The 54,502-nt window shown below is 72.6% G+C and carries 58 protein-coding genes and 1 rRNA gene (1 of these 59 cut by a window edge); 28 read left to right on the top strand and 31 right to left on the bottom strand.

Going from position 1 to position 54,502, the window contains the following annotated elements; genetic code table 11:
* Together K304_RS30810 and K304_RS0123020 are read left to right on the top strand one after the other, a co-directional pair.
* Positions 1-910, top strand: partial view of an aminoglycoside phosphotransferase family protein gene (locus tag K304_RS30810; RefSeq protein ID WP_051308739.1) — the 3' portion only. The gene continues 167 nt to the left of window position 1, outside the view; the window shows 910 of its 1,077 coding nt (coding positions 168-1,077); its start codon lies off the left edge, out of view; its stop codon occupies positions 908-910.
* Between the two features lie 36 nt (positions 911-946).
* Positions 947-1,639: an HAD family hydrolase gene (locus K304_RS0123020; RefSeq protein ID WP_027765636.1), complete on the top strand. Its 693-nt coding sequence runs from the start codon at positions 947-949 to the stop codon at positions 1,637-1,639.
* Between the two features lie 19 nt (positions 1,640-1,658).
* Here the strand turns inward: K304_RS0123020 and K304_RS0123015 are convergent, their stop codons facing one another.
* The 5 genes from K304_RS0123015 to K304_RS30795 form a co-directional block, all read right to left on the bottom strand.
* Positions 1,659-3,926, bottom strand: a complete 2,268-nt coding sequence (locus K304_RS0123015) for an MMPL family transporter (protein WP_027765635.1) — start codon at positions 3,924-3,926, stop codon at positions 1,659-1,661.
* 157 nt (positions 3,927-4,083) lie between these two features.
* On the bottom strand, positions 4,084-4,911 hold the full coding sequence (locus K304_RS30805) for a cytochrome d ubiquinol oxidase subunit II (protein ID WP_078529561.1): 828 nt from the start codon (positions 4,909-4,911) through the stop codon (positions 4,084-4,086).
* Between the two features lie 37 nt (positions 4,912-4,948).
* A complete protein-coding gene (locus K304_RS30800) occupies positions 4,949-6,259 on the bottom strand; it encodes a cytochrome ubiquinol oxidase subunit I (RefSeq protein WP_051308804.1) in 1,311 nt (436 codons plus the stop codon).
* 230 nt (positions 6,260-6,489) lie between these two features.
* Positions 6,490-7,182, bottom strand: a complete 693-nt coding sequence (locus K304_RS0123000; RefSeq protein WP_027765634.1) for a response regulator transcription factor — start codon at positions 7,180-7,182, stop codon at positions 6,490-6,492.
* The gene (locus K304_RS30795; protein WP_051308738.1) at positions 7,179-8,462 is read right to left on the bottom strand and encodes a sensor histidine kinase; all 1,284 of its coding nucleotides are present in this window, start codon (positions 8,460-8,462) and stop codon (positions 7,179-7,181) included. Before K304_RS30795 ends, K304_RS0123000 begins: the two co-directional genes overlap by 4 nt.
* Positions 8,463-8,559: 97 nt before the next feature.
* On the opposite strand from K304_RS30795, the gene K304_RS0122990 reads away from it, so the two are divergent.
* The gene (locus K304_RS0122990; protein ID WP_027765633.1) at positions 8,560-8,976 is read left to right on the top strand and encodes an ankyrin repeat domain-containing protein; all 417 of its coding nucleotides are present in this window, start codon (positions 8,560-8,562) and stop codon (positions 8,974-8,976) included.
* 36 nt (positions 8,977-9,012) lie between these two features.
* Here K304_RS0122990 and K304_RS30790 read toward each other — a convergent pair whose 3' ends face one another.
* On the bottom strand, positions 9,013-9,879 hold the full coding sequence (locus K304_RS30790) for a class I SAM-dependent methyltransferase (RefSeq protein ID WP_051308737.1): 867 nt from the start codon (positions 9,877-9,879) through the stop codon (positions 9,013-9,015).
* 9 nt (positions 9,880-9,888) lie between these two features.
* Positions 9,889-10,350 (bottom strand): GNAT family N-acetyltransferase, encoded by a 462-nt coding sequence (locus K304_RS30785; protein WP_051308736.1) that lies wholly within the window; start codon positions 10,348-10,350, stop codon positions 9,889-9,891.
* A gap of 70 nt (positions 10,351-10,420) precedes the next feature.
* Between K304_RS30785 and K304_RS0122975 the strand changes: the two genes are divergently transcribed.
* A complete protein-coding gene (locus K304_RS0122975) occupies positions 10,421-11,074 on the top strand; it encodes a hypothetical protein (RefSeq protein WP_037791506.1) in 654 nt (217 codons plus the stop codon).
* A gap of 327 nt (positions 11,075-11,401) precedes the next feature.
* Positions 11,402-11,764 (top strand): DUF805 domain-containing protein, encoded by a 363-nt coding sequence (locus K304_RS0122970; RefSeq protein WP_027765631.1) that lies wholly within the window; start codon positions 11,402-11,404, stop codon positions 11,762-11,764.
* Positions 11,765-11,864: 100 nt separating this feature from the next.
* Here the strand turns inward: K304_RS0122970 and K304_RS0122965 are convergent, their stop codons facing one another.
* The 4 genes from K304_RS0122965 to K304_RS0122950 form a co-directional block, all read right to left on the bottom strand.
* Positions 11,865-13,013: a MerR family transcriptional regulator gene (locus tag K304_RS0122965; protein ID WP_027765630.1), complete on the bottom strand. Its 1,149-nt coding sequence runs from the start codon at positions 13,011-13,013 to the stop codon at positions 11,865-11,867.
* An 82-nt stretch (positions 13,014-13,095) separates the two neighbouring features.
* Positions 13,096-13,731, bottom strand: coding sequence for a histidine phosphatase family protein (locus tag K304_RS0122960; RefSeq protein ID WP_027765629.1), 636 nt, complete (start codon positions 13,729-13,731; stop codon positions 13,096-13,098).
* A gap of 102 nt (positions 13,732-13,833) precedes the next feature.
* Positions 13,834-13,986: a VapC50 family PIN domain-containing toxin gene (locus K304_RS34210; protein ID WP_486591779.1), complete on the bottom strand. Its 153-nt coding sequence runs from the start codon at positions 13,984-13,986 to the stop codon at positions 13,834-13,836.
* Between the two features lie 101 nt (positions 13,987-14,087).
* Positions 14,088-14,819, bottom strand: a complete 732-nt coding sequence (locus K304_RS0122950) for a class I SAM-dependent methyltransferase (protein WP_027765628.1) — start codon at positions 14,817-14,819, stop codon at positions 14,088-14,090.
* A 114-nt stretch (positions 14,820-14,933) separates the two neighbouring features.
* On the opposite strand from K304_RS0122950, the gene K304_RS0122945 reads away from it, so the two are divergent.
* The 3 genes from K304_RS0122945 (at position 14,934) to K304_RS0122935 (ending at position 16,631) form a co-directional block, all read left to right on the top strand.
* On the top strand, positions 14,934-15,356 hold the full coding sequence (locus K304_RS0122945; protein ID WP_027765627.1) for a helix-turn-helix domain-containing protein: 423 nt from the start codon (positions 14,934-14,936) through the stop codon (positions 15,354-15,356).
* A 47-nt stretch (positions 15,357-15,403) separates the two neighbouring features.
* Positions 15,404-16,129, top strand: a complete 726-nt coding sequence (locus K304_RS30780) for a hypothetical protein (protein WP_199779659.1) — start codon at positions 15,404-15,406, stop codon at positions 16,127-16,129.
* Between the two features lie 148 nt (positions 16,130-16,277).
* Positions 16,278-16,631 carry a DUF2516 family protein gene (locus K304_RS0122935; RefSeq protein WP_027765626.1) on the top strand — a complete coding sequence of 118 codons (354 nt, stop codon included), beginning with the start codon at positions 16,278-16,280 and terminating at the stop codon, positions 16,629-16,631.
* 52 nt (positions 16,632-16,683) lie between these two features.
* Here K304_RS0122935 and K304_RS0122930 read toward each other — a convergent pair whose 3' ends face one another.
* Together K304_RS0122930 and K304_RS30775 are read right to left on the bottom strand one after the other, a co-directional pair.
* Positions 16,684-18,024 carry a fused response regulator/phosphatase gene (locus K304_RS0122930; RefSeq protein WP_078529559.1) on the bottom strand — a complete coding sequence of 447 codons (1,341 nt, stop codon included), beginning with the start codon at positions 18,022-18,024 and terminating at the stop codon, positions 16,684-16,686.
* 177 nt (positions 18,025-18,201) lie between these two features.
* The gene (locus K304_RS30775) at positions 18,202-19,596 is read right to left on the bottom strand and encodes a C40 family peptidase (protein WP_486591778.1); all 1,395 of its coding nucleotides are present in this window, start codon (positions 19,594-19,596) and stop codon (positions 18,202-18,204) included.
* Positions 19,597-20,024: 428 nt separating this feature from the next.
* Between K304_RS30775 and pstS the strand changes: the two genes are divergently transcribed.
* The 4 genes from pstS (at position 20,025) to pstB (ending at position 24,288) form a co-directional block, all read left to right on the top strand.
* Positions 20,025-21,146 (top strand): phosphate ABC transporter substrate-binding protein PstS, encoded by a 1,122-nt coding sequence (gene pstS, locus K304_RS0122920; RefSeq protein ID WP_027765623.1) that lies wholly within the window; start codon positions 20,025-20,027, stop codon positions 21,144-21,146.
* A gap of 198 nt (positions 21,147-21,344) precedes the next feature.
* Positions 21,345-22,361, top strand: a complete 1,017-nt coding sequence (gene pstC / locus K304_RS0122915) for a phosphate ABC transporter permease subunit PstC (RefSeq protein ID WP_027765622.1) — start codon at positions 21,345-21,347, stop codon at positions 22,359-22,361.
* Positions 22,358-23,440, top strand: a complete 1,083-nt coding sequence (gene pstA, locus K304_RS0122910; RefSeq protein WP_027765621.1) for a phosphate ABC transporter permease PstA — start codon at positions 22,358-22,360, stop codon at positions 23,438-23,440. Before pstC ends, pstA begins: the two co-directional genes overlap by 4 nt.
* A 71-nt stretch (positions 23,441-23,511) precedes the next feature.
* Complete coding sequence (gene pstB, locus K304_RS0122905) at positions 23,512-24,288, top strand: phosphate ABC transporter ATP-binding protein PstB (protein WP_027765620.1); 777 nt, start codon at positions 23,512-23,514, stop codon at positions 24,286-24,288.
* Between the two features lie 217 nt (positions 24,289-24,505).
* On the opposite strand, the gene K304_RS0122900 is transcribed toward pstB, so the two are convergent.
* Together K304_RS0122900 and K304_RS0122895 are read right to left on the bottom strand one after the other, a co-directional pair.
* The gene (locus K304_RS0122900) at positions 24,506-25,519 is read right to left on the bottom strand and encodes an inorganic phosphate transporter (protein WP_027765619.1); all 1,014 of its coding nucleotides are present in this window, start codon (positions 25,517-25,519) and stop codon (positions 24,506-24,508) included.
* A gap of 6 nt (positions 25,520-25,525) precedes the next feature.
* The gene (locus K304_RS0122895; RefSeq protein ID WP_027765618.1) at positions 25,526-26,146 is read right to left on the bottom strand and encodes a DUF47 domain-containing protein; all 621 of its coding nucleotides are present in this window, start codon (positions 26,144-26,146) and stop codon (positions 25,526-25,528) included.
* 263 nt (positions 26,147-26,409) lie between these two features.
* Between K304_RS0122895 and K304_RS0122890 the strand changes: the two genes are divergently transcribed.
* Positions 26,410-26,763, top strand: coding sequence for a metal-sensitive transcriptional regulator (locus K304_RS0122890; RefSeq protein WP_027765617.1), 354 nt, complete (start codon positions 26,410-26,412; stop codon positions 26,761-26,763).
* Positions 26,764-26,835: 72 nt separating this feature from the next.
* Here the strand turns inward: K304_RS0122890 and K304_RS30770 are convergent, their stop codons facing one another.
* Positions 26,836-27,102, bottom strand: coding sequence for a hypothetical protein (locus K304_RS30770; RefSeq protein ID WP_051308734.1), 267 nt, complete (start codon positions 27,100-27,102; stop codon positions 26,836-26,838).
* A 114-nt stretch (positions 27,103-27,216) separates the two neighbouring features.
* Positions 27,217-28,101, bottom strand: a complete 885-nt coding sequence (locus K304_RS30765; protein WP_051308733.1) for an SCO4651 family lipoprotein — start codon at positions 28,099-28,101, stop codon at positions 27,217-27,219.
* 128 nt (positions 28,102-28,229) lie between these two features.
* Between K304_RS30765 and K304_RS30760 the strand changes: the two genes are divergently transcribed.
* Positions 28,230-28,418 carry a hypothetical protein gene (locus tag K304_RS30760; protein WP_037791498.1) on the top strand — a complete coding sequence of 63 codons (189 nt, stop codon included), beginning with the start codon at positions 28,230-28,232 and terminating at the stop codon, positions 28,416-28,418.
* 131 nt (positions 28,419-28,549) lie between these two features.
* On the opposite strand, the gene K304_RS0122870 is transcribed toward K304_RS30760, so the two are convergent.
* Positions 28,550-29,299, bottom strand: coding sequence for a phosphatase PAP2 family protein (locus tag K304_RS0122870; RefSeq protein ID WP_027765616.1), 750 nt, complete (start codon positions 29,297-29,299; stop codon positions 28,550-28,552).
* A 241-nt stretch (positions 29,300-29,540) separates the two neighbouring features.
* Entirely contained in the window at positions 29,541-30,515 is a 975-nt protein-coding gene (locus tag K304_RS0122865; RefSeq protein ID WP_027765615.1) for a C40 family peptidase, read from the bottom strand.
* Positions 30,516-30,622: 107 nt separating this feature from the next.
* Between K304_RS0122865 and K304_RS0122860 the strand changes: the two genes are divergently transcribed.
* Together K304_RS0122860 and K304_RS0122850 are read left to right on the top strand one after the other, a co-directional pair.
* Positions 30,623-30,931 carry a hypothetical protein gene (locus K304_RS0122860; protein WP_027765614.1) on the top strand — a complete coding sequence of 103 codons (309 nt, stop codon included), beginning with the start codon at positions 30,623-30,625 and terminating at the stop codon, positions 30,929-30,931.
* A gap of 125 nt (positions 30,932-31,056) precedes the next feature.
* Positions 31,057-31,707, top strand: a complete 651-nt coding sequence (locus K304_RS0122850; protein ID WP_027765613.1) for a class I SAM-dependent methyltransferase — start codon at positions 31,057-31,059, stop codon at positions 31,705-31,707.
* Between the two features lie 40 nt (positions 31,708-31,747).
* On the opposite strand, the gene K304_RS0122845 is transcribed toward K304_RS0122850, so the two are convergent.
* Positions 31,748-32,632 carry a winged helix-turn-helix domain-containing protein gene (locus K304_RS0122845; RefSeq protein WP_027765612.1) on the bottom strand — a complete coding sequence of 295 codons (885 nt, stop codon included), beginning with the start codon at positions 32,630-32,632 and terminating at the stop codon, positions 31,748-31,750.
* A gap of 304 nt (positions 32,633-32,936) precedes the next feature.
* Between K304_RS0122845 and K304_RS0122840 the strand changes: the two genes are divergently transcribed.
* Positions 32,937-33,164, top strand: coding sequence for a hypothetical protein (locus K304_RS0122840; protein ID WP_027765611.1), 228 nt, complete (start codon positions 32,937-32,939; stop codon positions 33,162-33,164).
* 111 nt (positions 33,165-33,275) lie between these two features.
* Here K304_RS0122840 and K304_RS0122835 read toward each other — a convergent pair whose 3' ends face one another.
* Complete coding sequence (locus K304_RS0122835) at positions 33,276-34,223, bottom strand: winged helix-turn-helix domain-containing protein (protein WP_027765610.1); 948 nt, start codon at positions 34,221-34,223, stop codon at positions 33,276-33,278.
* 186 nt (positions 34,224-34,409) lie between these two features.
* Between K304_RS0122835 and K304_RS0122830 the strand changes: the two genes are divergently transcribed.
* Positions 34,410-35,249, top strand: coding sequence for a maleylpyruvate isomerase N-terminal domain-containing protein (locus K304_RS0122830; protein ID WP_027765609.1), 840 nt, complete (start codon positions 34,410-34,412; stop codon positions 35,247-35,249).
* Positions 35,250-35,307: 58 nt separating this feature from the next.
* Here K304_RS0122830 and K304_RS0122825 read toward each other — a convergent pair whose 3' ends face one another.
* The 5 genes from K304_RS0122825 to K304_RS30750 all read right to left on the bottom strand — a co-directional run bounded on the left by K304_RS0122825 (position 35,308) and on the right by K304_RS30750 (position 39,972).
* Entirely contained in the window at positions 35,308-36,057 is a 750-nt protein-coding gene (locus K304_RS0122825; RefSeq protein WP_027765608.1) for an amino acid ABC transporter ATP-binding protein, read from the bottom strand.
* A 68-nt stretch (positions 36,058-36,125) separates the two neighbouring features.
* Positions 36,126-37,139 carry an amino acid ABC transporter permease gene (locus K304_RS30755; RefSeq protein WP_078529555.1) on the bottom strand — a complete coding sequence of 338 codons (1,014 nt, stop codon included), beginning with the start codon at positions 37,137-37,139 and terminating at the stop codon, positions 36,126-36,128.
* 33 nt (positions 37,140-37,172) lie between these two features.
* On the bottom strand, positions 37,173-38,120 hold the full coding sequence (locus K304_RS0122815; RefSeq protein WP_027765607.1) for an ABC transporter substrate-binding protein: 948 nt from the start codon (positions 38,118-38,120) through the stop codon (positions 37,173-37,175).
* Positions 38,117-38,926, bottom strand: a complete 810-nt coding sequence (locus tag K304_RS0122810; RefSeq protein WP_027765606.1) for a deaminated glutathione amidase — start codon at positions 38,924-38,926, stop codon at positions 38,117-38,119. The genes K304_RS0122815 and K304_RS0122810 overlap by 4 nt, the downstream gene beginning before the upstream one ends.
* 47 nt (positions 38,927-38,973) lie before the next feature.
* Complete coding sequence (locus tag K304_RS30750; RefSeq protein WP_037791494.1) at positions 38,974-39,972, bottom strand: type 2 periplasmic-binding domain-containing protein; 999 nt, start codon at positions 39,970-39,972, stop codon at positions 38,974-38,976.
* A 193-nt stretch (positions 39,973-40,165) separates the two neighbouring features.
* On the opposite strand from K304_RS30750, the gene K304_RS0122800 reads away from it, so the two are divergent.
* Both K304_RS0122800 and K304_RS30745 read left to right on the top strand, forming a co-directional pair.
* Entirely contained in the window at positions 40,166-41,563 is a 1,398-nt protein-coding gene (locus K304_RS0122800) for an aminotransferase class I/II-fold pyridoxal phosphate-dependent enzyme (protein WP_486591777.1), read from the top strand.
* Positions 41,564-41,582: 19 nt separating this feature from the next.
* The gene (locus tag K304_RS30745; RefSeq protein WP_051308731.1) at positions 41,583-41,873 is read left to right on the top strand and encodes a DUF397 domain-containing protein; all 291 of its coding nucleotides are present in this window, start codon (positions 41,583-41,585) and stop codon (positions 41,871-41,873) included.
* Positions 41,874-42,621: 748 nt separating this feature from the next.
* Here the strand turns inward: K304_RS30745 and K304_RS0122790 are convergent.
* Together K304_RS0122790 and K304_RS0122785 are read right to left on the bottom strand one after the other, a co-directional pair.
* Positions 42,622-43,104, bottom strand: coding sequence for a Uma2 family endonuclease (locus tag K304_RS0122790; RefSeq protein WP_106965652.1), 483 nt, complete (start codon positions 43,102-43,104; stop codon positions 42,622-42,624).
* Positions 43,101-43,574 (bottom strand): ATP-binding protein, encoded by a 474-nt coding sequence (locus K304_RS0122785; protein ID WP_027765603.1) that lies wholly within the window; start codon positions 43,572-43,574, stop codon positions 43,101-43,103. Before K304_RS0122785 ends, K304_RS0122790 begins: the two co-directional genes overlap by 4 nt.
* 222 nt (positions 43,575-43,796) lie before the next feature.
* On the opposite strand from K304_RS0122785, the gene K304_RS0122780 reads away from it, so the two are divergent.
* Positions 43,797-44,681 carry a Scr1 family TA system antitoxin-like transcriptional regulator gene (locus K304_RS0122780; protein WP_027765602.1) on the top strand — a complete coding sequence of 295 codons (885 nt, stop codon included), beginning with the start codon at positions 43,797-43,799 and terminating at the stop codon, positions 44,679-44,681.
* A 10-nt stretch (positions 44,682-44,691) separates the two neighbouring features.
* Positions 44,692-44,886 (top strand): DUF397 domain-containing protein, encoded by a 195-nt coding sequence (locus K304_RS0122775; RefSeq protein WP_027765601.1) that lies wholly within the window; start codon positions 44,692-44,694, stop codon positions 44,884-44,886.
* Between the two features lie 14 nt (positions 44,887-44,900).
* Here K304_RS0122775 and K304_RS0122770 read toward each other — a convergent pair whose 3' ends face one another.
* The gene (locus K304_RS0122770; RefSeq protein ID WP_027765600.1) at positions 44,901-45,482 is read right to left on the bottom strand and encodes a suppressor of fused domain protein; all 582 of its coding nucleotides are present in this window, start codon (positions 45,480-45,482) and stop codon (positions 44,901-44,903) included.
* A gap of 209 nt (positions 45,483-45,691) precedes the next feature.
* Here K304_RS0122770 and K304_RS0122765 point away from each other — a divergent pair, with 209 nt between their 5' ends.
* The 5 genes from K304_RS0122765 to K304_RS0122745 are packed head-to-tail and all read left to right on the top strand — an operon-like array spanning position 45,692 to position 52,390.
* Positions 45,692-46,567: a DUF8175 domain-containg protein gene (locus tag K304_RS0122765; protein ID WP_027765599.1), complete on the top strand. Its 876-nt coding sequence runs from the start codon at positions 45,692-45,694 to the stop codon at positions 46,565-46,567.
* The gene (locus K304_RS0122760) at positions 46,557-47,882 is read left to right on the top strand and encodes a hypothetical protein (protein WP_027765598.1); all 1,326 of its coding nucleotides are present in this window, start codon (positions 46,557-46,559) and stop codon (positions 47,880-47,882) included. The genes K304_RS0122765 and K304_RS0122760 overlap by 11 nt, the downstream gene beginning before the upstream one ends.
* Positions 47,879-49,435: an SCO6880 family protein gene (locus K304_RS0122755; protein ID WP_027765597.1), complete on the top strand. Its 1,557-nt coding sequence runs from the start codon at positions 47,879-47,881 to the stop codon at positions 49,433-49,435. Before K304_RS0122760 ends, K304_RS0122755 begins: the two co-directional genes overlap by 4 nt.
* Before the next feature lie 19 nt (positions 49,436-49,454).
* On the top strand, positions 49,455-50,885 hold the full coding sequence (locus K304_RS0122750; RefSeq protein WP_027765596.1) for an ATP-binding protein: 1,431 nt from the start codon (positions 49,455-49,457) through the stop codon (positions 50,883-50,885).
* Positions 50,882-52,390: a hypothetical protein gene (locus K304_RS0122745; RefSeq protein ID WP_037791491.1), complete on the top strand. Its 1,509-nt coding sequence runs from the start codon at positions 50,882-50,884 to the stop codon at positions 52,388-52,390. Before K304_RS0122750 ends, K304_RS0122745 begins: the two co-directional genes overlap by 4 nt.
* On the opposite strand, the gene K304_RS0122740 is transcribed toward K304_RS0122745, so the two are convergent.
* Positions 52,378-52,905, bottom strand: coding sequence for a GNAT family N-acetyltransferase (locus K304_RS0122740; protein WP_027765594.1), 528 nt, complete (start codon positions 52,903-52,905; stop codon positions 52,378-52,380). The genes K304_RS0122745 and K304_RS0122740 overlap by 13 nt on opposite strands.
* Before the next feature lie 100 nt (positions 52,906-53,005).
* On the opposite strand from K304_RS0122740, the gene K304_RS0122735 reads away from it, so the two are divergent.
* Positions 53,006-54,109, top strand: coding sequence for a hypothetical protein (locus K304_RS0122735; protein ID WP_027765593.1), 1,104 nt, complete (start codon positions 53,006-53,008; stop codon positions 54,107-54,109).
* A gap of 64 nt (positions 54,110-54,173) precedes the next feature.
* Here K304_RS0122735 and rrf read toward each other — a convergent pair.
* Positions 54,174-54,290: ribosomal RNA gene (gene rrf, locus K304_RS0122730) — 5S ribosomal RNA — on the bottom strand.
* Positions 54,291-54,502: the final 212 nt, after the last annotated feature.

The raw sequence follows: 54,502 nt of genomic DNA, 5'->3' as shown, positions 1-54,502 counted from the left end.
TCTGGGCATGACCCGGATCCCCGCCGTGTACGAGAAGGAGCCCGGCGGCGGCTCGGCGCCTCCTGGCCGGCGCCTCCTGGTGCAGGACTTCATCCCGGGCACCACCCTGGCGGAGGTCTCCGCCCCCGGTGCCCCGGTCGCGGACCAGCACCTCTCCGACATCGAGGAACGCTTCCGGCAGCTCGCGTCCGTCCGCGCCGCCGACGTCCGCACGGAGCGCACCTGCGCCGAGCGGGAAAGGGCGGAGAACGGCGACACGGGCAGGTTCTTCTCGACCCTCGTCGCCTTCACCCGGCGGGAGGGGTACCGGAGGCATCGCGGCACCTACGGGCCGCTCTTCCGCGCGCTCGGCGTCCCCCGCCGTCCGCTGACCCCGCGTGCCCGCCCGGCCAGAGAAGCGGGCGACTTCACCTCCCGCCCGTTCTGCCTGCTGCACGGCGATCTGCACCGGGCGAACTTCATCGTCGATGCGTCGGACCAGCGCCTGTGGACCATCGACTGGGAACTCGCCATGCTCGGCGACCCCCTCTACGACCTCGCCACGCACCTTTACCTGATGCAGTACCCGGCCGCGCAGGAGGAAGAGGTGACGGAGCGCTGGCGCCGGGCGGTCAGCGGCGTGCTGCCCGGGGCGGACGCCGGGTGGCGGGACGATCTCCCGCGCTATCTCGCCTACAAGAGAGCTCAGTCGGTGTTCACCGACGTGGTGCGTCACGCCCAGAAGCTGGTGACGGCCGACCCCGGCGAGCGCCGCGTCCGGCTCAAGGAGACAGGTGAGACCGTCCACGCCCTGCTGCGGCGGGCGGCGGACGTCCTGGGACCGGCGTACGTACCGGAGCCCGAGGACGTCGCCGCCGCATACCGCGCCCATGTGCTCGGCGCTGTACGGAGGCCGAGGGGGCGGCGATAGTTGAGCTCTCCAGCCCGCCCGGCGAAACGGATCGCGATGCGCCCACTCGTAGACGCCGCCAGCACCGTCCTGTTCGACTTCGACGGCCCGCTCTGCGCCCTCTTCCACGGACGCCCGGCTCCCCAGGTGGCCGAGCGGCTGCGGACGCTCGCCGACGGCTTCGACGAGGGTCGGGAGAGCGGCACCTGGCTGCCGGACACGCGCGACCCGTACGTGATCCTCGCGAACGCCCTCGGCTCCGGCCGCAGCCGGGAGCTCACGACGCTGCTGGAGAAGGCGCTGACGGAGGAGGAGTGCGAGGCGGCGCCGCTCGCCTACCCCACCCCGTACGCCGACCGGCTCGTGCACACGCTGCGCGCGACCGGCCGGCGGCTGGCCGTCGCCACGAACAACTCCCCCTCCGCCGTCGAGCGCTACCTGCGGACCCGGGCCACGGACGAGGTGTTCGCCGGGCACGTCCACGGCCGCACGCCCGACGAGCTGCGGCTGAAGCCGGACCCGTACTGCCTCGAACGGGCGCTGGCGTCGACGGCGACCGCGCCCGCCGACGCCCTGGTGATCGGCGACGCGGCACGGGACTTCGAGGCCGCACGGGCCCTCGGGGTCCCCTTCCTCGGGTACGCGAGCACGGAGGGCAGGGCGGCACGGCTGCGTGCGGCGGGGGCGGAGCACGTCGTCGACTCGCTCGCGCCCGTGCTGCGTGCCGTCGACCCCGCCGCACGCGTCTGACCGGACCGGCGAACGGCGGTCAGTGCCGCTCCAGCTCCACCCTGGGCAGGAGCCGGGCCAGCGGGCGGGGCAGCCACCAGGCGCGGGCTCCGAGGAGCTGCATCACGGCCGGGACGATGAGGCACCGGATGACCACCGCGTCCAGCAGGATCGCCACAGCCAGGCCGAGGCCGAACTGCTGAAGCATCCGGTCGGGGCTGAGGATGAATGCCGCGAACACGACGATCATGATGGCCGCCGCCGCGGTGATGACCCGTCCGGTGTGGGCGAGCCCTTCGCGGACGGCGACCGCCGGATCGCGCGTGCGCTCCCACTCCTCGTGGATGCGGGAGAGCAGGAACACCTCGTAGTCCATGGACAGTCCGAAGACGATCGCGAAGATCATCACCGGGATGAACGCCTCCACCGGGCCGGGCTGGGCACCCAGCCAGCCCTGCTGGAAGACGAGCGTGACGACGCCCAGGGAGGCGCCGATGCTCAGCAGGTTCAGCACGGCGGCCTTGAGCGGGATGAGCAGCGAGCGGAACACGGCGGTCAGCAGCAGCGCGGAGAGTCCGACCACCAGGGCGACGAACAGCGGCATCCGGTCCGCGACCGTGGACGCGAAGTCCTGCGCGGCGGCCGTCGATCCGCCGACCAGGAACTCCGCCCCGGTGTGGGCCTCCAGCGGTGGCAGCACCTCACCGCGCAGGGCCGCGACCAGGTCGGAGGTGGCCTCGTCCTGGGGCGCGGTCTCGGGGTAGGCGAGCACGGTCGCCGTCGAGGAGTCCCCGGTGGGCAGCGGCGGGGAGGCCGCGGCGACGCCGGGGGTGTCGAGCAGGGTGGCCCGCAACGCCCCCGCCGCGTCGCCGACGGCTTCGCCGCCGCCGTCGGCGACGACCACGAGCGGCCCGTTGAACCCCGGGCCGAAGCCCTCGGCGAGGAGGTCGTACGCCTGCCGGCTCGTGCTCGCCGCGGGGTCGTTGCCGGCGTCGGCGAAGCCGAGGCGCAGCCCCGCGGCGGGTGCGGCGAGGGCCCCCAGCGCGAGCACGGCGACCAGCAGCGCGGCCCACGGCCGCCGCTGCACGGCGGTGGCCCAGCGCCGCCACGCGGCGCCGTCGTCGCCGCGCCCGCGCGCGGCCCGGCGGGCGTCGCGCCGCTCCACGTTCCGCTGGATGCGGCGCCCGAACACGCCGAGCAGCGCGGGCAGCAGGGTCAGCGACGCGACCATGGTGACCAGCACGGTCAGCGCCATCGCGAGAGCGACGCCCTGGAGGGACCCGAGGCCGAGGGCGACGAGCCCGAGGAGGGCGATGACGACGGTGCAGGCGGCGAAGAAGACCGTACGGCCGGCCGCGTCGAGCGCGACCCGCGTGGCGCGTTCCCGTACGGCGGCCGGGCCGTCCGGAGCGTCCGGTCCGGCGGCACCGTCGGCCGGGCCCCCCGCGCCCTCCGCCGCGCGCCCGCCGTGGGCGAGCAGTTCGGTGCGGTAGCGGGAGAAGACCAGCAGCGCGTAGTCGATCCCGACGCCGAGGCCGACCAGCATCATCAGCGGCAGTGTGAAGTCGGCGAGCGTCACGACGTGCGAGGCGAGCACGATGAGGCCCATGGTGCTGCCGACCGCGAACAGCGCGGTGACCACCGGGAGTCCGGCCGCGACGACCGACCCGAACAGGAACACCAGGATGACCAGCGCGCCGAGGATGCCCGCGCCCTCGGCTCCGCCGCCGCCCTCCTCGCCGGCGGCGCGCACCGCCTCGCCGCCGAGGGCGACGCTCAGGCCGCCGCCCTGCGCGTCCTGCGCGGTGTCGATGAGGCGGCGCGTGTCGGGGACGGGCATCTCCTCGGCCTTGCCGTCGAGCGTGACCGTCGCGTAGGCGAGGGTGCCGTCGTCGGAGACCGCCCCGCGGTCCTGGTACGGGCTGCGTACCTGGGCCACGCCGTCGAGCGCGCGGACGTCGTCGAGCACGGCCTCGACGCGGCGTTCGGTGCCCGGGGCGGCGAGACCGTCCTCGTCGTGCAGCACGATCTGGACGGTGTCGCCGGCCTGCGCGGCGCCGTGGTCCTGCAGTGTCTCCAGCGCCTGCTGGGACTCGGTGCCGGGGAGGGAGAATTCGTTCCGGTAGTCGCTGGAGACGACTCCGGCCGCGGCCTGGACCCCGATGAGCACGGCGGCCCACAGCGCGAGCGCGGTCCACCGGCGGCGGTGCGAGAAGGCGGCGACGCGTTCGAGGATGCCGGGCCGTCGGCCGGGGTCGTGTCCGGCGGCGGGCGCCGTGGGGCGCGTGCCGGGCGGAGAGGTGGTCATCGTGGGCTCCGTTCTGTGCGTGAGGTGCCGGTGCCGTGCGGCCGGCGGCCGCGCCGGGCGCGGTACGGGGGCACGGCCGGGGGAGGCGGGAGGGTCCGGGGCGTCGGGAGGTGTCGCCGCTTCACGGCGGTCACTGCGGTCACTGTGGTCACTGCGGTCACGGCGGCCCTCCCCGTTCCGCAGGGGGCGCGGCCGGGAGGCCGGCCGCCGGGACGGGGGCGGCGGCGTGCACCGGCCCGCGCAGCGCCCAACGCAGCCAGACCTGGGCGCCGAGCAGCAGCGGCAGGGCGGCCAGCAGCGCGGGGACGAGCAGGCCCAGCACCGGCCCGTCGGCGGCGGACTCCCGCAGCGGCAGCCGTACGCCGCCCAGCAGCGGCAGGGCCGCGGCGGCGACGGCGGTGAGCGCGTACGCGGGCGCCGGCGCCGTCCGCCCGCTGAGGGCGCGGACGCGTGCCAGCGGCGGCCCGGTGAGGCGCCGCCCCGCGTAGGCCAGGCCGTGGGCGGCGAAGAGGACCGCGGTGGTGAGCGCCATGCCGACGGCGAACGAGCCTTCGGCGGGCCGGGTCGGATCGCCCTGGAGGAGCCCGGCGAGCAGCCGGCCCCAGGACAGGGCGACGGCCCAGCTCCCGGCCACCACCAGCCCGTCGGCGAACCGTCGCCAGGCGCGCGAGGTGCCGCCGCCCCGCCACCACAGGCCGGCGTCCCGCACCACCCAGCCCGCGAGCAGGCCCAGCAGCACGGCGAACTGCCCCTGGAACAGGGCGCCTTCCAGGTCGGGGAAGCAGCCGATGAACACGCCGGCGGCGGCGACCAGCCACACCTCGTCGGCGAAGAAGTACGGGAGGACGGTGCGCAGCACGAGGCGGCGTTCGTCGTCGTCGCGACCCAGGTGGGGCAGCAGCATGCCCACGCCGAGGTCGGCTCCGGACAGCACGGACCATCCGGCGGTGAAGAGGCCCAGCAGGGCGACGGCGAGGACGTCCATGGCGGCGTTGCGCCTCCTTCCCGGGGTCGGCGTGGGGTCAGTACGTGGGGGCGGGCGCCCGGTCCCGCGTGCGGGGCCCGTCCGGGTCGTCGCCGCCCGGCGTCCCGGGGGGCGTGTCGTCCGTGCCGAGGGACACGGCGGCGGGCCCGCGTCCGGCGGCGCGCAGCAGGAAGTACCCGTTGCCGGCGATCAGCAGGGCGAAGAGGACCCCGAACACCGCGAGGGAGAGCCGCATCTGCCCGGCGGAGAGCTGCGAGGCGGCGTCCTCGGTGCGCAGCAGGCCGTGGATCACCCACGGTTGGCGTCCGGCCTCGCGGAAGACCCACCCGGCCGTCATGGCGACGTACGGCAGGGGCACGACCGCCATCAGCAGCACGTGCCACGCCCGCAGACGGTGCACCACGAACCGGATCGCCCCCAGCACCACGCCGAGCCCGGCGACCAGGAGCATCAGGGCGAAGGCGACGAGCATCAGCGTCGCCCCGAGCTGCGTCCACGTCTCGGACGGCATGTAGTCGCCCGGCCCGAAGCGCGCGGTCAGTTCCGCCTGCAGCCGGGCGATCTCGGCCTCGTCGCGCCGGAAGACGGCCATCTTCATCGGCTGGTTTCCGGCGAGGAAGGGGAACTGCACGCCGCCCGTGACAGCGGTGAGGAACACCGCGGGCGCCCCCAGGAACACGCCGATGCGCAGCGACCGGCGGAACACCTCGTGTTCCGGGGACCGCCGGAAGAGGTGGTAGGCGCTCACCCCGGCCATGAAGAACGCGGCCGTGACCAGGGCGCCGGCGGCGATGTGCCCGAAGGCGAAGAGCGTGGACGGGTTGGTGAGCACGGCCGCGGTGTCGTGCAGCACCAGCCCGTCGGGGGTCTCCCGGTGGCCGACGGGGTTGTTGAGGAAGCCGTTGGTGACCAGGATCCAGTACGCGGACAGGTAGGCGGTCAGCGTGACGACCCAGAGGGTGCCGAGGTGTACCCACCGGTTGAACCGGCCCCAGCCGAAGATCCACAGCCCGAGGAACGTCGACTCGACGAAGAAGGCGAGGATCGTCTCCAGCGCGAGCGAGGCGCCGAACACGTCGCCCGCGTAGTGGCCGAGGCCGCTCCAGTTCATGCCGAACTGGAACTCCATGACGATGCCGGTGACGATCCCCACCGCGTAGTTGATGACGTAGAGCTGCCCCCAGAAGCGCACCATGCGGTGGTGCACGGGATTCCCGGACGCCACGGCGACGGTCTGCACGCAGGCGACGACGGTCGCCAGGCCGAGGGTCAGGGCGACGAACAGGAAGTGCCCGGCGGCGGTCAGGGCGAACTGCAGCCGCGCCAGGTCAAGGGTCTCCGCATCCACGCCCCACACGGTGCCGGTCCGGCACCCCCGGCCGCGTCGGGCCGGGGATGCGACCTGCGCTACCGCGCCGGTTGCGGCGTCCGTCTCCCGCGTACCCCCGGGGTTGCGCCGGCCCCCGACGCGCCCCGGGGCCGGGCCGGTCCCCGCCCCCTAAGGGGCCCCGTCGTTCCGGGGGCTCCCTGCCCGGCTGCGGCACCGGGATCGGCGCAGCCGGGCGAGGCGGGGAGCCGTCAGTCCAGCCAGCCGGGGGCGACCAGCCCCGACTCGTAGGCGAGGATCACCAGCTGCGCGCGGTCCCGCACGTCCAGCTTGGTCATCACGCGGCTGACGTGCGTCTTCGCCGTCGCCGGGCTCAGCACGAGGCGGGCGGCGATCTCGTCGTTGGTCAGCCCGGCCGCGACCAGGGCCATGACCTCGCGCTCTCGCCCGGTGAGCGCGTTCAGGCGGGGGCCCGGTTCGGGCCGTGCGACGCGGCCGGCGAACTCGGCGATCAGCCGGCGGGTGACGGCGGGGGCGATCAGCGCGTCGCCCCGCGCGACCACCCGCACCGCGTGCAGCAGTTCCGTCGGCTCGGTGTCCTTGAGCAGGAATCCCGAAGCACCGGACCGCAGCGCCCCGTAGACGTAGTCGTCCGCGTCGAAGGTGGTGAGGATGACGACGCGTACGCCGTCCAGGCGCGTGTCACCGACGATCTCCCGGGTGGCCTCCAGGCCGTCCGTTCCGGGCATCCGGATGTCCATCAGCACCACGTCGGGGCGCAGTTCGCGTGCCGCGCGCACGGCCGCCGCACCGTCGCCGGCCTCGCCGACGACCCGGATGTCGTCCTCGTCGTCCAGGATGGACCGGAAACCGGCCCGGACGAGCGTCTGGTCGTCGGCCAGCAGGACACCGACGGCGTCCGCGGCCGCTCCGTCCGCGTTCACGTGCTCTCCTCCCGCCCCGGCCGGCCACCCCGGCCCTCCCGGTCCTCCCGGTCCCCGCGCCCGGCGGGGCCGCGTGCGGGGGTCTCGCGCACCGGCAGCCGCGCCGCCACCCGGAAGCCCCGGACCGTGCCGGCGTCGTCGGTGACGTTACCCGTGGTCAGCTCGCCGCCCAGCGCCCGGGCGCGTTCGGCCATGCCGCCCAGCCCGCTGCCCTCCGCGCCGGCCTTCTCCTCCGGCGGCGCACCGCTGCCGTCGTCCTGCACGGTGACCAGCAGAGCGTCGCCCTCGCGCCGCACGCGCACCTCGGCCGTCGCCGCTCGCGCGTGCCGGACGACGTTGGTCAGCGACTCCTGCACGATGCGGTACGCGGCGAGGCCGATCTGCGGCGGAAGGCCCTCCGCGGCGCCCTCCTCCGGGAGTTCGGCGCGGACCCGGAGTCCCGCCCCGCCGGTGCGCTCGGCCAGCTCGGCGATCCGGGCGAGACCGGCGCCCGCGGGCGAAGTCGGCGCGGCCGCGTCGTCGACCTGCCGCAGCACGCCGAGGGTGGCACGCAGTTCGCGCAGCGCCTCCCGGCTGGTCTCCCGCACGGTCTCCAGGGCGGGGACCATGTCCTGCGCCGCCGCGTCCCCGTGCTTGGCGTACCGGTGCAGGGCGGCGGCGGACTGCACGTTGATCAGCGAGATGTTGTGGCCGAGGACGTCGTGCAGCTCGCGGGCGATCCGCAGCCGTTCCTCGGCCGCCGACTGCCGCGCGCGGACGTCCTTCTCCCGTTCGGCGGCCAGCGCGCGCTGCTCCGCCTCGCGCAGGTAGGCCAGCCGCGTGCTGTACGCCGTGCCCGCGGCGACCAGGCCGACGAACCAGCCCGCCAGCAGGAAGATCGACGTGTCGTCGACGTGCCGCTGGCCGGGCTCCGCGAGCACTTCGGAGACCACGATCGCCAGCATCGTCACGACCGCGAGGGTGACCGCGGCGACCAGGTGCCCCTGGGCGGCGACCGTGAAGAGGGCCACCGCGAAGGCCGCGACCAGGAGCGGAACGTCGCGGTCGGCGAAGGGAAAGTAGAGCGCGCTGCACACCAGCGTCACGAGGGCGACCGCCACCGGCCGCCGGCGACGCCACCACAGCGCGCCGCAGCCCACGGCGATCAGCACCCAGCCGAGCACGGCGCGCGGCCACGACTCCGCGCCGGCGCCGTCGCGGCCGACGTCCCACACCATCAGCAGCACCACGACCGCGGCGACGGCCACGCCGAGCACGATGCGCCTGGTAGCCGGGGCCATGCGGGCAAGCGTACGTAAGGTGGGCGGCAGACGGCACGCCACGGCGCGCCGACCGGCGCCTGCGCGGCCCCGCACGCACCAGGAGAGGACGCACGCGATGACCAACGCCCCGATGCCCGAGAGCGACGAGCCCGCGCACGACCCGGAGGTCCTCGAACTCGCCCAGAAGATCTTCGACCTGGCCCGGCACGGGGACACCGGCACCGTCAGCGCCTACGTGGGCATGGGCGTCCCGCCGAACCTCACCAACGACAAGGGCGACTCGCTCGTCATGCTCGCCGCCTACCACGGGCACGCCGCGACCGTCCGGGCCCTGCTGGAGCGCGGCGCGGACCCCGACCGGGTCAACGACAAGGGCCAGACGCCGCTCGCCGGCGCGGTCTTCAAAGGCGAGGACGAGGTGGTCGAGGCCCTGCTCGACGGCGGCGCCGACCCGCACGCGGGGACACCGTCGGCCGTGGAGACGGCCCGCATGTTCGAGAAGGACGAACTGCTGAAGCGCTTCGGCGCCTGAGCCGGGCGGGCCCGTCCGCGCCGGCCCCCGCGGGCCTCACCCCCGGCCGGTCGCCGTGGCGAGGCGGGCGGTGGCGAGGTGGGCCGTGGCGAGGTGAACGTCGAACGCGCAGGGCACCGGCCCGCCGCCCGGGGGTGCCAGAGCCGCCGCCTCCGCGAGGAAGGCGGCGCGCAGCCCGGCGCGCGCGCCCCCGTCCAGCGTCCGCACGTCGTAGATGCCCGACACCGACCGCCACACCTCTTCCGGCGAGCCACCGAGGTCGATGCGCAGCGTCTCCCACTCCACCGGGCCGAACCCGGCCGGGCCGAGCACCGCGTCCAGACCGTCGCGGCTGCGGACCCGCCGGTCGCCCAGCGGCGGCATGCGCCGCTCCTCGGGTACGGCGGCCAGCAGCGGACGCAGCAGCCGGAGGAACGCCTCGTACGCCTCCCCGCCCGCGGCGCCGCCGCCCAGTACGCAGGCGAACAGCCCGCCCGGTGCGAGCACCCTGGCCGCTTCCGCGGCCACCCGCTCGACGTCGTCCATCAGCATCAGCGCCATGTGGGACACGCACGCGTCGAACGCCCCTGCCGCGAAAGGGAGTTGCTGTGCACGGCTCTCCCCCAGCACGGCCCGTGCCAGCTCCGGCCGCCGCCGGGCCAGCGCCAGGGCCTCCGGCGACAGGTCCACGCCCGCGACGGTCTCCGCACGCCGGCCGTCGCCGCCGGCGGCCAGGAGACGCAGCAGCACCCCGTCACCGCAGCCGAGGTCCAGCACCCGGCGGCAGCCCGCGACCCGGTCGCGCAGCGCCTCGTAGCCGGTCCGCCCGTCGGCCGCCCGTCCGTGCCCGAACGCCTCACCCGTCACCGCCGGCCGCTCCGCGTGGAAGCCGCGCAGGAACACCTCACCCGCCGTCGTCACCATGCCGCCAACCTACGGCGCGTTCCCGTCCGTCGCGCGCTGCTCGCCGTGGTTCCTCGGCAGGCCGAAGCCGCTCATCTGCTTCTCGGCGAGGCTCAGGAAGCCCATGCTGCGGTAGAACGCGTGGTTCCGCGCGCCCTCGGACGTCGACGGATGGTCGGTCGAGAGGAGGAAGAAGCGGCAGTGCGCGTAGCGCTCCCGCAGCCGGTCGAGCAACGCCCGGCCGACGCCCCGCCGTTGCGCCTGCGGCCGCACCAGCACGTCCTGCACGTGGACGACGTGCTCGTCGTCGGACACCGTCCGCGCCGGCCCCAGCAGGACGCCCGCCTCGTCCCGGGCGGTGAGCACGAGGTGGGAGTTGTGCAGCCCGCGGCACAGCTTCCCGGCGTCCGCCGTGTACCCCTCCCAGCCGACGGAGTCGTACAGCGCGTACATCTCCTCCGCGTCGAACTCCCGCTCCTCCGCGATGACCACCCGTGCCCTCCCACCGTCGCCGGACCGAAACCCGGGCGACTCTACGCGGGCCGGCGGCTAGGTTCACCGGATGAGCGCGCCCTCCGCACCACCGCATCCCCTGCTCGGGTACCTCCTCGACGCGTACGCGGGACGTTTCCCGGCGGCCGACGGGCGGGTGACGGTGCTGCCGCCGCTGCCCGGTGGGCTGGAGGCGTCCGTGGCGTTCACCGGCCACGCCGTCGTCGCGACGTCGCTCCCTGCCGCGGACGTGCACACCCGCGAGCCGGACGGCTTCGGCGCGGCGCTGGCGCCCGACTTCCTGCGGCACCTCGCCGGCCCGAAGGGCTGGATCGACGCCGTCGACGTCACCCTCGCCGCTCCCGGCGCCGGCGGACCGCCGCGCCTGGACCGGCTCCCGGAGGACACCGCGCACCCGCGCGTCGAACACGCCCGCCGCGTCCGGCGGAACGTGCGCGTGTACGGCGACGCACACGGCCTCGTCACCCTCTCCGTCGGCCTCGCCGGGCGGCGGGAACTCAGCATCGGCCTCTGGAACCCCGAGGACCGGACGACCCGGCTCCGCGGCCGGTCACTGCTCGCCGACGCGCTGACCCTGGTGCCGGCCGGGGAGCCGGTGTTCGCCGCCGTGGCGCCCGGCAACGCCCGTTCCCTGCGGGCGTTCCTGGCCTCGGGCTTCCGGCCGCTCGGCTCGGAAGTCCTCCTACGACCGGAACGACCGTAAGAAGTTCGGAACAACGGTTACGGCGGTTACGGCGGTTACGGCGGGAACATCCGGACCGATGACGAACTGATCACGTTCCACCAACTGCTGGGCAACGGAGTCAACCGTTCCGTCCCGGGCGCCCGTACGCTCTCCTCGCTCCCAACAGCGCTTTTCGGCCACCCGGTTGGTTCGTTCGGCGCTGTCGGGCCGGTCGCGCATGCCCGCAGATCGAGCCACGTCCACCGCTCCGGTGGCGCCTCCGTGCGGCATCCACGGCCACGGCTTTCATCCTTCTGCGCCCTGTCCGAAACGGAACGGGCCCGTCACGCTCCCTGGGGGGACGACATGCACTGGTACCTCGACGTGCTGAAGAACTACGCCACGTTCAGCGGCCGCGCGCGCCGCAAGGAGTACTGGATGTTCACGCTGTTCAACGTGATCGTCCTGGTCGCTCTGCTGGCGATCGGCTTCGCCGCCCTCGGCGAGAACGGCGTGTACCTCTACCTGGTCTACGTCGTGGCCGTGCTGGTCCCCACCCTCGCGGTGACGGTGCGCCGCCTGCACGACACCGGCCGCACCGGCTGGTGGTACTTCATCAGCTTCGTCCCGCTGGTCGGCCCGATCGTCCTGCTGGTCTTCCTCTGCACCGCCGGCAACCCGGCGCCGAACCAGTACGGCGCCGACCCCAAGCTGGTCGCCGCCGCCTGACCCGGTGCCGGGCTGCGGCCCACCCCTCCACCGCCCGGCACCTTCCCGCGACCGCCCGCCGACGCTCTCCGCCGGCGGGCGGTCGCGCGCGTTCGCCGCGTCAGCCGGCGCTCTCCCGCACGTCCGCGAGGACGCAGCTCACGTTGTCGGGGGCGCCGTGCCTGCGGGCCAGCCCGACCAACTCCGCCACCACCGACTCCGGTTCTCCCTCGGCGGTGACCGCCCGGCGCAGCTCGTCCTCCGGCACCACCGCGGAGAGTCCGTCCGAGCAGAGCAGGTAGCGGTCCCCGGCACGGGCGTCCCGCAGCCGCATCTCGGCCTCCCCGCGCGAGCCCCCGGCCCCTCCCAACGCCCGTACGAGAAGCGCGCGCTGCGGGTGCGAGGCGGCCTCCTCCGGGGTGAGCCGGCCCTCGTCCACCATCGTCTGCACCCGCGTGTGGTCGTGCGTGATCCGGCTCAGGACGCCGTCGCGCAGCAGGTACGCCCGCGAGTCGCCGATGTGCACCAGGGCCAGCTGCGCACCGTTCCACAGCATCGCCGTGAGCGTCGTACCGGAATGCTCCGGCGACGGTTCCACCGCGGTGACGCCGTGCACGGCCAGGCCGGCCCGTTCGACGGCGTCCTCCAGCACGTTCAGCAGGGCGCCCGCCGGGGCGGGCTCCGCCTCCAGCGTCCTGAAGACCTCCACCGCGGCGGCGCCGGCCTCGGCGCCCACCCCGCCGAACCCGTCGGCGACGGCCAGCACCCGCGGGCCGGCGTAGGCGACGTCCTGATTGCTCTCCCGTACGAGTCCCCGGTCCGACAGCGCGGCGCAGCGGATCTCCAGCGGGGGTGCGGTACGTGTGCTCATGGCAGCGTCCTTCCGGCTCAGATGGTCGACGAGGAAGGTCGCGAGCTCCCGGCGGGCGGCGGTGTCGGCCTCGACCTGCGCCCAGTACGCCCGCACGGCGTGCACCGCCGGGTGGTCGCCGCCCGCCGCCTGAGCCGTGCCCGGGCCGTCGGCCGCGTCCAGTCCCCCGGTCGGCTCCGCGAGGTCGCAGACCTCGCGAATCCGTGCCAGCGGCATCCCCAGTCGCCGCAGCCAGGCCACCAGCCGGGCGCGCTCCAGCTGCTCCGGCACGTAGTACCGGTAGCCGGAGTCCGGGTCGACGCGCGCCGGTGCCAGCAGGCCCAGCTCGTCGTACAGGCGGAGCGCCTTCGGCGACAGCCGTGACGCCTTCGCGAACGCCCCGATGGTCAGCAGCCCCATGCCCGTCGCCTCCCGCGCCTCCTCGTCGTGCCGGGCGCCTCGCCCGACAAGGACGACGCTGCGGCCTGCCCCAAGGGCAAGGTCAACCCGCCCGGCCGCCGATCCGGTGGTCCTCCGGCACACCGGTCCACCGCAGCTCGTCCGGGAGGTGCGCCATGTCGTTGTGCACCACCACGTACGGCGGACGCCCCGGCACGTACCGGATGACGGTCAGCGCGCAGTTGCAGCCGTTGACGGCGAGCCACCGCCACGGCGGGGCGTACATCGCGGCGGACACCAGCCGCCCGAGGAGGAAGTTGTGCGTCACCAGCAGCTCGTGCCGCGGCTCCCCACCCTCGACCGGGCCGGTGAACCGCGCCTCCGCCTCCGCGGCGAGCGCCGGCCCGCGACGCCGTTCCTCCGCGGGGAAGCGGTGCACGAAGTCCAGCAGGAAGTCCGCCGCCTCGGGGGGCAGTTCCTCCCGCTCCGGGGTGTGCGGCACGTAGTCCCCGGCCGCCTCCGCGACGTGCACCGGTACGCCGTCCAGCCGCTCGGCCACCAGCCGCGCCGTCTCGGCGGCGCGCGGGAGCGGGCCGTGGTGGACGGCGGCCAGGCGCACCCCGCGCAGCCGCTCCCCCAGGGCCCGCGCCTGCCGCCGCCCCCGCTCCGTCAGCCCGCCCTCGGCGTCCGCCTCCCCGTGCCGCACCACGTACAGCCACCGCTCCGCCGCGCCCACCACGTTCCCGCCTCCTGCCGTGACCGGATGTGCTCACCCCCGCCCCTGCACCGACGCCCACCCGCCAGGGAGAGTTCCGCGCGGCCCCACGCGGGCGACCGTCGCTCAGTGGACGTTCAGCCCCTCTTCGAGCCGTGCGGCGAAGCGCAGCACCCCCGCCTTGGCGAAGCGCTCCCCCAGTTCGGTCGCGGTCGTCGGCGGGCGTCGCTTCTCGGCCGCCAGGCGCCTCACCGTAGCCACGACCTCTGCGGGCACCATGGCGACAGCCCGCAGAGGGTAGGTGTCGGGGTCGACTACTCGGACCCTCCGGCCGATCCACGGCTGGGACGGAAAGTCCTGCTCCGGCTCCTCCGGTGGGGTCAGAGCTTCTCGTAGACGGAGACGTGGCGGCGGCTGGCGGCCGTGAAGGGGGTGCGGTCCCAGTCGGTCCAGCGCTCGCGCAGACGCATGCCGGCGAGCTGCGCCATCAGGTCCAGCTCGCTCGGCCAGCAGTAGCGCAGGCGCAGCGGCCGCAGCGTGGTGCCCTGGGCGTCGAAGGTCACGCGCTGGAAGGTGACGGCCTGCTCGACGGGGTCGTGGAGCAGGAACTCCATCTTCACCGCGTCCTCGGAGAGCGCCCGGGTGGCGACCCGCTGATGGCGGTCGAACTCGGTCAGGTCCTGGATGAAGCACTCGACGACGAAGAGTCCGCCCGGCGCGAGGACGTCGGCGACGTTGCGGAAGCAGTCGACCTGCCGGGCCTGGCTGGGCAGGTTGAACAGGGTGTTGAAGACCAGGTAGGAGAGCTGGAAGGGGCCGGTCGCCGCCACGTCCGCCATGTCGCCGATGGTCACGGGGATGTCCGCGCCGCCGGGCTTCGCGCGCATCTGCTCGACCATGCCGGTCGAGCCGTCGATGCCTTCGACGGAGATTCCGCGTGCGGCCAGCGGGACGGCGACCCGGCCGGTGCCGATCGCCAGCTCGAGGACACGCCCGCCCTCGGGGACCAGCTCTGCCAGGAAGTCGACGGTCGGCGTCGGCTCGTAGGCGTCGGCCACGTCGTACTCGTGGGCGTAGCGGTCGAAGAACGCAGGGTCGTTGAGTCCGGTCATGGCGGAGGAGTCAACCACCCTCCGCCGCGGCCGCGCCATCGGTTATCCGCCGGTGGCGACACACCTGCAAGCGGCTTGCTTGCAAAAGTTAGCAAGGCGGTGCACGCTGGGGTCATGGCTTCCCTGCATGTCGGCAATCTCGGTGAGTTCCTGCGGGAGCAGCGCCGCAGCGCGCAGCTCTCGCTGCGGCAGCTCGCCGAGGCCGCGGGGGTGTCGAACCCGTACCTGAGCCAGATCGAGCGCGGCCTGCGCAAGCCCAGCGCGGAGATCCTCCAGCAGATCGCCAAGGCGCTCCGCATCTCCGCCGAGACGCTGTACGTGCAGGCCGGGATTCTCGAGGAACGCGACGTGGACGAGGCCCGTGACGAGGTCTCGGTCGGCGCCGCGATACTCGCGGACCCGTCGATCAACGAGCAGCAGAAGCAGGCGCTGCTCCAGATCTACGCCTCGTTCCGCAAGGAGAACGGGCACCTCGACGACCCCGGGCAGGCGTCTTCGAGCCGGCCGGCGCAGCCGCCGCGGAAGACGGAAGCCTGACGGAAACCCGAGCCATGACCGCCGATACGTCCCGGAAGGGATTCCTCATGCCGTTGAACGACGACATCCGCAAGACGCTCACCGACCCGACCCCGCTGTACTTCGCGGCGGGCGTCCTCGACAAGATCCGCGAGGAGGCGCCGGGGGCGATCGCCGCCGTACGGGCGACGGACCCGAAGGAGGTCCAGACCAAGGTCACCGACCGCGCGAAGGAGACGCAGGTCCGGATGAACGAGGCGCTGGGCAGCATCGACACCGACATCAAGAAGCTGCGCGAGCAGGCGCAGTCGCTGGCGATGCAGGGCCTGGGGTACGCCGCCGAGTACGCGGTGAAGGCGCGCGAGACCTACGGCGACCTGGCCGAGCGGGGCCGCGGCGCCGTGCAGACCTGGCGCGGCGAGGGCGACAGGCCCGAGATCACCGTGGAACGGGAGTCGGTCCGCGTGGCGCAGCCGCCGAAGCAGCCGCGCAACGGTTCCTCCTCCGCCCGGACGGGCACCAGGACCGGCACCGGCACCGGGACCGCCACCAGGACCGGCACCGGAAGCAGCAACGGCGCGAAGAGCGCCAACGGCTCCGGCGCCGCCAAGAGCGCGAACGGCTCCGGCAACCAGGGCGCGGCCGCCGGCACCACGGCCCGCTCCACCAGCGCCAAGGCGGCGGCCCCGAAGAGCACCACCGCGAAGAGCACCGCCGCGAAGAGCGCGAACGGCAACGCCAAGGCCGGCGGCAAGGGCTCGACCGGCGGGTCCACGCCGAAGTCGGGCTCCTGACCCCCGGCCGCGGGCCGGGCACAGAACGCGTGCCCGGCCCGTTGTACGGGTAGCGTGACCAGTCGGGGGCCGATCCACGGCTCCCGGGCGGTGACGGCACCCGCCGCGGCCGCCGCGGCGGCCGCAGAACGAACAGGACGTGACACAGATGCTGATCGAGGGCTTCAACACCGTGATGCTGGTGATCATGCTGGCGTTGCTCTGCTTCGCCGTGTTCGCGTTCATCGACGCCGTGCTGCGCCGCGAGGACGCCTACCGGGCGACGGACAAGAAGACCAAGGGCTTCTGGCTGATCATCCTGGGACTGGCGGTCGTGGTGAACCTGCCGTTCCTCGGCGTGGGCCTCTGGATTCTGAAGATCATCGGTCTGATCGCGAGCATCGTGTACCTCGTCGACGTCCGCCCGGCGCTCAAGCAGGTCATGGGCGGTGGCGGCGGCCCGAAGCGCCGCGGCGGCAGCAGCAGCGACGGGCCGTACGGGCCGTTCAACGGCGGACGCTGAGACCGCCGGACGCCCGGAGCCTCGTGCTCCGGGACGGACTCCGCCGCAGGCGTCAGCCCCGGTCCAGCAGCAGGACCGCCACGTCGTCGGTCAGCTCCCCGCCGTTGAGGTCGTGGACCTCACCCAGCGTGCCGTCCAGGAGCGCCTCTCCACGCTCACCCGTCGCGAGCCGCCGTGCCACGATGTCGATCATGCCCTCCTGGCCCAGCCGGGGGCGCCCCGGGCCGACGTGGCCCTCGATGAGCCCGTCGGTGTACATCATCAGCGACCACCGGCCGCCCAGCTCCACCTGCCGGCGCGGCCAGCGCGCCTGCGGCAGCAGGCCCAGCGCGGGGCCGCTCTCGTCGTACGGCAGCAGCCGCGGCGCCGAACCGCCGCCCGCGATGATCAGCGGCGACGGGTGCCCGGCCAGGCACACCCCGGCCCGCCGCCCGTCCGGCGCGATGTCGACGGTGCACAGCGTGGCGAAGACCTCGTCGCTGGCGCGCTCGTGCTCCAGCACCTTCTGGAGCGTGCCGAGGAGCTGGTCGCCGCAGAGCCCGGCGAAGGTCAGCGCACGCCAGGCGATGCGCAGTTCGACGCCGAGCGCGGCCTCGTCGGGGCCGTGGCCGCACACGTCACCGATCATCGCGTGCACGGTGCCGTCGGCGGTGCGGACGGTGTCGTAGAAGTCGCCGCCGAGCAGGGCGCGGGAGCGGCCGGGCCGGTAGCGGGCGGCGAACCGCAGGTCGCTGCCGTCGAGCAGCGGCGTCGGCAGCAGGCCGCGTTCGAGCCGGGCGTTCTCCTCCGCCCGGATCCGGGACTCGGTGAGCTGCCGCTGTGCCAGGTCGGCGCGCTTGCGCTCCACGGCGTAGCGCACGGCGCGGCCGAGCAGCCTTCCGTCCAGCTCGTCGCGGAAGAGGTAGTCCTGCGCCCCGACGCGCACGGCGGCCGCCGCCCGTTCGGCGTCGGCGCCGTCGGTGAGGGCGACCACCGCGTGCCGCGGTGCGAGCCGCAGCACCCGCCGCAGGGTGTCCAGTTCGTCGCCGCCTGCGCCGCCGACCTCCTCGTCGCCGTCACCCGTGGCGTCGGGAGCGACGAGGGGCAGCTCCAGGTCGAGCAGGATGCACTGGACGTCGTCGGTGAGGAGGCGTTCGGCCTCGGTGAGGTTGCGGGCGGTGCGGGTGCGGATGGGGCGCCCGTCCAGCAGCGCGGGCACGCTGAGGGCGCTCGCCGGGTCGTCCTCGATGACGAGGAGCATCAGCGCGCTGTCGGACCCTCCCCCGGGGCCCTCCGGACCGCGACGGCCCTCGGGCCCTTCTCGGTCCGTAGGACCGGGAGCGGGCCCGCCCTGTGACGGAATGGCCGCGATGGGCCCTGCCGTCGTGTCGTCCCGCTGCACGGGTGCCGGCATGTTCGAAGCTTCCCTTCCCTCCCCCCGAGGGCGCGGCGCCCGTGGTCGCGGACGCCGTGGCGACCTTAGCGCCCCCGGACGCCGGTACGGAATGCCTGATCGTCAACATGCCAATGCCATATGCCACATGTCACGGCGGAGGCGTACGGCACTGGCCGGACGTATCGGCGCACCGCGTCACTTGTCGGGACGTACCACGCCCAGGATCGGGTACGAGCCCGCACCCTCGACGGTGATCTGCCGCCCGGTGCGCGGCGCGTGCACCATCACGCCGTCGCCGAGGTACATGCCGACGTGGCTGGCGTCGGACTTGTAGACGATCAGGTCGCCGGGGCGCATGTCCTTCACGTCCACGCGCGGCAGCCGCCGCCACTGCTCCTGCGAGGTGCGGGGGATGGTCACGCCCGCCGCCTCCCAGGCGCGCATGGTGAGACCGGAGCAGTCGTACGTCGTCGGCCCCTCGGCGCCCCACTCGTAGTCCTTGCCCGTCTGGGCGGTGGCGTAGGCGAGGGCCTTCCTCCCCTGGGCGGAGGCCTTGCCGTCGATCTCCTCCAGCACGCCGGTGCGCAGCCACCGCAACTGGCGCGCGTACGCGGCCTGGCGTTCGAGCTCACGCAGCTGCTCGCGCTGGTCGGCGGCGAGCCGGGACTCCAGACGTTCGGCCTTCTTCAACTGCTTCTCGACGCGCTTCTTCGCAGCGGCCTTCCGTTCGCGGTTGCGTTCGAGGTCCCGGTAGCGCTCCTTGGCGTCGCGGGTGTAGCCCTCGAGGCGGTCCTCGGTGTCGGTGAGCGAGGTGACCAGGGACGTGGCCGCATGGTGGCCCTGGCGGGCGAGCCCGGCGTCGCGGAGGAAGGACTCCGGGTCCTCGGAGAGCACGAGCCGGGCGGTGGCGGGCAGTCCGCCACCGCGGTACTGGGCGCGGGCGAGGGCGCCGGCCTGCTTCGTCAGCTTCGCCAGCTGCCGCTTCGTCGAGGCGACGCGGCGTTCGAGGTCGTCGATCTTCTCGCGCTGCTTCTCGGCCTTCGTCTCTGCGGCGTTGAACGCGTCGGTGGCCGAGCCGGCTCGGTCGTGCAGGCGCTGGATGCGCTTGCGCAGGTCCGCCAGCGACTCCTCGTCGCCGTCGCCCGCGCCGTTCCCGTCGGCACCGGAGCCGCCGCCGGGTGCGTCGTCGGCCGTGCCGCCGCCGCCCGGTCCGCCGGGGTCGCTGCCGCCCGTCTCGGGGGTGGGCGTCGCGGGGGACCAGTGGTCGTCGCCGGCGCTCGTCCCGCCGTCCGGTCCGCCGGGGGCGTCGGCCGAGTCGCCGCTCCCGCCGCCGGGTTGACGCGGGGTGGGAGGAACTCCCGGCGAGGGCTGGGGAGTCGGCGCGTCCGCAGCGGCCGCCGTCTGATGCGCCGCCACCGGGCCGGCCGGTGCCGCGTAGGCGCCGCCCACGGTGGCCGGCCCGCCGAGCACCACCAGCACGCACGCCACCGCCAGCGTCGTACGCCGCCCCAGCCCGCCACCCGTCCCGCGTCCGCCGTCCGACGCGCGCCCGCGCGCGTCGGGATGCCGTTCCGGTCTCCGCTCCGGCACGGTCCCCCCTCGCCTCAAGATTCGCCTGCCGCACGGTACGACGCCCGGAGGGGCCGTACGGATGTACGGGTGTGCGGATCGTCCCACGCGGAGCCCCGGACCGACAGACCGCGGCGACGGACCGGCGGCGACGCAGAGGCGCGCGCCGGACACCCTCCGTCGCCGGAACCCGGCCGTACGGAGGCCAGGTCTCGGCGGGGTCACGAGGGCCACCACGCCGACGGTCGAGGTTCACCTGTCGTTCACTCTCGCCCGTCGGCGGCTTCACCTGCTCTGCCTAACTTCGGCATCGAAGCCGGCGCAACGCCGTGCCGCACCACGCGGTCCGCCCGCACCGGCTGAACAGTCGGCTGAACAGCCAGACGCACACAGAAACCACTCCGCTTGCCCGACCCCACCGGCGAGCACCTGGGAAGGAAGATCCGACAGTGAAGCTTCAGCGCACCAACCGGCTCCGGTCCCTCGCCGCCGGCGCGGTCGCCGTCTCCGGTGCCCTGGTCCTGACGGCCTGCGGCACGGACAACCAGTCCGGTCAGCAGGGGCAGAACGCCCAGCCCGTCGGCGACATCGCGTGCGAGGGCAAGGGCAACCTGCTGGCCTCGGGTTCCAGCGCGCAGGCCAACGCGATGGACGTCTGGATCAAGAACTACCAGTCCGCCTGCGCCGAGACGAAGGTCAACTACAAGCCGACCGGCTCCGGCGCGGGCATCCAGGAGTTCCTCCAGGGCACCACCGCCTTCGCCGGCTCCGACTCCGCCCTGGAGCCGGAGGAGATCGAGCAGTCGCAGAAGATCTGCAAGGGCGGCCAGGCGATCGACCTGCCGATGGTCGGTGGCCCGATCGCGGTCGGCTACAACCTGCCGGGCGTCGAGAACCTGGTCCTGGACGCCGAGACCATCGCCAAGATCTTCGACTCGAAGATCAGCCAGTGGGACGACCCGGCGATCAAGAAGCTGAACCCGGACGCCGACCTGCCGTCCACCAAGATCCAGGCGTTCCACCGCTCGGACGACTCCGGCACCACCGACAACTTCACCAAGTACCTCAACACCGCCGCGCCCGACGCCTGGACGTACGAGCCGGCCAAGCAGTGGGCCGCCAAGGGCGGCCAGTCCGCGGACGGTTCGTCCGGCATCGCGACCAACGTGAAGCAGAACGAGGGCGCCATCGGCTACTTCGAACTGTCGTACGCCACCGGCAACGAGATCCCGGCCGTGGCCCTCGACACCGGCGCCGGAGAGCCCGTCCAGGCCACCACGGCGAACGCCTCGAAGGCCATCGCCGAGGCCGAGATCGTGGGCCAGGGCAAGGACCTCGCCCTGGAGCTCGACTACACCACCAAGGCCGAGGGCGCGTACCCGATGGTGCTGGTGACCTACGAGATCGCCTGCGACAAGGGCAGCGACAAGGCCACCCTCGCCGCCACCAAGTCCTTCCTGAACTACATGGCGAGCGAGGACGGCCAGAAGGCCATCACCGACATCGACTACGCGCCGATGCCCGAGGAGATCATCACCAAGGTCCGGGAGACCGTCGACGGCCTCTCCTGACGCGTCCGGCCCGCGAGCCGGCCGACCGACCGCAACCGAAGCACGCGCGCCGGTCCGGAGTGAGTGGAGTGACAACGGGGGGAGCGGCCGTCGCGCCGCTCCCCCGCACCCGCTCCGGCCGCGCCCCATCCGGTGCACCGCCGCCCGGGAGATCCCCCGCCACGCGCGGGGACTCCCCACCAGACCGGAGACGAACCCATGAAACTCGACTCACCGTCCACCACGTCCCCACCCCCGCCGGACACCGCGGGCACCCCCGACGCGGACGCCGGCCTGCGCAAGGGCCGCCCCCGTCCGGGTGACCGCATATTCAGCGGCCTCGCCCGGGGCTCCGGCGTCACGCTGCTGCTCATCATGGCCTCGATCGCCGTGTTCCTCAGCGTGCAGGCCGTCGTCGCACTCGAGGCCAACGCGGGGAACTTCCTCACCACCTTCGAGTGGAACGTCAACGCGAAGCCGCCGGTCTTCGGCATCGCGGTCCTCGCGTACGGCACGATCGTCACGTCCCTCATCGCGCTGGTCCTCGCGGTGCCGGTCTCCGTCGGCATCGCGCTCTTCATCTCGCACTACGCGCCGCGCCGGCTCGCCGCCCCCGTCGCGTACGTCGTCGACCTGCTCGCCGCCGTCCCCTCCGTGGTGTACGGCCTGTGGGGCTTCCTCTTCCTGGTGCCGCACTTGGAGGGCCTCTACCTCTGGCTCGACGACTACTTCGGCTGGACGGGGATCTTCCAGTACTCCGGCGGCGCCCCCCGCACGCTCTTCGCCGCGGGCATCCTGCTGGCGATCATGATCATCCCGATCGTCACCAACGTCTCCCGCGAGGTCTTCCGGCAGTCGCCGAAGATGCACGAGGAGGCGGCGCTGGCGCTGGGCGCCACCCGCTGGGAGGTCGTCCGCACCGCCGTCCTGCCGTTCGGCCGCTCCGGTGTGATCAGCGCCTCCATGCTCGGCCTCGGCCGCGCGCTGGGCGAGACGATGGCCGTCGCGCTGATCCTCTCCCCGAGCTTCGACATCCGGGCGAGCCTGCTCAACCCCGGCGGGGGCACGTTCGCGCAGAACATCGCCGCCTCCTTCGAGGAGGCCTCGCCCACGGGCGTCGGCCGCGAGGCGCTCATCGCCTCCGGGCTGGTGCTGTTCGTCATCACCCTGCTGGTGAACGGCCTGGCCCGTCTGATCATCGCCCGCCGCAAGGAGTACTCGGGGGCCAACGCATGAGCAACGCCACCACCACGAACGTCCCGCCGCCCGCCGAGCCGTCGGTGCAGCCCACGACGCTGCGCCGCCCGCGGCTGCCCCGCTGGGCGCCCGCCGCCCTCGCCGCCGGCTCCGCCGCGGCCGGAGCCGGAGCGGGCCTGGCCCTCGGCCTCCAGAGCCGCATCCAGTGGGGCCTGATCGCCGCGGTCGTCTTCATCGTCGCCACGTACGCGCTGACCTCCAAGGTGGAGGGCGCCCGGCAGGCCCGCGACCGGCTGGCGACCAGCCTGGTCTGGGTCTGCTTCCTCATCGCCCTGCTGCCGCTGGTGTCCCTGCTGTGGGAGACGGTCTTCCGCGGCTCCAAGGTTCTGGACGGCTACTTCCTCACCCACTCCATGCAGGGCATCATCACCCTCGAGCCGGGCGGCGGCGCCTACCACGCGCTGCTCGGCACGCTGGAGCAGATCGGCCTGACCGTGCTCATGGCCACGCCGATCGGCATGCTCACCGCGATCTACCTCGTCGAGTACGGCAAGGGACGGCTGGCCAAGGCCGTCACCTTCTTCGTCGATGTCATGACCGGCATCCCGTCGATCGTCGCGGGCCTGTTCATCCTGTCGTTCTGGATCCTGATCCTGGGCTTCGGCTACTCGGGCTTCGCCGGCGCGCTCGCCCTGACGATCCTGATGCTGCCGATCGTCGTCCGCTCCACCGAGGAGATGCTCAAACTCGTCCCGAACGAGCTGCGCGAGGCGTCGCTGGCACTCGGCGTCCCCAAATGGCTGACGATCGTCAAGGTGGTCATCCCGACCGCCATCGGCGGCATCACCACGGGCGTCATGCTCGCCGTCGCCCGTGTCGCGGGCGAGACCGCGCCGATCCTGCTGCTCGTCTTCGGCGCCAACTCCATCAACGGCAACCCGTTCGAGGGCCCGCAGTCGTCCCTGCCCTACTACGTCTACCGGCAGTGGTCGCTCGGCAACGAGGCCTCCTACGACCGTGCCTGGGCGGCGGCCCTGCTGCTGATCGCCTTCGTCATGGCGCTCAACCTCGTGGCCCGCGCCATCGCGCGCTGGAAGGCGCCCAAGGCCGGCCACTGACGCCGGCCCCTCCCCCACCACCTGGACCTCCCCGGGGCTCCACCCCCGGCGACCCGAGAAAGAGACCCCTCATGGCCAAGCGCATCGACGTCAGCGGCCTCTCCGCCTTCTACGGCTCGCACCGTGCCATCGACGACATCTCCCTGAGCGTCGAACCCCGCGCTGTGACCGCCTTCATCGGCCCTTCCGGCTGCGGCAAGTCCACCTTCCTGCGCACCCTCAACCGCATGCACGAGGTCACCCCCGGCGGACGCGTGGAGGGCAAGGTCACCCTCGACGGCGAGGACCTCTACGGCTCCGGCGTCGACCCGGTGTCGGTCCGCCGCACCATCGGGATGGTCTTCCAGCGGCCCAACCCGTTCCCGACCATGTCCATCTACGACAACGTCGCCGCCGGCCTTCGGCTGAACGGCAGGTTCAAGAAGTCCGAACTGGACGGCGTCGTGGAGAAGTCGCTCAAGGGCGCCAACCTCTGGAACGAGGTCAAGGACCGGCTGAACAAGCCCGGTTCCGGGCTGTCCGGCGGCCAGCAGCAGCGCCTGTGCATCGCCCGCGCCATCGCCGTCGAGCCGCAGGTGCTGCTGATGGACGAGCCCTGCTCGGCGCTCGACCCGATCTCCACGCTCGCCATCGAGGACCTGGTCGGCGAACTGAAGTCGCAGTACACGATCGTCATCGTCACCCACAACATGCAGCAGGCCGCACGCGTCTCCGACCGCACCGCGTTCTTCAACCTCGCGGCGGTCGGCCAGCCGGGCAAGCTCGTGGAGGTCGACGACACGGAGCGCATCTTCTCCAACCCGACGGTCCAGGCGACCGAGGACTACATCTCGGGCCGCTTCGGCTGACGGTGCCCGGCCACGGGCCGGAAAGCCTCCCGGCGGCGGCATCACCCCGAGCAGGTGCCGCCGTGGAGGGTGGTCGCGCGGTGCTGCATGGCGGTGCCACCGCTCGCCACGCACGGGCGGGGCCGGGGAGATCTCCCCGGCCCCGCCCTCTCGTCGTGTCCCCGTGCGCCCTTCACGCCCGTCCCGCACGTCCGCGGGGGCTCCGCCCGGGACGGCGTCAGCCGGTGACCAGCACGAGGGCGCCGTAGCAGAGCGCGGCGACCCCCGCCGCGGCCGGCATGGTGACGAACCAGCCCATCACGATGTTCTTCGCCACCCCCCACCGCACCGCGGAGAACCGCTTCGTCGCGCCCACGCCCATGATCGCCGACGTGGTCACGTGCGTCGTCGAGATCGGCGCGTGGAAGAGGTAGGACGCGGTGTACATCACCGAGGACGCCGTCGTCTCGGCCGCGAAGCCCTGCGGCGGGTCCAGCTCTATGATCCGGCGTCCCAGCGTCCGCATGATGCGCCAGCCGCCCGCGTACGTGCCCAGCGACAGCATGCCCGCGCTGGCGATCTTGACCCAGAGCGGAATGCCGTTGTGGTCCTGGACGTCGGCGATGGTGAGCGCCATCACCACGACACCCATGGTCTTCTGCGCGTCCTGGATGCCGTGGCCCAGCGCCATGGCCGCCGCCGAGACGGTCTGCGCGATACGGAAGCCGCGCTTCGCCCTGCTCGGATTGGCCCGGCGGAACGCCCACATCAGGCCGAGCATCACCAGGTAGCCCAGCAGCATGCCGACGAGGGGCGAGAGGAACATCGGGATGACGATCTTCTCGACGACCCCGGACCAGTAGACGGCGATGCCGCCGGCCAGGGCCGCGCCGACGAGTCCGCCGAACAGCGCGTGGCTGGAGGACGACGGCAGCCCGAAGTACCAGGTGATCATGTTCCAGGTGATGGCGCCGACCAGCGCGGCGAACAGGATGGCCATCCCGCCGCCGGAGCCGCCGGTGGAGTCGCCGCCGGGCGTCTCGATGACGCCCTCGCTGACCGTCTTGGCGACGCCGCTGCCCATGAACGCGCCGGCGAGGTTCATCACGGCGGCCATCAGCAGGGCCGCCCGGGGGGTGAGGGCTCGTGTCGAGACGGACGTCGCGATCGCGTTCGCCGAGTCGTGGAAGCCGTTGGTGTAGGTGAAGAAGAACGCGACGCCTATGGTCACGACGAGGGCGAACGTGTCCACGGCCGGTCAGGACTCCTTGACCGCGATGGTCTCGACCGTGTTGGCCACGTGCTCGAAGGCGTCCGCGGCCTCCTCCAGCACGTCCACGATCTGCTTGAGCTTCATGACCTCCATGGCGTCGTACTTGCCGTTGAAGAGGTGGGCGAGCAGCTTGCGGTGGATCTGGTCGGCCTGGTTCTCCAGCCGGTTGACCTCGATCCAGTACTCGGTGAGGTGGTCCATGGTCCGCAGGTGCGGCATGGCCTCGGCGGTGAGCTCGGCGGCGCGAGCCAGCACCTCGATCTGCTGCTCGACGCCCTTCGGAAGCTCCTCGATCTGGTAGAGGACCACCAGGTCGACGGCCTCCTCCATGAAGTCCATGATGTCGTCGAGCGACGAGGCCAGCTTGTAGATGTCCTCGCGGTCGAAGGGCGTGATGAAGGAGGAGTTCAGCTGGTGGAAGATCGCGTGCGTCGCGTCGTCCCCGGCGTGCTCCGCGGCCCGCATCCGTTCGGCGATCTCGGAACGTGCGGACGACTCCGCCCCGAGCAGTTCCATCAGGAGCTTCGAGCCGGTCACGATGTTGTCCGCCGACGCGGCGAACATGTCGTAGAAGCTCGTCTCCCTGGGGGTCAGACGAAAGCGCACTGGGTGTCCTCGGTGTGAACGATTACGGACTCGATCGATGCTAGGTGAGCGCGTCCGGAGTTTCGCCCACCCGCCCTGCGTGCGGACGGCGCTCTTCCGGGCCCACTCACCTGGGCGCATCATCCAGCCACGGCGTCGTGGCGTCCACCAGTGTCGCCGATCGGGGGGAGAGCACCGGCAGCGGGATCGGACAATCGGCTACCATATACCCAGAGGGGGTATATGCCCGCACGGGCACCTCTTTCGTCCACCCGGGAGGACCGATGACGACCGCCGACCCCACCGCCGCCGGCGCCGAGGCGCCCGACGCCTGCTCCGCCCACTCCGTCACCGGAGAGCACGGCTACACCAAGGACAAGGACGCCCACCTGCGCCGGCTGCGCCGCATCGAGGGGCAGATCCGCGGCCTCCAGCGGATGGTCGACGAGGACGTGTACTGCATCGACATACTCACCCAGGTCTCCGCATCCACCAAGGCGCTGCAGTCCTTCGCGCTACGACTGCTGGAGGAGCACCTGCGCCACTGCGTGGCGCACGCCGCGCAGGACGGCGGGGCGGAGATGGACGCCAAGGTCGAGGAGGCCACCGCCGCCATCGCCCGCCTGCTGCGCACCTGACGCCCCGCGGGCCCCGGCGTCCGGCACTCCGGCGCGCCCCCGGAGGCGGGTCCCAGCAGCTCGGGACAGGTCCTAGCAGCGTCGGCGCTGGCACGGCACGTGGGCGGCGGGTACGCGGTCGCCGCGCGCGTCGCCCTCCCCCGGCGCCCGGCGCCGCACGCGCAGCACCTCGTCGATCCGCGCGGCGCTCAGCCGCTCCGTCGTCGCCGTGGAGGCCGCGATCATCAACTCGCAGCACAGCTCTATCTCGTCCAGCGCGACGTGGTCGTGGACCGCGGAGCCGCGGTGGCCGCGCGCGCTGCCCGGCAGGTGTCCGGAGACGGACACAGGCACCCACATCACCTCCACACCACGTAGTGGCGGGGCACCCGCGACACCCGCCCGCGCTTCCAGAGTAGGGACGGAGCACCCCGCCGTGCATGGCACTTCCGAACCATTTGGCGAATGCACGGACTAGCCGGTGCGGGCGCCGATGCCGCTGCCGTCGTCGGGGACGGCCTCGATCCGCCCGGTGTAGATGTCGGCCGGGTCCGGCATCCGCACCGTCACCGGGACGCCGAAGTCGAACAGCGTCGTGGTGGACGTCACGGACACGTCCGGGAAACGATGCCGCACCTTCCGCAGGCGGCCCTCCCGGTCGAACCAGGCGTCGAAGGTGAACGCGTCCGTCCCGAACCCCTCGGCCGCCGCGGCCAGCTCCCCGGCCGACCCTCCGCGGGCCCGTGCCGCCGCGCGCGCGGCCGCGTCGAGTGCCGCCGTGCCGCTGTAGTGCCGCACGTCGGTGCCGCCGAACCGCTCCTGGCCCTCGTACGCCACCGCGACGGCGCCTCGGAGCAGTTCCGCGGCGCGCAGCGGATCGGTGGCGCCGTTGGCCAGGAGGTTGCCGTCGGCGAGCCGGGTGGTGTCCACGCGCACCCATGTGCCGTCGGGCACGCCGGCGCCGCGGTTCTTCATGTGCAGGGCGCCGGGGGTGAGGAGTTCGGTGATGGGCTCGCCGCCGGTACCGCCGTGCTCCTCGTCGGGGGGCGTGACGACGAGTGTCCCGCGCCGGTTCGCGTAGTCGAAGCGCCCGTGGCCGGTGATGGTGACGCGGGTGCCTCCGGACGCGGTGTGCAGCGTGGTGCGGGTGCGGGAGGTACCGGCCCGCACCAGCAGATCGGCGGCCTGTCGTACGGTCGCGAGGTGGTCGTCGGCCGGCCTGTCGTCGGCGGCGGCGCCGCGTTCCGCGCACCCGGTGGACGTGACGACGACCACCGCGCCGAGCACGCCTGCCGCGGCACGCACGACCACCGCACGTCTCGGTCCGCGATTCCTCGGTCCGCGCCGCCGCGACACCATCGTGAGCCGACCCCCTTAGGCCGTCCTCTTGGGCTCGTTCCGCTTGCCCAACGAGAAACCCGGGCGGACCGTCACGCCTTCCCCGCGCGGCGGGGAGGCCGGAGGGCTCCGACCGGTACGGTGAGCCGGTGGCCATCGAGGACGCGTCCGGCACCGTGACGGAGGATTCCGGCGGCGCCGCCGGGCACCGCGCGGAGACCGTGGAGCAGGGCTCGTTCGCCCATGCCCGGTGCAGCTGCGGCTGGCGTGGTCCGGCCCGCCGCGCCCGCGAGCGGGCCCGCGCGGACGCCGCCGCGCACCTGCCCGACGCCGGCTGACCCGCGTTCCGGCGCCCGCGCCGACGAGGCGGCCCAGCCCGACGACGAAGCCCGACGAAAGAGCGCCCCGCAGGTCTTCGCCCGCGAGGCGCCCGGAGCACGAGGAGCGGGCCCCTCAGCCGCTGGACGGCTTACGCCGCCAGGTCGCGGTCCCGCCGCGCCCGTCCGGCTCCCGCGCGCCCGCGCGCGCGGCCGGCGCCCGCCTTGGCGCGCCCGCCGGCGTGCGCGTCGTACGCGCCCTCCGGCTGGGGGTCGTCGTCGGTGCCACCCGCCCAGACCAGGAAGCCGGCCCGCGGTGATCCGGCGATGGCCCGCACCAGCGGGGTCAGCAGCCATGTGGCGAGCGGCGCGAGGAGCAGCGCCACGGCGGTGCCGAGGGCGAGGCCGCCGATGACGTCGGTCGGGTAGTGGACGCCCATGTAGACCCGGCTGAAGGCGGCGAACACCGCGACGGCGATGCTGATCAGCCCGTACTTGCGGTGCACCATGAAGATGCCGACGGCGACGGCCATGGTGAGCGTCGCGTGGTCACTGACGAAGGAGTAGTCGGTCTTGCCCTGGACCAGGACCTCCAGGTCCTTGTGGTCGAGGAAGGGTCTGGGTCTTTCCACCAGGTTGCGGATGGGGATGTTGACCAGCAGGGCCACACATGCGGCGAGGGGTGCCCAGATGAGACCGGAGACGGCGCCGACGGCGCTCGCCCGGTCGGCGCTGTTGCCCCGCACCCACCACCACGTCCACAGGCCGAGCAGCATGACGGCGAAGACGGTGCCGTACTCGCCGACGTACTCCATCGTGAGATCGGCCCAGGTCGGCGCACGCTCGGCGAGACCGTTGACGTCGTACAGCAGGTCGACGTCCGGGTTGTCCCATCCAGCCATCGGTACGGCCCTTCATGTGGTCGGTCGGTCGATCCGCAGTTGCTTGCCGCCCCGTGACCCCGTACCCCCGCGGTGGTGCTCGTGATAGCGGAATGCCCATTCCGCAGCAGAGAACGCCCGGACATCCACTCCGCGTTCCGCTCTCCACCGAAAGATCACCTGGACGTTATCGGAGGGTGACCCGGGCGCGCAGCCCGAGGCCTCCGCCTCACGCAGAGTTCACGTCGTCGTGTGGTACGGCTCATCCGTCCGTCGGTCGCGTGGCGCCGAAGTAGTCGGGGGTGTCGACCGGATCGAACCTGATCGTCGCCCCCGTGTAGGGCGCGTCGATCATGTAACCGCCGCCGACGTAGATCCCGACGTGGTGGATGGACCGGGGATCGTTCAGATCGTACGCGAAGAACACGAGGTCTCCGGGCAGCAACTCGTCCCGGGAGGGGTGCGGGCCGGAGTTCCACTGGTCGTTGGCGACCCGCGGCAGCTCGATGCCGACCGACGCGTACGCCGCCTTGGTCAGCCCCGAGCAGTCGAACCGCCCCCGGTCGGCTGCCGTGCCGTCGCCGCCCCACAGGTACGGCGTGCCCAGCTTGTCCTGCGCGAAGTGGATCGCGCCGGCCGCCTGCCGCGACGGGTCGACCCGGTCGTCGGGGGCGGCGAAGCTCTTCTCCAGCTCCTTGATCCGGTCGACGTAGTTCCGCGTCTCCTCGTACGGCGGCACCCCGCCGTACCGGATGACCGCGTACGAACCCGCGTTGTAGGCGGCGAGCATGTTGGCCGTCGGATCGCCGGGCACGTCGTCCACGTAGCCGGCGAGCGTGCAGTCGTACTGGGCGGCGGACGGGATGGCGTCGGCCGGGTCCCACACGTCGCGGTCGCCGTCGCCGTCGCCGTCGATGCCGTGCGTGGCCCACGTGCCGGGGATGAACTGGGCGATGCCCTGCGCCTCGGCGTGGCTCTGCGCGTCCGGCTGCCAGCCGCTCTCCTGGTACAACTGGGCGGCCAGGAGCGCGGGGTTGATGGCGGGACACAGGTTGCCCCACTCCTGCACCAGCTTCTGGTACGCCGCCGGGACCGCTCCCTTGGCCAGCGTCACCGGCCCGCCGCCCAGGCCGCCGCGCAGACCGGCGGCCGCGACGAACGTGCCGATCACGAGTAACGCGACGAAACCGGCCAGCAGACCGGCTCCCGCTCCGAGACCCCACCACGCTTTGCGCACGGGTCAACCATCACCGGTTACCCCGCGATGTCACAAGTCGGCGGTACAGTCGGTGTGAGACGGATCCGTGTCGGATCCAACCTTCCGATCGGGGCGGTGAGTTCCACATGATCCTGGCAGCCGAAAAGGGTGACATCACCACCATCATCGGCGGCATCGCGCCCGACTGGGGGCCGTTCGGTTCCCTCGGTCAGGAGGCGCGCGTGATGATCGAGGTGGTGATGGCCATCGCCATCCTCATCTGCCTCGGCATCGCGATCTGGGGAGCCGCCAAGCAGCGCATCGGCGCGACGGCCCTCCGCGACACCTTCAGCGCGGAGCAGGGCAAGGGCCTGATCGTCGCCGGGCTGACCGGCGTCTTCATCATCGGCTCGCTCGGCACGCTCTTCACCATCGTCTACGGCATGGCGGTCTGACCGCCGGTCAGCAGCGGGTTCCGGCCTCCCCGCAGCCGCGCGCCCCCGGCCGGGACGAGGGCGCGCGGCTGCGGGGCCGTGGTGAATCCGTCCGCCGCGCGGCCGTTCGTCGTACGGTCGGCGCCATGACGCACATCGTGAACCCCGCCCTCGACGACTACCTCCTCTCCCACTGCAGCCCGGCCGAGGACGAAATCCTGCGCGACCTCGCGGCCGAGACCCAGCGCGCCGTCCCCGGCACCACCATGCAGATCTCGCAGGACGAGGGCGTGTTCCTCGCGATGCTGGTCGGCCTCACCCGCGCCCGGCTCGTCGTCGAGGTCGGCACGTTCACCGGCTACTCGGCACTGTGCATGGCCCGCGCGCTGCCCGCCGAGGGGCGCCTGATCGCCTGCGACGTCAGCGAGGAGTGGACGGACATCGCCCGCCGCTACTGGGAGCGCGCCGGCGTCTCCGAGCGGATCGACCTGCGGATCGCGCCCGCCGCCGAGACGCTGCGCACGCTGCCCGCCGAGGAGACCGTGGACTTCGCCTTCATCGACGCCGACAAGTCCGGCTACCCGGTCTACTACGAGGAACTGGTCGCGCGCCTGCGTCCGGGCGGCCTGATCGCGCTGGACAACACCCTCCAGGGCGGCCGTGTCGTCGACCCGGCGGACCACAGCGAGCAGGTGCTCGCCATCCGGGAGGTCAACGACGCCATCACGGCCGACCCGCGCGTCGAGTCCGTCCTGCTTCCCGTGCGGGACGGCGTCACCCTCGTACGCAAGCGCTGACCCTGGGTCCGCGGCCGCGCGCAGCTGTTCGGCGCGGGTCTCACGCGCCGAGCGGCAGCGGCCTCGCCACGTACTCCCAACGCGTGTCGAACCACTGCTGGATCTGCTCGAACCGCGCCTCGTCCAGCGCGTCCGGCACCGGGCCCGCCGCCTCGCCCCGCACCAGTGGGAAGAGGCTGCCGTCGCTGTACAGCTCCAGCACGTCCAGCGAGGAGCCGTCCGCGGAGTTGTGCATGTGGCTGCGCCGGACCTGGTAGAAGCCGGTGAGGATCTCGCTGCCGTTGATGATGTACCGCTTCTCGCCGGGGATGGTGGGCACGCCGCGGACCTCCACCCGCACGTCGTCGACCAGGTGTTCCTCGGCGAGCGCGGTCAGCGAGTGCTCCATCGCCCCGGCGTAGGTGCGGATCACGTGCCGCAGTCGCTGCAGCGGGCGCGGGTCGTCCGGGTCGCCGATCCGGCACGGGTACGGGTGGCGCGTCTCCAGGTCCGGCAGCAGCACCCGCACGGCGACGGACTCCGGCCGGTGCTCGCCGGCCCGGATGGCCTCGGTCTGGATCTGCACCGCCTTGCTCAACTGCTCCGCCGTCAGCGCCCACACGTCCAGCCGCACGTGCCGCGCCGCGAACGCGCGGGCGATGTGGTGGCCCAGGGGCTGCAGTGTGGCGCCGCGCCGGGCCACCCGGGCGGCCCGTCCCGGCACGCCCTCCTCGATCAGCCCCTCCTCGCGGAGCACCTGGAGTGCGCTCTGCACGGTGCCGCGCCCGATGCCGTACCGGCGGCGCAGGCTCTGCTGGGTGGGGAGGTTCTGTTCCGGCGCCAGGCGGCCGTCGAGGATCAGGCCGCGCAGGTCGGCGGCCACCTGACGGTAGCGCGGGGCGGTGTCGTCCACGCCCCCGTCGCGGTCCACGGTCCCGGAATCCACCTCCTGAGGCTACAACTGCCGTGCAGGACAGCACAGATGGCTGCATCTGCCGGTCGTCCGAGCGTTCGGTCGTCCACTGCCCGGCCTGTGCCTGCGGCCTGCCACCGCCCGGCGGTCAGGCCCGTCGGGTCGCTCTGAGATGGCAGCAGATGGTGGGGGGTAGGTGTCTCCCCTGGGAGCCATTCGGCCATTGGGCGGCACTCGACGAGGAGTTCCTGCCAACGGGGAGACCAACCGCAGGTGCTCCGGTCCCCCGGGTTCCCGGTTCCCGTTCCACCGGGCGCGGATCCCCGAGGAGGGTGCCATGAGTGCGCTGTTACGTACGGAACTGCTCGCGGAGGTGCTGTCCCGGGTGGCCGGCGAACTGCTGATCGGCCTGGGCTGGCGCGGCACGGCCGTCCTGGTGCTGACTGCCGTCGTCGTCCGGGCTTGCCGGCGGCCGCCGGAGGAGACGGCCGCCGCCGGGCCGCGGGGCGTCGACGTGGCCTGCGTGGCCACGGTGCTGCTGGCCCTGCTGCTGATCGACGGCTGACCGGCGGGTGACCGGCGGGTGGCCGGCGGGTGGCCGGCGGGCCGTCCGCGGGAGCGGACACCGCGCGGGCCGGCACCGCTGAGGCGCCCGTTCGGCGCCTCCCTCGCCCGGTCACTCCCCCGTCGGCCGGGCGATCGTCTCCCACAGCGAGTCGAACCACTGCTGCGTCTGCTGCACGTACGCCTCGGTCACCTGGTCGCCCGGTACGGCCGTGTGCCGGAAGAGCATGCCCTCCAGGCCCAGCACGTCGTAGATCTCCATCGGGTCGCGGTACAGCTCCACCCGGCGCGGCTGCACCCGGTAGTGGCCGGCCAGCACCTCCTCGCCGTTGAGGATGTACACGCGCTGCGTCGGCGTGATCGCCACCCGCCGGGCCTCGACCCGGACCTCGGGGACGATCTCGCGCACCTCCAGCATGCGCAGCGAATGACGGAGCGAGCCGTAGATGTTGTCCATCACCTCGCGCAGCCGGGCGCGCGGCCGGGCGTCCTCCGGGTCGCCGATGACCTGCGGCAGGGCGAGGGCCCGGTCCGGGTCGGGCAGCAGGATGCGCACCCGCACCGATTCCGGCCGCGGTGCGTCGGCCGTCATGGCGACCATCGGGCCGGCCAGCGCGGAGGCCAGCGTCTCGCCGCTGGAGCAGTACGCGTCCACCGTGACCCGGTCCTGCTGGAAGGCCCGCGTCAGCCGTTCGGCCAGTTCCAGACCGGCGCTGCGCGGCAGGTGCGTGCGCGCGCGCACGGCCCGTTCGCGCTCCCGCTGCGCCCGGGACGTCTTGGCGGGGGTGGGTGCGTTCGGGGTGAGGCGGCCGGACACGGCCCGCACGACTTCGGCGGACGTCCCCTGCCGGGCCCGCCTGATCAGGCCCTCGTCCTCGAGCACCTCCAGCGCCCGCCGCACGGCCCCGCGCGGCACGTCGTACTCCTCGCTGAGCCGCGCCTGCGTCGGAACCTGCTGGCCGACCCGCAGGTCGCCGCGGGAGATGCGCTGCCGCAACGCCTGCACCACGACGTCACGCGGACGCCGCTCACCACCGGCTGAATGGCTGTCACCCGACACGACCAAAACACTACAACAGGGCGCCAATGAACAGGAGTTGTACGACAGGGCTTTCCCCGGGCGTCCAATGGCTGCCATTCGCCCGCCGCGGCCGGCCCGTACGCCCCGCCGACGACCGTCCGGCACGCCTCGCCGCCCAGGAAAACCCGGCTGCCGTCGCGCCGACCTGCGGCTAGTGTCCCCGGCATGACGACCAGCACCTCCCCCGCTCCCCGGCTCGACCACGCACGGTACTGCGCGGAGATCCTCGAACAGGCCCGCCTGCTGCGCCGCACCCTCGACGGTGCCGACCTCTCCGCGAGGGTCCCCACCTGCCCCGACTGGTCGCTGCGCGAACTCGCCGTGCACGTCGGCGGCTCGCACCGCTGGGCGCACGAGATCGTCCGCACACGGGCCGCCGAGGAGGTGGAGGAGGAGACCGTCCCCGGCTTCCACGGGCCGGCCGCAGCACCGGACGCCGGTGGTGACGCCGCCGATGCCGAAGCCCTCGACACCTGGCTCGCCGAGGGCGCCGAACTGCTGGTCGCGGCGCTGCGCGAGGCGGGCCCGGACACCCGCGTCTGGTCCTGGTCCGCACGGGCGGACGCCGGATTCTGGGCGCGGCGCATGACGCACGAGACGGTCGTCCACCGCTTCGACGCCGCCGGCGCCGTGCCCGGCACTCCGTACGAGGTGGATGCCGAGGTGGCGGCCGACTGCGTCGACGAGTGGCTGGACATCCTCACCGACCCGGTCAACGAGGACGACGAGGAACTGCGCGCGCTGCGCTCCCGCGCGGGCGAGAGCCTGCATCTGCACGCGACCGACGCCCCGGACGGCGTCGACGCGGAATGGCTGATCGAGCTGACCGGCGACGGCCTCGTCTGGCGGCGCAGCCACGCCAAGGCGACCGTCGCCCTGCGCGGCCCGCTCACCGACCTGCTCCGCGTCTTCCACCGCCGGCTCCCGGCCGACGCCGGGAGCGTGGAGGTCCTGGGGGACCGCGGACTGCTGGACTTCTGGCTGGAGTGCACCCGCTGGGGCTGAGCGCCGGTACCGGAAGCGGAGGGCTTCCCCGGCTTCCCTGCGGGAAGCCCTCCGGCCCCTACAGGAAGCGTCCGAGGAACGACCGGGTCCGCTCGTGCGACGGGCGGTCCAGCAGGCTCGGCGGGCCTTCCTCGACGACCACTCCCTCGTCCATGAACACCACGCGGTCGGCCGCCTCCTTGGCGAAGGAGACCTCGTGGGTGACCACGATCATGGTCAGGCCCTCGCGCGCGAGGTCGCGCATGGTCGCCAGGACCTCCCCGACGAGTTCGGGGTCGAGGGCGCTGGTCGGTTCGTCGAAGAGCATCAGCTTCGGACGCATCGCCAGCGCCCGCGCGATGGCCACACGCTGCTGCTGCCCGCCGCTGAGCTGCCGCGGATAGGCGCCGGCCTTGTCCGACAGGCCGACCCTGGCCAGCAGTTCGCGCGCGTCCTTCTGCGCCTCGGCACGGGGGCGCTTCAGCACGCCGACGGGCGCCTCGACGATGTTCTGCAGGACCGTCTGGTGCGGGAAGAGGTTGAAGTGCTGGAAGACCATCCCGATGTCGCGGCGCTGCCGCGTCACCTCGCGGGGCCGCAGGTGGTGGACGCGGCCGTTGTGGACGCGGTAGCCCATGAGCCGGCCGCCGACGTGGATGGACCCGGCGTCCATGGCCTCCAGGTGGTTGATGCAGCGGAGGAAGGTCGACTTGCCGGAGCCGGAGGGGCCCATGAGGACCACGACTTCACCGGCGGCGACCTCCATGTCGATGCCGCGGAGCACCTCCAGCGAGCCGAAGCTCTTGCGGACGCCCCGGGCGCACATCATCGGCAGGTCGCTCTCGGGGGCCTGCGCCGCGGCGGCCGGGCTGTTCTCCTTGAGGGGCGTGGTCGTCTTCACGGCGTCTTCTCCTTACCGGACTGCGCCTCCGCCTCCCGGACGTCGGCGCGCGCGCCGCGCCGCCGGAAGAGCGCGAAGTCCCAGAAGCTCTGCGGCGCGTTGCGTGTCGCGCCGCGCGCGTAGTGGCGTTCGATGAACGACTGACCGATGTAGAGGATCGACGTCATCAGCAGGTACCACAGGCAGGCCACGAGCAGCAGCGGAATGGTCTCGAAGGTGCGGTTGTAGATGGACTGGACCGTGTAGAGCAGGTCGGCGAGGGCGATGACGCTCACCAGCGAGGTCGCCTTGAGCATGTTGATGACCTGGCTGCCCGTGGGCGGCACGATGAAGCGCATGGCCTGGGGGAGCACCACGCGGCGCAGCGTGCGGGGTTGCGACATGCCCAGCGCGGAGGACGCCTCCCGCTGGCCGGGGTCCACCGCGAGGAGGCCGCCGCGCACGATCTCCGCCATGTAGGCGGCTTCGTTGAGGCCGAGGCCGAGGATGGCGGCGAGCAGCGGGGTGATGAGCGCGTTGGTCTGCCCGCTGGCGAACTCCGGCCCGAAGGGGATGCCGAAGGAGATGCGCGGCAGCAGTGCGGAGAGGTTGTACCAGAGGATGAGCTGCACGAGGACGGGTACGCCGCGGAAGAACCAGACGTACGCCCCGCACACGCCGCTGAGGACGGGGTTGTCGGACATCCTGCCCACGGCGAGGAGCACGCCGAGGAGGATGCCGATCACCATGGCCACGACGGTGAGTTCCAGGGTGATGAGGATGCCCTTGCCGATGATCTCCGACCCGAAGTAGGAGCCGACCGTGCCCCATTCGAAGTTGGGGTTGGTGATCAGGAAGTGCGCGAACTGGGCGGCGAGCACCGCCAGGACGAGGACGGCGAGCCAGCGGAGCGGACGTCGTACGGGCGCGGCCGAGGCGACGTCGACCTCGGGGATGCGCGCGGCTCCGGAAACGTTTCTGCGGTCCGCTTCCGGCCGGTCGGTGGTGGGCGGCGGGTGGGAGGTGGCCATGGGGGCGTTCACTCCTGTCGGGGAAGGGCCGGCTCAGGAGCCGAGGTTGACACCGGGCTTGTCGAGCGCGTTGTCCGAGAGGTCCCACTTCTTCATGATCGACGCGTAGGTGCCGTCGTCCATGAGCGTGGTCAGCGCCTCGACCAGGACCTTCTTGAGCGGCGAGTCCTTGGGGATGACGGCGCCCTGGTACAGGTCCTCGAACCCGTTGGACTTGCCGGTGCCCGCGAGCTCCAGCTCCCCCTTCGACTGGTTGACGAAGTACGTCAGCGGCGCCTGGGAGGAGAAGAACGCGTCGGCGCGGCCGGACTTGACCGCGAGGATGGAGCCGGGCTGGTCCTTGTAGGACTGCACCTTCACGGGGCGCTTCCCGGACTTCGTGCACTCCTTCGCCTGCTCCTTGATGACGCCCTCGGCGGAGCCGCCCGCCATCACGGCGATGCGCTTGCCGCAGGTGCTGTCCAGGGACTCGATGTTCTTCGGGTTGCCCTTGTGCACGGCGAAGACGACGTACTCCTGGACCCAGTCGACGAAGTCGTTCGACACCTGGCGGTCCTTGAAGTCGCCCACGGGGCCGAGCGCCATGTCGTAGCGCCCCGCCTTGATGCCGGTGAGCGAACTCGGCAGGCCGTCGGCCGTGATGTGCGTGATCTTCACGCCGAGCAGCTGGCCGAGCGCGGTCGCGAGGTCGGCGGAGGCGCCGGTGAGGCTGCGGCCGTCGGAGCCGGCGATCTCGTACGGCGGGAAGGAGCCGTTGTTGACCGACACCAGCTTCTTCGACTCGCGGATCTTCTCCGGGAGCATGGCGTGCAGCTTCGGGTCCTTCTCCAGCGCCGGCTGCTCGGCGGTCTTCTCCGCGTCCTCCTGGACGCCCTCCGCCTGCGGCGGGTTGCTGCCGCAGGCGGCGAGCCCGAGGCAGGTGAGCGCGGAGGTGACGGCTACGGCGAGGCGGGTCGAGCGGCGCATGGTGGCGTGGTTCATCGGGGCCCTCCGGAGGCGAGTATGGCGGGGCTGACGGCGAAGCGGCGGTTGGCGAGCACGGGAAGGACGGCGCGGGCCCTCGCGGTGGCGTCGGGTTCCGCGTCGGCCCAGGTCAGACCGGGGGTGGCGGTCAGCCGGGCGCGGACGTTGCCGAGCGGGTCGACGATCATGCTGTTGCCGGTGTTGCGCGGGCCGCACTCGCCGCTGGCGGCGACCCAGCAGGTGTTCTCCATGGCGCGGGCGGCGATCATGACCTCCCAGTGGCGTTCCTTCGCGGGACCGCGCACCCAGGCGGCCGGGAGCGCGAGCACTTCGGCGCCCTGGTCGACCAGCAGCCGGGCCAGTTCGGGGAAACGGATGTCGTAGCAGGTCATCAGGCCGACGCGGGTGCCGGCCACGTCCAGCAGCACGGGCGCCTCGTCGGCGGGCCGCACATGGGCGGACTCCTGGTCGCCGAAGGCGTCGTACAGGTGCAGCTTGCGGTAGCGCGCGAGAAGTCGTCCGTCCCGGAGGGCGACCAGGGTGTTGAAGACCCGGCCGTCCTCGGAGGGTTCGTGGACGCCGACGACGACGGTGGTCGTCCCGCCCTCGGTCGCCTCGGCGAGCGCGGAGACGAAGGGGCCGTCCAGCGGCTGGGCGACCTCGCGGATGCGGTGGCGGTCCTCGGTGAAGCGGGCGAGCACGCCCTCGGGAAGCACGAGCAGATCCGCGTCCGCGCGCCGTGCTACGGCGACGAGGTCCTGGCAGCTGGCCAGGTTCTCCTTCCAGTCCGGACTGGCGGTGAACTGTCCGACGGCTGTGCGCATGGGGTCTCCGTCCTCGACCGTCCCGCCCCCCGAGGCGGGACGGGCGTTCAGTGGTCTGCGCCGACCGCGGACGCGGATACGGCGGGGGCGGCGAGCGCCGGGTCGGGGAAGAGGGCCGCCGGGTCGATCGGCTCGCGGCAGACGTCCTGGGCCCGGAGTTCGTCGCAGAAGGCGCGGATCATGGCGGTGTTGTCCTGCACCCCGTACGGCATCCAGTCGTCGCCGAAGAGCAGGGCAGACTCGGTGAGCTCGCGCAGGAGCCAGGGCGTCGTGTCGGCGAGGACGCGGCGCCGCCGCACCCAGCGGCGTTTGGACTGCTCCAGCGCCGCCAGCAGCACCCCTGGCAGCTCGGGATGGGCCTCGGCCACCTCCCGGCGCAGGGTGACCAGGTGGATGCCGGGCACGAAGCCGTGCCGGCCGAAGTACGCGCGCTCCGCGTCCGCGTGGTCGGCGAGCAGGTGGCGGAAGCGGCTGTCGCGGGTGAACAGCTCCGGGGGCATGAACGGGGTCAGCACGGCGTCGAGCCGTCCCGCGGCCAGTTCCTCCTGGAGGGACCGGCCCTCGTCCAGCACGGACACGTTCGGCGGCAGCGGGCGGCTGCCCAGCCGGTCCTTGCCGCTCTCGCCCGCCGTGAGCGGGCCGACCCGCCAGTCGACGGATCCGATGCCGACGCCCTCGGCGCGCAGCAGGGCGCGGGTCCAGGTGTTGCCGGAATCCGGCCAGCCGGTGAGCCCGACCCGCTTGCCGTCGAGTTGCGACAGCTGCATGAGGGGGCTGCCGGAGCGCACGAGGACGCAGCGGTGGCGGAAGCCCCGCATGACGAACGCCGGAATGCCGACGAGCCGGTCGTCCCCGGCGGCGCGGGCCTGTACGTAGCGGCTGAAGGACGTCTCGCCGCCGTCGAGTTCCGGCTCGGCGAGCACGTCGGGGGTGGTGTCCCGCGCGTCGACCCTGAGGGTGAACCCGGGGGCGGTGACCTGCCCGGAGGCGAGCGGCACCAGGTGGTCCCAGTCGCGCAGCCCGAGGCGGATGACGGGTGAGGACACACGCACTCCTTGTGTCGTCTTTCATGGGGTTCACGACGATGCGCCAGGAAGGCACCGAGGTATCCCCGGACGAACAGGAGGCTATTGTTCAGAGTCAGCGGCATACAAGACTCGTTTTGTTACCGGACAAACCTTTTCCCGAGGGTGACCCCGCGGCTACGCTGCGGGCGGCAGCACGGGCACAGGGAGTGATGTGACGGAAACCCAGCAGGCGGCGGGCGAGAAGGAGGCCGCGCCGCACGACCGGCTCTCCGCGGAGGCACTGGCCACGCGGCTGAACGACCCCAGCGCGCGCGGCATAGCCGGGACGATGACCGACCTCATCCGGAGCGGCGAACTGGCGCCCGGCGTCGCCCTCCCCACGGTGCGGGCGCTGGCCGCCCGCCTCGGGGTGAGTCCGGGCACCGTCGCCGACGCCTGGTCCGTGCTGCGCAGACACCGCATGATCACCACGCGGGGGCGGCGCGGCAGCGTGGTCAGCGGCCCTCCCGCCGTCACCCACCCCGTGCGCTACGAGCGGGTCGGCGACTTCGGCGACCACCTCACCCAGGACCTGGCCATCGCCGCACCCGACCCGGCCCTGCTGCCGCCCCTGGATGCCGCCCTGGCCTCGGGAGCCCGCACCCCCCAGCTGCACCGGTACTCCCGCACCTCCCTCACCCCCGCGCTGCGGGAGGCCGTCGAGCCCTCCTGGCCGTTCCCGCCGGAAGCGTGGCTGGCGGTGGGCGGCGGCTACGAGGGCGTCCACCTGCTGTGCCAGGCGCTGCTGGTGCCCGGGGACCGGGTCGCCGTCGAGGAACCCACCGCACCCCGGCTGCTCGACATCCTGGACGCACAGGAGGTGCGCACCCTGCCGGTCGCCTGCGACGCCGAAGGGCCGCTGCCGCACTCCCTCCGGCAGGCGCTCGCCGACCGGCCCGCGCTCTTCCTCTTCCAGCCGCGGGCCCAGACGCCGCGCGGCTGGTCGCTCACCGCCCAACGGGCCGCGGGGCTCGCCTCGGTGCTGGAGACCTCCCCCAACACCGTGACCCTGGAGGACGACGGCATCGGACCGCTGGCCCGGCACCCCGCCGCCAGCGTCGGGACCCACCTGCCCGCACGCACGGTCGTCGTGCGCTCCTACTCCAAGGCGTACGGGCCCGACCTGCGGACCGCGGTGATCGGAGGGCCGCAGGACGTCGTCGAACGGGTGCGCGTGCTGCGGACGTACGGCACCGGCTGGACGAGCCGCATCCTCCAGGACACCGTGGCCCACCTGCTCCGCGACCCCGCGACGGAGGACCGGGTGACCGAAGCGGCGCACCGGTACGCGCTGCGCCGCACCGGCCTGGCGGAACGTCTGGCCGCACACGGCGTACTCACGGACAACCGGGACGGGCTCCAGCTGTGGATGCCCGTGGCCGACGAGACCTCCGCCCTGGTGACGCTGGCGGCCCGGGGCATCACGGTCTCGCCGGGAAGCCGGTTCTGCGTCGGGCCGCAGCTCCCGCACGTACGGGTCGCCACCGCACGACTGCCGGAGGACGGTGCGGCGCTGGACGCGACGGCCGGCCTGCTCGCCCTGGCCGCCCGCGCGGTCCGCACCCCCTGACGCCGCTAGCCTTGCCGGTATGACCGACTGGGACTCCCTGGAGTGGGTCCGGGCCACCGACGACCCGGATCCGGACGCCGAGTGCATCGAGATCGCCATGGGCGAGGACGACCTGGTGCACCTGCGGCAGAGCGACGACCCGCAGAACGTCGTCACCACCACCCGGGTCAAGTGGGACGCGTTCGTACTGGGCGTGCGCAACGACGAGTTCGACCACTTCGTGGAGGGCGTCGAGGGCTTCGTCCCCGGCCCCAACGCCCACAAGTACGGCCCGGACGCGGTCCGTTCACCCGAGGGCGAGGGCGCGTAGCGGCGTGCGAACACCGCGGTCAACGCCCGTCCGCGCGACGTCGGCTGGGCCTGGGTGGGCCGAGTGGGCTGCATGGGCTGCGTGGACGGCTGCTCGGTGCGGTCCACGACGGTGTCCAGCGGCGGGGGCGGCCCGAACACGGGCGGCGGCGTCGGGGCCGGTTCGGCAGCGGGGCGCGTGTCGAAGTCGAGGACGGGGACGAGGCGGTACCCGGTCACCTTGCGTGCCGCCTGCACCTCCTGCGCGAACCGGCTGCGGAAACGCGGGTCGTCGACGTCCTCCCGACGGATCACCGTGAGCGCGAGCGGCCGCTTGCCGCGTGCGCGCGACAGGTAGACGGCGCCCGTGCCGCCCTCGCCGATGCGGGCCTCCAGGCGGTAGCCGCTGACGTCCCGGGGGTCGCCCGGTCTCAGCTCCCGCAGCGTGCCCTCGCGCTCGCCCGCCCCGATGTCGCCGCCCCCGTCTCCCCGTCCGTGCTCCGTACCGTGCTGGCGCGCAGGTGTCACGCAGCCCAGTGGCCGGGGGTTCTCGGCGCCTGAGTACGGGAACTCGGGGCGGGCCCGGCCCGGGGACGTCAGTCCCGGGCGGCGTGCGGGGCGTACACGGGGAGCGCGTCGAGCGGCAGTTCACCCCGGAAGGGCGGCGGGAGGGGTATCGTCCGGGCGCCGGGACGGGGCGAGGCCGTCGGGCCGAACGTGCCGGTGAGGGTCGCCCAGTAGTGGCCGCCGACGGGTTCGGTGTGCAGCGCCTACGTTCCGGCGGCGGGCCCGGTGACCGGGCGCGGGTCGACGACCAGCAGGGCGCGGACGCCTGCGCGTGCGTAGCGGTCGACGGCAGCCGGGACGCCGGTGGTGAGGGTGGCGTGGCGCAGGACGACCTCGACGGCGAAATCCACATCCTGTGGATGAAGGAACGAGTCGTCGCAACCGACGAATCTCGTGGGGCAGACCGCGAGGTCCGGAACGGCGACCGTTCCGGCGCCGGACAGCGCGATCCCGGCCTGCTGCACGAGGGTCCGCCCCGGCGGCAGCAGGGGGCGCAACGCCGTGTCCAGCCCGCCCACGAGCGCGGCGTGCTTGCCGCACCGCGACGTGGCGGTCGCAGGACGTGCCACGTCCAGCTCGACGCGGATACCGGTGAACCGTCGTACGAGGTCCGCCGCCCGCTGGAGGCGTGGCGCGTCGAGCCGCACTGTACGGGCGCGGGCGCGGGTCGTAGGGGCGGCGGTCATGCGGCGGTGCCCGGCGCGCGCTCGAGCTGGAACCAGAACGACTTGCCGGGCCCGGGACCGTCCGGGCAGAAGCCGTAGCGGCTGGCCAGTGCGGCGATGAGCAGCATGCCGCGCCCGTGCTCGGACTCCTCGGCGGGCGTGTCGACGTACGGGACGCCGGGAGCGGCGTCCTGCACGTGGACGCGGAGCGCGCCGTGCGCCAGCCACTCGCCGCACAGGGTGACCGGCCGCGTGCACCCGGCCGCCGCCGAGGCCGTGACCGCGTTGGTGGCCGCCTCCGACGTGAGGAGCACGGCCGTCTCCGCGAGCTCGCGGAGCGCTCCTCCGGCAGCCCGCCGCACCGTGTCGAACGACGTCCGCACCAGCTCCCGGCACGCCCGGATCCAGACCGGGTCCGGCGGGAACGTGAGCGCGAAGTCCGCCCCGACCGCAGCGAAACGCGCCCCTGTCGACGTGATCGTCGGGCACATGGTGATGCCTCCTTCGTCCCTTCGGCCGGTGACCTCGCCGCGCCCCAACTGTCATGTGGAGCCGGTGCACTTCCGCCCGATCTGGCTCGGCTTGAGCAGTACGTGACGACGGTAGAGCCGTAGAGTTTTCAATGCATAACCATTGAGCCGACGTTCCCTCCAACGAGTGACACGGTCGGACTCTGCGGCACCCGCGAGGCAGCGACCTGCTAGGAGAGCACCATGGGACTACGCACTCGTCCGACTCAGCGACAGCGTCGCGTAGGCGTGGAGCTTCGTCGGCTGCGAGACATGGGCGGAATGACAGCCGCAGAGGCCGGCGGACTCGTGGACCTGAGCGGCGCACACCTCGGCCATGTCGAGTCCGGCAGAACTCCCATCCCCGAGGACAAGCTGCGCACGCTCCTGAAGGCTTACGGTTGCCATTCAAAAACGTATACGGAGGCCCTCATCGCGTGGAGCGCCGCTCCGCGCGGCTGGTGGCACAAGCACCGACGGGACTCGAGCCCCGGCGCACTCGACCTCGCCGAGATGGAGACGATGGCGGCGTCGCTGAAGGGGTTCGAGCCTCTGCACCTCCCCGGCCTGCTGCAGACTCCCGAGTACGTGGGGGCACTCATCAAGAGCGCCTTCCCCGAGAGCACGGAGAGCTTCCTGAACAGGGGCATCGAGTTCCGCCTGAAGCGTCAGGAGGTACTCGCCGGAGACGAAGCGGCCGACTACCACGTCGTCATCCACGAAGCCGCGTTCCAGATGCGCTTCGTCGACGCCACTGTCATGCGGCGGCAGATCGTGCACCTGATCGAAGTAGCCCGGCTACCTCACATCACTCTGCAGGTCGTTCCCTTCCAGTCCGGCACCCTCCCAGTCGTCGGTTCTCCCTTCGTACTCTTCGAAGCTGCCGCCGACTCGCTGGATACGGTCTACCTGGAACATGACGCCGGAACGGTCTTCCTGACGGACCAGCAGGAAGCCACTCGCTACCGTCATACCTTCGAACGTCTCGCCGCACTCGCCTTGCCGCCCGTGCCCGACGAATCCGAACGGCAGTCCTACTCGGTACGAGATTCGCTTAGCCTCTTGCAGCACCTGCTCTACGTGTTGTGAGGGGAAGACAGTGGCAGAAACGGGCTGGCAGAAGTCGTCTTTCAGCAGCGGTGATCCGAACACCAACTGCGTCGAGGTCGACGGGGGAGGCCACGGGGTCCGCCTGCGGGAGAGCGAGGAGCCCTCGACCGTTCTCGCCCCGTCCAAGGGCGCGCTGCACGCACTGCTGACGCACCTCAAGGCGGGCGACGCCCGCACCCATTGAGGCACCGGGTCGGGTCAGTCTCGGCGGCGGACGTCCCAGAACTCGATCTTCTGTGCGTGCCAGCGCTCCCACAGGCGGGCCTGGCGGCCCGCCCCCACGTCGGCGGCGACCAGGAACCGCAGGTCGCCTTCCGTCAACGGCAGCACCGTGAGGAACCGCAGGGCGACGCTGCCGTCCTCGCCGAGGAACGGCGACACCTCACGGAACACGGGGTGGGCACCGAACAGCAGGCCGTGAATCGCCGTGCCCGGGATCAACGGCGCTTCACCGCCCACCAAGCGGTCCTGCCCGGCCGGCGGCCGCTCCTCGCCGCCCTCCCCCAGCACGTACTGCGCGGCGACGTTCACCAGCCGGACGGCCTCCGCCTCCTGGCCCGTCTGGAGGGTGCAGATGAGTTCGATCGGCTCGGGCGCCTCGATCTCCTGAAGGTGGAGCCCGGCCGTCACGGCGGACACGATCGGCAGTGGCTGCCGCTCCGGGTAGTGGAGGGTGACGCCGTAACCCCGGTCGTCCGGCGGCGTCCACCGCCGCTTCGCGGGCCCGAGGTGCCGTACGACGTGCGCGGCCAGGCCGCCGAACTCATCGCTGTCCGTCATGAACGCCGAGACTAGGCGATCTCCCGGTTACTGGTGGCGCCTGTGAGAGCCATGGGACGGATGTGCGGACACGAAGCGCAACTCTTCAGAAGAGATGACCGCCTCTGTGGAAACGCGGGACCCACACAGCCGATACGACCGCTAACGTCATGTGAGGAGACAATGTACTGACGGCGGTTGACCGGTTGAGGCTAGGGGGCACGTCCGGCATGAGCATCGGCGGCGACGAGTACGACGAGCAGGGTCGTACCGGCGGGGCAGGCACGTCCACGCGGCGTGCTCCGGCACGGGGCACCCGCACCCGCCTGCCCGGCGAGGACGGAGACGTCTACGGCGTCGGCAGACGACCCGCAGGGCGCCCAGGCCGCAGCCTTCTGATGGTCGTGAGCGTGGTGGTCCTGCTGATCGCGGCGATCGCGTTCGCCAACCGGAGTGGATCTTCCGGTTCGGAGGGCGAGGAGAACGACCCGGGCGGTGGCCCTGCCGCCCAACCCACCGCGCCCAGCGGCCAGACGCCGGTCCAGACCGAGGACGGCACCACGGGCATCCCCTCCGGCTTCCCCCAGACCGAACAGGGCGCCCAGAGCGCCGCCGCGAACTACGCCGTGGCGCTGGGCGGCGACCAGATGTACGCGGATGCGGAGAGGGCAGAGATCGTCCGGAAGGTGTACACCCCGGAGACCGCCGACCAACGCCTTCAAGAGCTCGACAAGGTCTACAACGACACTGCTTTTCTCGAACGCATCGGGCTCGAAGAAGATGGAACCGCTCCCGACGGCTTGACTTTCGTGTCACGAACGAGCCCGGTCGGCGCCAAGATCGTCAACTTCGACCATTCGAGCGCTCGCGTTGCGGTCTGGTACTCAGCGCTCTTCGGCTTGGCCGGTCCGGACTCGAAGACTCCCGTGACCGAAAGCTGGTACACCAACACATTCGATCTGCAGTGGGTCGACGGTGACTGGAAGATCTTGGACTTCACACAGGTGGATGGCCCCGTACCGGTCGGACGAGACCAGCGAGCCTCCTCGGCGGAGGAGATGACCGACGCGGTCGAAGGGTTCGGAGGGTTCACCTATGCACGCTAACCGTCAACGAGCCGTGAGCGTCGGCGTGCTGGCAGCGACACAGGGAGCAGTTCTGCTGCTCGCCTCCCGCGCCCATGCGGCACCGGATGACGACCCCTGCGACCTCGTGCGGGGTCCGGCCAAGGACTACTGCACCAGTGAGAACGGGAACCGGGAGGCGCCCGGGGGTGGGGACACCCCCATGAGCCCCGACGGCGTACTCGACCCGCTCGCCTCGTTGGCGAACGGCTGCGCCGAGGCCGCCGCGTGGACGATCCGCCGGCTCTCCGACCTCGTCAACGAGACGACGAAGGTCGACTTCACGAACCCCGCCTTCCTCCGCCAGTACGCCATCGTGTTCGCCGCCTCGACGATCCTGACCCTCGTCCTGTGGCTGCTGGCCGTGGCCAAGCGGGCCGTACGGGGCGTGCCCTTCGTGGAGGCGTTCACCGAGGCCGTCGGCTTCCTCTGGCTCGTCGTCCTCGCGTCCGCGTTCACGCCGCTGATCCTCTACACGGTGGTGACGGCGACCGACGCCGTGACGGAGGCCGTGTCGTCCGGCACCCGCGACGACACCAACGCGTTCTTCGGGACGTTCGCCGAAGCCCTGGAGAAGGGCAACGACATCGGCGGCGGCCCGATCATGCTCATCGTCGTGTCGCTGATCTCCATCCTCGCGGCGGGCGTCCTCTACCTCGAACTCGTCATCCGGGCCGCGCTGCTGTACATCGGCGCACTGCTCGGCACCGCCGTCTACGCCGGGCTCGTCGACAAGAACCTGTGGGGCCATGTGCGCCGCTGGGCGGGCATCATGATCGCGGTGATCCTGGTGAAGCCCGTCATCATGATCGTGCTCAGCCTCGCCGGCGCGCTCGCGGGCGAGAACGGGCCGAACGCGTTCTCCGCCATCGTCTCCGGGCTGGCGATCATCCTGCTGGCCATCTTCGCCTCCGCGATGATCTACCGCTTCGTACCCGGCTTCGGCGACGAGATCGTCAACCACCGCAACGCCAGCCAGGACGCCGCCTCCCGCCAGGCCGCCGCAGTCGTCTCCTCGCCCGCGACGATGCTGCGGCAGGGCATCACCACCCACGGGGCCCGCGGCGGTGGCGGCAGCTCCGCCGCGAGCGCGGACGAGGGCCGGGGCGGGGGCGGTTCCCGCCCGTCGAACCCCGCCTCCGGCGGCGTCGCCGCCCACAGCACCCGCGACAGCGACGGGGGGTCGTCGGCGCCCGCGCCGCCCCCGCCGCGCAAGGGCGACCCTTCCCGCACCCCGCACAGCAGCCGCACCGCCCGCGCGGGCAGTTCGGGCCGCACCGGGGGTGAGCGCGGATGACCACCTCCACGCACCTCGCGGCGCCGCGCCGCACGTACATGATCGGCCGGGCCCGGCCGAACGCGATCGTCGGCAAGAACCGGGAGACCGGCGAGATCGCCCTGATCGTCGCCGGCGCGTTCCTCGGCATGATGAGCGGCCTGCTCATCCCCGTCCTCTCCGCCCGCATCCCCGCGCTGGTCGGGTTCCCGATGCTCGCTCTCGCCGCCGTGTACGTGCCGTACCGGGGGCGCACGTTCTACAGGTGGTTCGAGATCGACCGTTCCTTCCGCCGTCTGCTGCGCAGCGGCGCGACCTACCGGTCCGGGGCCGCCGAGGCCGGTGTGCGGCTCAGCGGCCACGAGGTGGACGTCGTGCCGCCGCCCGGCGTCGGCCGCATCACGTGGCTGAGCGCACCGTTCGGGCCCGACGAGCTGGCCGTGCTGCTGCACGCGGACCGCCGCACGGTCACCGCCGCCATCGAGATCGAAGGGCCCGGCGTGGGCCTGCGGGACAGCGAGGACCAGGAGGCGCTGGTCGACCGCTTCGGCGTATTGCTCAAGCACGTCGCCAACGGAGACGGCTTCGTGACCCGCCTCCAGATGCTCGCCCGCACGCTGCCCGCCGACCCCGACGCGCATGCCAAGGACGTCGCCGTGCGCGGCGACGACCGGGCCGCCGGCTGGCTCCAGGAGTCCTACGACGAACTCCAGTCGATGGTGTCCACCTCCAGCGAGCAGCACCGCGCCTACCTCGTCGCCTGCATGCACTACGGCCGTGAACTCGCCGCGGAGAGCGCCGCGATCGCCAAGGCGGCCCGCGCCTCGGCCGGCGGCGGGCGGCGCATGACCAAGGACGAGGGCCTGGCCGTGGTGATGGCCCGCGAGCTCACCGACATCTGCGCCCGTCTCGCCGAGGCCGACATCCGGGTGCGGCAGCCGCTCGGGCAGGCCCGCCTGGCGTCGCTGGTCCACTCCATGTACGACCCGGACCACCCGATCGACCACATCCAGGCCATGTCCAAGCGGAACGCCTGGCCGGCCGAACTCGACGCCCGCGAGGCGACGTTCATGCAGGCGAAGACCCGGGAGTCGGCCACCCGCGCGCCGTGGTGCCACGCGACGGCCTGGGTCAAGGAGTGGCCGATGACGCCGGTCGGCGTCAACTTCCTCGCCCCGCTGCTCGTCCACACGCCCGACGTCATCCGCACGGTGGCGGTGGCGATGGACCTGGAGCCCACCGAGCTGGCCATCGAGCGGATGCTGACGGAGAAGACCAACGACGCCGCCGAGGCCAGCCGCGCCGCGAAGATGAACCGCACCGTCGACCCGCGCGACATCGCCGCGCACAGCCGCGTCGACCAGCGCGGCGACGACCTCGCCAGCGGCGCCGCCGGCGTCAACCTGGTCGGCTGGATCACCGTCTCCTCCCGCAACCCCGAGGCCCTGGCGCGGGACCGGCGCACCATCCGCGCCTCGGCCGGCAAGGCCTACCTGAAGCTGGAGTGGTGCGACCGGGAACACCACCGGGCCTTCGTCAACACGCTGCCGTTCGCGACCGGCATCCGGCGCTGAGAGGACGAGGGGACTCCCTGTGGCACTCGACCCGCTGAACGCCGTCACCGAAGCCTTCACCAGCTTCCTCTTCGGCAATACGGAGACCACCCGCCTCCCGGTGCGCACCTCCACCGGCCAGGCGCAGGCCGTGTACCTGCCGACGGCCGCACCCGGCCTGGGCGACTCCGGCGTGATCATCGGCCGCGAGGTGTACAGCGGCAAGGGCTACATCTACGACCCGTTCCAGCTCTACGGCCAGCAACTGCCCGCCCCGCACTGGCTGGTGCTCGGCGAGTCCGGCAACGGCAAGTCCGCGCTGGAGAAGACGTACGTGCTGCGGCAGCTCCGCTTCCGCGACCGGCAGGTCGTCGTGCTGGACGCCCAGGGCGAGGACGGCGTCGGCGAATGGAACCTCATCGCCGAGGAGATGGGCATCACCCCCATCCGCCTCGACCCGACGGCCGCCCTCGACCAGGGCATCCGCCTCAACCCGCTGGACCCGGCGATCACCACGACCGGGCAGCTCGCCCTGTTGCGCACCATCATCGAGGTGGCCATGGGCCACGGCCTCGACGAACGCTCCGGCTTCGCCCTCAAGGTCGCCCACGCCTACGTCAACGCCACCATCGCCGACCGGCAGCCCGTCCTCACCGACATCGTCGAGCAGCTCCGCCACCCGGAACCCGAGTCCGCGAAGGCCATGAACGTGGCGCTGGACGACGTCCGCGCCTGGGGTCTGGACGTGGCGCTGGTCCTGGACCGCCTGGTCGACGGCGACCTGCGCGGCATGTTCGACGGCCCCACGACCGTCGGCATCGACCTGGACGCGCCGCTCACCGTCTTCGACCTGTCGCACATCGACCGCAACTCCATCGCCATGCCCATCCTCATGGCGATCGTCGGCGTGTGGCTGGAGCACACCTGGATCCGCCCCGACCGGCGCAAGCGCATCTTCCTGGTCGAGGAGGCGTGGCACATCATCAACAGCCCGTTCGTGGCCCAGCTCTTCCAGCGTCTGCTGAAGTTCGGCCGCCGGCTGGGCCTGTCGTTCGTGGCGGTGGTCCACCACCTCTCCGACGTGGTCGACGGCGCGGCCGCCCGGGAGGCGGCGGCGATCCTCAAGATGGCCTCCACCCGCACGGTCTACGCCCAGAAGGCCGACGAGGCCCGCGCGACGGGCAAGGTCCTCGGTCTGCCCCGCTGGGCCGTGGAGATCATCCCGACCCTGTCCCCCGGCATAGCCGTGTGGGACGTCAACGGCAACGTCCAGGTCGTCAAACACCTCGTCACCGACACCGAACGGCCGCTGGTCTTCACCGACCGCGCCATGACGGAGGCCGCCGCCGCGCCGCCCTCCCCCTCCGACGCTCTCGAAGCGGAGCTGGAGGCCGAGGCGGAGGCCCGCGCGCTCGCCATGGAGCACGTCCCCGGGCACGGCGGCCACGACCCGGCGTCCGGGGTGGCGTGACCGTGCCCGGCGGCCGTACCCGTCCGGGAGCGGCCGGTGCCGCCGACGGCGGTGCCCGCGGCATCCCCGACGGACTGCTGCTGGGTCTCCTGGGGTTCCTCCTCGGCCTCGCGGCGCTCACCTGGACGGCGACCGGCCTGTCGGCCTGGCTCGCCCACGGCAGCTGGCCCGACGGCCTCGACTTCCCCCGCACACCACTCGCGATACGCGAACTGGTCACCGACCCCAAGGACCTGGCAGCCGCCTGGCCCGGCGTTCCGGACGGAGCGCTCTCCGGCTACGGGCTCTTCTGGGGCCTCTTCATCGGCCAGCTGATGGTGCTCACCGTGCTCGCCGTCTTCCTCATCGGCACCGTCACCCGCTGGCGAGCGGTCCGCGCCGCCCGCCGCGAGGACGCGCGCGTGCCACGGCTCGGACCGGACCTGCGCAAGCACGCAGCCGGTCCCGTGCCGGCACCGCGCGCAGAACGCCCCGGCGACACGGCAGAACCGCCCGCAGCCACCGGGACCGCACCGGCCCCCGGCACCGCACCGCCCGCCGCCGCGTCGACGGGCACAGCCCCGCCTCCCGGGCGCGGCCCGGCGGTGCACGGCCTCCTCGTCGGCGCCGGTCGGGACGAGGCGGCCGAAGCGGTCCGCGACGCCGAGGGCGCCCTCCTGGTCGTCACTGCGGATCCCGGGCTGTGGGCGGAGACCGCCGGAGCCCGCGCCAAGCTCGGGCCCGTCCACGTCTACGACCCGGAGCAGTTCACCGACGCGCCCACCCGCCTGCGCTGGGCCCCGCACCACGGCTGCGAGGACATGGCCGAGGCGCGCGCCCGCGCGGCCGCCCTGCTCGCCCCCGTCCGCAGCCCGGCCCGGAGCGACGCGGTGGTACACGACGCCGCGGAGACCCTGCTGCGCTGCTGGCTGCACGCGGCAGCCCTCGACCGGGAGCCGTTCCGCCAGGTGCACCGCTGGGCCCTCACGGGCTCCTCCCGGGACGCCCTGCGCATCCTCCGCACGCACCCGGCCGGGGCCTCCGGTGCGTCCGGCGAACTGGAGTCCGGCCTCACCGCCCACCCGGAACGACGCGAGGCGGCCCTCGGGTTGATCCGCCGCGCGCTGAACTGCGTCTCACAGCTCCACGTACGCAACGCCAGCACCCCGCCGCGATTCGATCGCCTCGCGTGGGAATCGTTCGTGTCCGAGGGGGGAAGCCTCTTCGTGGTGGGCGAGTCGCTGGAGGACCCGCACCGGGGAGACCCGGCAGCGATGCCCCTGCTGACGGCGCTCACCTCAGCCGTGGTCGGGCACGGCCGCCGCATGGCCGCACGGTCATCCGCCGGCCGGCTCGACCCACCAGTCACCCTGGTGCTCGACCACCCCGCGACGGTGGCGCCGCTGCCCGAGCTGCCGTGGCTCCTGTCCGACGGCGCACCGGCCGGGCTGGTGACCCGTGCCCTGGTGCGCTCGGAGGAACAGCTCCGCACCTGGTGGCCCGAGTTGGTCCCTCATCGCCCCTGAGCCTCCGACGGCGGACGTTCCAGCACCATCTCCCACTCCAGTGCCGAGGCGTCGTTGGGGTCCGGCTTCGACGCTCCCGTCCGGGCGAACCCGTAGCGGCGGTAGAACGCCTCCGCCCGCGGGTTGCCCTGGTGCACGTCGAGCCGTATCCGGACGACGTCCGTCCGCGCCCACGCCCACGCCTGAGCCGCGTCGAAGAGCCGCTCGGCGAGTCCGTCGCCTCGGTGCTCCGGACGCAGGTAGACGGCGACGACGTGCGCCTCGCCGTCCTCCACGAACACCACCAGCATGCCCGCCCACGAGCCGTCGGGCAGCTCTGCGGCCAGCGTGGTGATCGGGCGGCCGTTCCGCGCCTGCCCCGCCCGCCCCCGCCAGAACGAGGGCGGCTTGCCCGCCGCGACCTCGTAGCGCTCGTTGAAGGCGACCGGCGCCAACGGGTCCGCGAGCGCGGCGAGCCGCAGCTCCCGCAACCGCCGCCAGTCCCCGGCGTGCGCCTCTCGGATCCGGTACTCCATGCAGCCATCGTGCCCCCTGGCCCGCACCGGCGCCGCCCGGCGCGGTAACGGTACTGCCAAGATCACACATCTCGGCGAAGGCGCCTCTAGCGTCCGTGCCATGGGAGCCGTGGATCTGACGAACGCAGTGGTCGGAGCAGTGGTGGGCATGCTCGCCGCTGCACTGTTCCAGCAACCCCTCCAGGACGCGGTGTTCTCCCTCCGCAGACGGGCGAGAAGAACCCTGCACGCCTTACGCGCCGAGGAGCGCTCCGTCCCCGTCTGGAACACCTTCTCGCTGGGGCCCCTGCACACCAGCGGTCTGATCGTCGAAGGGGACGGAACGACGCCCATAGCGCCCGAGTCCGTGTTCGTGCAGGTGCTGGACGACGAGGTCCGGCTGCCGGACGAGATGGCACGGTGGCGCGACGAGATCGAAGAGGACAATCACCGTCGCCGTGCCGCTGGGGACACCAGCACGTGGAACGGCGACCGGTACGCCGTCGAGGCGCTGTCCGTCTCGCGAAGCGCCCTGGACGAGAACCCCGAGGTCCACATACGTCTGCGCCCCACCGACTACTACACCTACCTCGCAGCCCAGCAGCTCGACCGTCCGCTGGCATCCGGCGGCACGCCGCGGTCCCGGTATCTGAACCCCGATCGCCCGCTGGAGGCGCCGGCGTTCCTCCAGTGCAGTCTCGGAGCGAACGTCGCCATCGTGACGGCGGACGACCTGCTGGTCGTCACCCGTCGCAGTACCGAGACGCGCATGGCTCCGGGGCTGTGGAACGTCTCGGTCAACGAAGGTCTCTCCCGGCACATCGACTCGGCCGGCCGCAGGGCCCCGGACCTCCACGCGCTCGCACGTCGCGGCATGCAGGAGGAGATGGCCCTCGATCCCCACGAATACGAACTGACCCTGCTGGCCGTGGCGCTGGACGTGCAGAAGAGGCACTGGGGCCTGCACTTCTACGCCAGGCTCAGCACCCTGACCGGCAGCGCCCTCGAAGCGCGGATCAGCCGCGGGGTGGCAGACCGGTGGGAACACGCGACCGTGGACTTCGTGCGCTTCCGGCCGGCCGATGTCACGCGCTACGTACTGCGGCCGGACCGGGTGCACCGCTGGGCACCGCTGGCTCCGAGCCTGTTCCACCTGGCTCTCGTCCACGTGCATTCCCGCACACCGGTCGAACGGGCGGAGGCGCAGGTCGTCCGCCGGCTCTGAGAACACGGCCCCACAAACACCTCGACCCCCCAGACAGAGTCTGGGGGGTCGACGTTCAATGATTGTTCGGCGGCGTCCTACTCTCCCACGAGGTCCCCCTCGCAGTACCATCGGCGCAATGAGGCTTAGCTTCCGGGTTCGGAAAGTAACCGGGCGTTTCCCTCACGCTATAACCACCGAAACACTATGAAACACACAAGAACCGGGAGAACCAGCCGCAACCCCGGATGCCACCAACAACGGTGGGGGGGTTGCGGGGTTCTCGACCTGGTTGTGGTCTCAGAACCCACACAGTGGACGCGAGCCTCTATGGACAAGCCCTCGGCCTATTAGTACCGGTCACCTCCACCCATTACTGGGCTTCCAGATCCGGCCTATCAACCCGGTCGTCTA

The organism is Streptomyces sp. CNS606, assembly GCF_000426325.1.
The sequence above is the reverse complement of the archived record's forward strand: the minus strand, read 5'-3'. Positions and strand labels throughout refer to the sequence as shown.

Excerpts from the sequence above, each read along its gene's own strand:
- K304_RS30755 (WP_078529555.1), bottom strand. The coding sequence starts at position 37,139 with ATGGCCACCTCCCACCCGCCGCCCACCACCGACCGGCCGGAAGCGGAC.
- K304_RS0122790 (WP_106965652.1), bottom strand. The coding sequence starts at position 43,104 with ATGACCGCCGCCCCTACGACCCGCGCCCGCGCCCGTACAGTGCGGCTC.
- K304_RS30765 (WP_051308733.1), bottom strand. The coding sequence starts at position 28,101 with ATGGTGTCGCGGCGGCGCGGACCGAGGAATCGCGGACCGAGACGTGCG.
- pstC (WP_027765622.1), top strand. The coding sequence starts at position 21,345 with ATGAAACTCGACTCACCGTCCACCACGTCCCCACCCCCGCCGGACACC.
- K304_RS0122970 (WP_027765631.1), top strand. The coding sequence starts at position 11,402 with ATGCACTGGTACCTCGACGTGCTGAAGAACTACGCCACGTTCAGCGGC.
- K304_RS0122870 (WP_027765616.1), bottom strand. The coding sequence starts at position 29,299 with ATGGCTGGATGGGACAACCCGGACGTCGACCTGCTGTACGACGTCAAC.
- K304_RS0122765 (WP_027765599.1), top strand. The coding sequence starts at position 45,692 with ATGAGCATCGGCGGCGACGAGTACGACGAGCAGGGTCGTACCGGCGGG.
- K304_RS30790 (WP_051308737.1), bottom strand. The coding sequence starts at position 9,879 with ATGGTGACGACGGCGGGTGAGGTGTTCCTGCGCGGCTTCCACGCGGAG.
- pstB (WP_027765620.1), top strand. The coding sequence starts at position 23,512 with ATGGCCAAGCGCATCGACGTCAGCGGCCTCTCCGCCTTCTACGGCTCG.
- K304_RS0123020 (WP_027765636.1), top strand. The coding sequence starts at position 947 with ATGCGCCCACTCGTAGACGCCGCCAGCACCGTCCTGTTCGACTTCGAC.
- K304_RS30805 (WP_078529561.1), bottom strand. The coding sequence starts at position 4,911 with ATGGACGTCCTCGCCGTCGCCCTGCTGGGCCTCTTCACCGCCGGATGG.
- K304_RS0122990 (WP_027765633.1), top strand. The coding sequence starts at position 8,560 with ATGACCAACGCCCCGATGCCCGAGAGCGACGAGCCCGCGCACGACCCG.
- K304_RS34210 (WP_486591779.1), bottom strand. The coding sequence starts at position 13,986 with ATGGTGCCCGCAGAGGTCGTGGCTACGGTGAGGCGCCTGGCGGCCGAG.
- pstA (WP_027765621.1), top strand. The coding sequence starts at position 22,358 with ATGAGCAACGCCACCACCACGAACGTCCCGCCGCCCGCCGAGCCGTCG.
- K304_RS0122830 (WP_027765609.1), top strand. The coding sequence starts at position 34,410 with ATGACGACCAGCACCTCCCCCGCTCCCCGGCTCGACCACGCACGGTAC.
- K304_RS30745 (WP_051308731.1), top strand. The coding sequence starts at position 41,583 with ATGACCGACTGGGACTCCCTGGAGTGGGTCCGGGCCACCGACGACCCG.
- K304_RS0122735 (WP_027765593.1), top strand. The coding sequence starts at position 53,006 with ATGGGAGCCGTGGATCTGACGAACGCAGTGGTCGGAGCAGTGGTGGGC.
- K304_RS0122850 (WP_027765613.1), top strand. The coding sequence starts at position 31,057 with ATGACGCACATCGTGAACCCCGCCCTCGACGACTACCTCCTCTCCCAC.
- K304_RS0122975 (WP_037791506.1), top strand. The coding sequence starts at position 10,421 with ATGAGCGCGCCCTCCGCACCACCGCATCCCCTGCTCGGGTACCTCCTC.
- K304_RS0122945 (WP_027765627.1), top strand. The coding sequence starts at position 14,934 with ATGGCTTCCCTGCATGTCGGCAATCTCGGTGAGTTCCTGCGGGAGCAG.
- K304_RS0122815 (WP_027765607.1), bottom strand. The coding sequence starts at position 38,120 with ATGAACCACGCCACCATGCGCCGCTCGACCCGCCTCGCCGTAGCCGTC.
- K304_RS0122935 (WP_027765626.1), top strand. The coding sequence starts at position 16,278 with ATGCTGATCGAGGGCTTCAACACCGTGATGCTGGTGATCATGCTGGCG.
- K304_RS0122770 (WP_027765600.1), bottom strand. The coding sequence starts at position 45,482 with ATGACGGACAGCGATGAGTTCGGCGGCCTGGCCGCGCACGTCGTACGG.
- K304_RS0122930 (WP_078529559.1), bottom strand. The coding sequence starts at position 18,024 with ATGCCGGCACCCGTGCAGCGGGACGACACGACGGCAGGGCCCATCGCG.
- K304_RS0122760 (WP_027765598.1), top strand. The coding sequence starts at position 46,557 with ATGCACGCTAACCGTCAACGAGCCGTGAGCGTCGGCGTGCTGGCAGCG.
- K304_RS0122860 (WP_027765614.1), top strand. The coding sequence starts at position 30,623 with ATGATCCTGGCAGCCGAAAAGGGTGACATCACCACCATCATCGGCGGC.
- K304_RS0122950 (WP_027765628.1), bottom strand. The coding sequence starts at position 14,819 with ATGACCGGACTCAACGACCCTGCGTTCTTCGACCGCTACGCCCACGAG.
- K304_RS30795 (WP_051308738.1), bottom strand. The coding sequence starts at position 8,462 with ATGGCCCCGGCTACCAGGCGCATCGTGCTCGGCGTGGCCGTCGCCGCG.
- K304_RS0122890 (WP_027765617.1), top strand. The coding sequence starts at position 26,410 with ATGACGACCGCCGACCCCACCGCCGCCGGCGCCGAGGCGCCCGACGCC.
- K304_RS30780 (WP_199779659.1), top strand. The coding sequence starts at position 15,404 with ATGCCGTTGAACGACGACATCCGCAAGACGCTCACCGACCCGACCCCG.
- K304_RS0123015 (WP_027765635.1), bottom strand. The coding sequence starts at position 3,926 with ATGACCACCTCTCCGCCCGGCACGCGCCCCACGGCGCCCGCCGCCGGA.
- K304_RS0122785 (WP_027765603.1), bottom strand. The coding sequence starts at position 43,574 with ATGTGCCCGACGATCACGTCGACAGGGGCGCGTTTCGCTGCGGTCGGG.
- K304_RS30770 (WP_051308734.1), bottom strand. The coding sequence starts at position 27,102 with ATGTGGGTGCCTGTGTCCGTCTCCGGACACCTGCCGGGCAGCGCGCGC.
- K304_RS0122840 (WP_027765611.1), top strand. The coding sequence starts at position 32,937 with ATGAGTGCGCTGTTACGTACGGAACTGCTCGCGGAGGTGCTGTCCCGG.
- K304_RS0122810 (WP_027765606.1), bottom strand. The coding sequence starts at position 38,926 with ATGCGCACAGCCGTCGGACAGTTCACCGCCAGTCCGGACTGGAAGGAG.
- K304_RS0122780 (WP_027765602.1), top strand. The coding sequence starts at position 43,797 with ATGGGACTACGCACTCGTCCGACTCAGCGACAGCGTCGCGTAGGCGTG.
- K304_RS0122740 (WP_027765594.1), bottom strand. The coding sequence starts at position 52,905 with ATGGAGTACCGGATCCGAGAGGCGCACGCCGGGGACTGGCGGCGGTTG.
- K304_RS0122825 (WP_027765608.1), bottom strand. The coding sequence starts at position 36,057 with ATGATGTGCGCCCGGGGCGTCCGCAAGAGCTTCGGCTCGCTGGAGGTG.
- K304_RS0122965 (WP_027765630.1), bottom strand. The coding sequence starts at position 13,013 with ATGGGGCTGCTGACCATCGGGGCGTTCGCGAAGGCGTCACGGCTGTCG.
- K304_RS0122755 (WP_027765597.1), top strand. The coding sequence starts at position 47,879 with ATGACCACCTCCACGCACCTCGCGGCGCCGCGCCGCACGTACATGATC.